The organism is Methanoregula sp. (assembly GCF_041663825.1).
Taxonomy (GTDB): Archaea; Halobacteriota; Methanomicrobia; order Methanomicrobiales; family Methanospirillaceae; genus Methanoregula.
Window position 1 is genome coordinate 1 of record NZ_JBAYLY010000027.1, and the last position, 45,775, is coordinate 45,775.

Genomic DNA, 45,775 nt, shown 5'->3' on the forward strand with positions numbered 1-45,775 from the left:
CGTGTTACTGAGCAGTATGCCGAGGTCTTACACCTCTCGACTCGCATGGCTTAATCGAACTCCGATAGCAGTGGCCTCTGGCAGGATCAACCAGAATTCAAATTGTACATCTGTACGCACACTTATATCTGAACCTTAATTTCGAGGAATTAGCGGTTACTAAACAAATTTCCGCATTGCCAGTATCAACGTCAGAACCAACTCCGGTCAAGCCGGGTATTGTTGGATCTCCATCAAAGATTGCTTGTGTTCGTCGTGTTTGTTCACTTGAACACGGGCTCATAATGTATGTTTCAAGGATATTTATACCTTGTTACATGCAGTGTTTTGTATTCGGAACCAACCCCGGAATTCACCGGTTTTGTTGGTTCTTTATCACACGCCCTTCGTCGTGTTTTTAGATTAAACACGGGCTTACAATGTAGGTTTCGAGGGTATTTATACCTTCTTGCCTTCATTGTTGCCCAAACTTCGGACCCGACACCGCCTTTGCAGGACGGTTTTCTTCGGGTCTTCATCAGAAATTGTGGATCACATTATTCCTCAGACTACCATTTAAAGGTTGCCCCTTTTGTCCCCCGGTTTCCGGTTGCGATATATTGTCAAGACAAATATTCGCGGAACAGATACTTTGTAAAATCTTCACGAACCGTATTCGGGATTCAGATTCCCTGATTTTGGATAAAAAGGTCCGGGTATGACAAATGGAGAGCCGCGTCCACATGAGGGATTTTCCGGCTTACCATTATAGATTAGGAGATTGCTCCCGAAATTCCAAAACAAGGGTCAATCGGGCAGGAACATGTCCCAGCACAACAACCTGTCGTACGTGGTCGCGCAGGAAACACATAGCACCCGGCCCTACCCGGCCGCACGTATCACATCCGTACTCAAAGGATGCCGGGACCGCTGGGGCGAAGGAGGATACAGGTCCCGGGCACCCGCAATCGCGCATGGTTTTCCGGGCCGGGACGCGGAAATGCCGGAGGTGCCGCACGCAGCTCATGATCCCTCTGCCCTGTACCAGTCGATATCATGGATTGTCCACAATCCGAAATCCCGGCCACAGCTGAAGCATCCGGTATAAAAACCTAAAAAATTTTAAAAAAAGGAGCCAGGGCCGCCGCGGTTATCTTATGCGGCCGGTTCAGGTGCCGGTGCCTGCGGGACGCTGTGATCATAGACCCGGCTGATGTACCGGGCCGTGAAGACCGAGATAATCGGTGTGAGGACCAGCTGGATCACCCACCCGGCATACGGGATCAGCGCAAGCAGGGCAATGATGAGACTGAAGAGAATAACGAGCACCAGCATGATAATGAGGGCGAGGATATACGCCCCCCAGCCGATCGACTGGATCGTGCCGGTGATCGCAGAGAAACGGAGCCCTTCCCTCATGCTGCCGGTGCGGGCAAAACGCACACTGCCAAGAACCGCGTAGAGGCAGGTGATCACGAGTACGATAAGACCGATTAGGAGGACGATGAGACCGGCGCCCACCATCGGGCCCATGGACGCACTGCCCAGAGCGCCAACTATCATGAGGGCAACCGCGATGACAAAGATGACAAGGGCCGGGACAAACCAGACAAACCCGACAATGGCGATCTTTATCCCGTCGAGGTACAGGGAACACCATGCATCAAATTTTGGAGGGGGCGTTATCCCACGGTAGACCCGGACGAGGTACCCCGATACGATAAACGAAAGGAGTATCCCTGCAAGGAAGAGCGCGATGACCTGGGACCACGGGATAAGTTCCCAGTGAATCGTTGTCCCGGTGAAGATCTTCTTTGGATCGAACACGAAATTGATGAAGGCGATGGGCAGGCTGCAAATGATGAAGATGAGCCATGTAACCCAGTTCCCTGCAAGGGCTGCCTTTGTGTACCCTATTGAGTCTGAAACGAGCGTGCCATAATCCATAGTATACGATACTGGAGCACGCCTTATAAAAATGTGGTAATGCACCGGGAATCTCTTTTCCCCCAAAGACCCCCCTTGATATTTTAACTGAAGAATAATCCGGGTTATATGCATATTTAAGAAGTGAAATATGCGTGAATATGGATACAGATTAAGAATTTATTGAGATAGTAATTTTGGGGGGTCTGTGGGGGAAATTAAGCAGGATTCCCCAATGGAAAATACATACTGATTTTCACCTGAGACCCCCATTTTAACCAACAAGGTTTTCTTTGTCCCGTACATTCTTTCTTTTAAGATCTGCAGAAATTTCCGCCCGTGCAGGAGAACATGCACGACGGTTATAACCGATGCAGGATGTTTGAGCGGATTTACATCGAACCCTGCAACTGAGCTTTCGCGTGGTGTCCTGTGAGATATTTCAAGCCCAAACCGGGAACAAAGAGTGCTGTCCGTATCCTGAATACGCCGTTTGCCGACATTACGGCATTTACCCGGGTCGTGCGGGGACTCATCCTTACGAACCCTCTCGGCTGCACGGCCTACCGGGGGGTAAAAAAGTACCATCCTCCCCTGGAGATCGTGCGGGAGATGTACACGGCAAAATTCCAGTACATCAATGACAAAGGGAAGCAGATCGGGACCGGGCAGGAGATGTATGACTCCGTTGACGGGTACGAGCTGGGCGTCGCTGCCATGATCTCCAACATGGCAAACATTGCAGCACACCGGGGGAAGGTCCGGCACATCCAGATGGCAGATCACTTTTTTGTCCTCCTGAAATGCCACGATCCAAACGGAGGGCTCTTTTTTGTGAGCGTCGCCCGCGACCGCATGACAGTCGCATCCTATACGGACGACGCGATCCGTAAGAAGGTTGAGACGTGGGCGGATACGGTGCCCGGGATGATTTGAAGGACACCCGATCTCCCGGTTATCTGCTCCTCTGTGGCGCGGGACCTTCCTTGTTCAAACGCAGATTGGTTGAATTGCCACTTTTATACACAGGGGGGTCGCGCTGACGACCCCTGCCGGACAAACGGTTTAGGTAAATTCTTGTGCACCCTGCCCGAATATCTCCGTAGAGCATGACTGTTACGCAGATAGACAAGTTCTTTCATGTAACGGAGCGGGGTTCCACGATCCGGCGGGAGATCGTGGCCGGCCTCGTAACTTTTGTCGCGATCGTCTACATTATCATCGTCAACCCGGGCATCCTGCGGGCATCAGGGATCCCGTACGAGGCCTGCGTGGCGGCAACGATCGTTACCGCCGCGTTCGGCTGCATTATTATGGGCGCGTATGCCAACCGCCCGTTTGCCGTCGCGACCTACATGGGCGAGAACGCCTTTGTCGCGTATACCGTGGTCGGTGTCCTCCATTACCCGTGGCAGACGGCCCTCGGGGCGGTCTTTGTAAGCGGCATCCTCCTTGTCCTCCTGACCCTGTCGGGCTGGCGGTCGATCATGAGCGATGCTGTCCCCACCTCATTAAAACTCAGTTTTTCTGTCGGGATCGGGCTCTTCCTGGCCTTTGTCGGATTGATCGACTCCGGCATTGTCGTCCTCGGGAGCGGAAGTGTCCCGGTAGAGATCGGCAACCTCCACACGCCGGCCGTCCTGCTCGCGATCGCCTGCTTTGTCCTGACGGGGATCCTCATGGTAAAAAAGGTCCCTGCCGCGATCCTCGCCGGCATCCTTGCAACAGCTGCGGCAGCCTTTGCCTTCGGGATCGCACCCCTTCCTACCGGCATCGTCTCCCTGCCGCCGGACATCTCCCCAACCTTCCTCCAGCTCGATCTTGCCGGGGTGTTCACGCTCGGGATGTTCCCGGTGGTCCTGACCCTTTTTACGATGATGTTTCTTGACACCATGGGGACGCTGATCGGTATGGGAGCCCGGGCCGGGTTCCTCGATGAGACCGGCAACGTGCCCGAGATCGAGAAGCCTTTCCTGGCCGACGCTCTCGCGACCACTGCGGGAGGGCTTCTCGGGACCACGACCAACGGGGTCTTTGTGGAATCGGCTGCCGGGATCGAGCAGGGCGGCCGGACCGGACTCGTTGCAATTGTCGTGGGCGGCCTCCTGCTGCTCGCCCTCTTTTTTGCCCCGCTCTTCTCGGCAATTCCGGCGCTTGCGACCGGCCCGGTGCTGATCCTAGTCGGCCTCATGATGCTCCAGCCGGTAACGAGGCTCGACTTCTCAGATTATGCAGAAGTGATCCCCGCATTTACCGTAATCGCGATGATGAGTTTCACCTACAATATCGGTGTCGGTATGTGCGCCGGCTTTGTACTCTGGCCGCTCTTTGCGATTGTGAGAGGGAAATTCCGGGAGATCCAACCGGCCTGCTGGGCGCTCTTTGTGCTCTGCCTGCTCTTCTTTGTCTTCTACCCGTACTGACGAGTGCCCCGGATACACAAGCTACGGTTGCGGCGAAATGCGCCTGTCTAAAAGAGCACAACCTTGCCGGCCTCTTTTCGTGGCGCATGGATAACGACATGAGGCCCTAGAACAGCCCGCCGACCTGCCATGTGACGGGGTGGGTATACGACTGACTAAATGGATAGTTGCATCGCCCAAGGTATACACACGTGAATGAAATTCTGGTATTACGTGCCGGAACGGACGGATTCACATCCGGATACGGATCTCCCCCTCACTTCCTCCCATGCTCTTTACAGTACTCCTCCAGCGCCAGCCGGGTCGCGTGCCAGCTGTCATCGATCTTGGTCGCGTCGAGAAGTCCCTTGCGGGCCGCAAGGCTCAGGTATTCCTGCGAGTACGGCGAGATCTTCGCAAGCTCGCGGAGGGGGATGAGCGTTTCCCTGCCCCCGGCAATGGCGAGATAATGGGAGAGCGATTCGTTCTCGGCCCGTGCAATGAAACGGGTAAACGCAGTAAGATCCCCGTTATCCGCTTCGCGGAGCGCCCGGTAATACTGCTGCCGGTTCTTCTGGTCGAGAACGATCGGGGGATAACCGTTCCTCATCAGGTAGAGGTTCCCGAGCAGCCGGGCAACCCGGCCATTGCCGTCAACAAAGGGATGTATCGCAACGAACCGGTGATGGAGATATGCCGTCATCTCAACGACCGGGCAATCCTTTTTTGCAACCTCCGCAATCAGGTCATCCATCTCGTGGAGGATATGCGACCAGTCAGCCGGGGAACGAACCGCCCCGGTGATACGCACGTTGCGGGTCCGGTAACGCCCGGCACTCTCAAGAATGCCCCGTGTCACCATTTCATGGATCTGCTGAACTGTGACATGGTTGATCGGTGCCTGTTCGCGGGCCAGCCGGACAATCAGATCGTACCCCTCCGCATTGTTGGTCGCTTCCAGGTGTTCACGGAGCGTTTTCCCCCCGATCGTGATGCCTTCGTCAAGAACAAGTTTTGTTTCGGACAGGGTGAGGGTGTTTCCCTCGATGGCATTGGAGTTGTAGGTATGCAGGAGCCGCATCTCTTCGTGCAGTTTTTCGACCAGATCCCGGTCAAGCGGGCGCAGTGCATCAAGGCGCTCACGTTTCTTCTCGATCCATTCCATGAGATGAGTGTCAGTTTGTGGCATATCGGTATCGGCTGGTTTTTGATTGATCCGATATTCGTGCCGGAGGTATTGAAGGTATTGATAGGGATAGGAATTAGAGGGGAAAACACCACGAGTTACGAGCGATCCCGGACACACAGCCGGGCAGATTACCTGATTGCTCAAAACTGGAAATTGAACCGCCACGGGGGCGCCCATTCGGGGGCGGCGGCATCCATCGCAATCCGGTACGCGGCTTCCTGATAAACGAATTTTAAAGTAATGAGCAGTTATTCAACCAGAGTGCCGGACCGGTCCTCTTCCTCGTCCGCCTTCACCACATGCACCCAGATATCCCCGAAGAACTCCTCCTGCCGGATGTTGCACTGCCCGTCCAGCGCCAAAAAGAGCAGCGGGATGTATACATCAGGAAGCTGCCAGCCGAGATCCTTACAGAGCTCGGCGAGCGTGATCTCGGTGTCCGGGTCGGCGTTCGCGAGGCACTCTTCGATGACCTGCCGGGCCGAGTCCTGGTACCCTTCCTCGTGCGCGATACTGACGACATCGTCAGCTTCGACTAGGTAATCGTCATCAGCCGGGGGAAGCCGGCGGCGCCTCCGCTCCTCTTTTTCAAGGTTCTTGAGCTCGATGATCAGCTCGAAGAGCGTGACCGGGCTCTTCCGCAGGCTTTTCCTGTCGAGTCGGCGCTGGATCTCACGCTCCAGCAGTTCGATGGGGCCGAGGCGACCCTCGTCCTCGAAATCAAGGTCGCCCGCGAGGTCGAAGTCCCCGCTCTCGTCGCCTTCGCCACCCTCATCATCGGTCGGGATGTCCAGCTGCTCGGATTTCATCCGGAGAAGGGTCGCTGCAAAAAAGAGCGTGCGCCCCGAGATCTGGAGGTTGAGCTGCCGGCACCGCTCCAGCTCGGAGAGGAACCGGTCGGTCACTTCGATGATGTCGATGTTCCACGGGTCAATCTCGCCCCGTTCTGCAAGCCCGACGAGGATCTCGACCGGGTCCTCAACGACCCCCGGCTCCGGTTCTTTGGGAGCGTCTGCTGCCGCAGGAGGTGCAACGGTCTGGGCGGTATCAGGATTTTCGGCGGGCACGGCAGCGCCGGTATTTTCCGTCCCGGGCTGCTCCCCGTCCGGGGCCTCTTTCGGGACGGGTTCGCCGGCCCTTCCGGCCTTTACCCCCTTACCCGACCGGCGCTTCCCGTTCTTGTCCGGTTCAGCCATGGACCTTGACTCCGGTAACAAGCGTGCTCTTGTCCGGCCGGCTCGTCACGCCCATGATCCTCTGCGCCGCCTCGATCATCGGCTTACGCAGCGAGACGATGACAAACTGGGACGAGGGGGCAAGATCGGTGATCATCGCCGCGATCCGTTCCACGTTCGCGCCGTCAAGTGACATATCCACTTCGTCAAACGCGTAGAAAGGCGCCGGGATGTGGTGCTGGATGGAGAAGATAAACGCGAGCGTGGTCAGCGACTTCTCTCCGCCCGAGAGGGAGGAGAGGAGGTGGACTTTCTTGTCCCGGGGCTTGACCGCGAACGTGAGCCCTCCGGTGAACGGGTCCTCCTCGTTTTCAAGGACGAGGTTCCCGCTCCCGCTCGTGAGCCGGGCGAAGATCTCCCGGAAGTTGGTGTCGATTGCCTTAAAGGCGGTCATGAACGCCTCGAACTTCATCTTCTCGTACTGCCCGATGCGCTCGATCAGGCTCGCCCGCTCCTTTGAGAGAGTGTCCTTTCTCTCCGTCCGCTCCCCGACCTGCCGCTCGATCTTCTCGTACTCCTCGATGGCGAGCATGTTCACGGCCCCGATCTTATGGATGGCAAGTTCGGCGTCCGCGATCTTCCCCTCGATCTCGGTGAGCGAAAGCTCGGTCTTGACCTCGCCGACAATGGCAATGAGTGCCGCAATCTCGGCGGCGAGCGCAGCTGCCCGCTCCTCAAGGGCAACAAGCTGGATCGTGAACCGTTCCTTGTCGTTATCGAACTTCATCAGTTTTGTTTCCGAGGCGTGGATGCTCTCCGAGACTTCGGCCCGTTTCTTCCGTAGGCCTTCGAGTTCCCCGGAGAACTCCTTCTGTTTCTCTTCGAGTGCGCCAATCACGGTCTTGTGGGCCGCGATCTGCTCGTTTGACCCGGCGATCTCTGCATCGATCTGCCGGTTGCGCTCGTCCAGCCGGGCGCGTTCCTCACCCAGCTCTCCGACCCGGGCCGTGAAGTGCTGGCGCTCGCGGGAGGCATCGTTCATGTCCGCCTCCTTGTTTCTGAGGCGCCGTTCCGCTTCCTCGATCTCTTTCTTCTTCTTCTCAATCTGGTCGGTGAGCGCCGGGATGTTGGTGTCGTCGAGCTTCTTTTTGATCGCGTCGATATTTGCCGTGATCGCGTTCACCGCTTCGGTGACCTTGTCGAGTTCCCCTTCGAGTGCGCCAAGCTCTGCGGCGCTGTTGCCAGTCTCCTCTTTTTGCCGGGCGACTGCCGCCTCGATGGTCTGCTTCTCGACCGTGATCGCCTCGAACCGGCGGGTATACTCCTCGGTGACCGCCCCGGCCCGGGCGACGTTCTGGTCGATCTCGTTCCGTAACGCCCGCTTGCCCTCGACCTCTTCGGTCATGCGCCTGACGCCCGCGTCAAGGGTCGAAGCCTCTCCCGCGAGTTCGGCGAGATGCGACCGGATCCTGACGATCTCATCGTCCACGGCAGCCCCGAATCCCCGGACCGGCTTCTTTGCCGAACCGCCGGTCATCGCCCCGCTCTTTTCGAGCAGTTCGCCTTCCAGGGTGACCATCCGGTACTTCCCGATCAGTTTGCGGGCCCTCTCAAGCGTATCGACCACAACCGTCGCACCGAGCGCCACGGCGAACGCCCGATCGTATATGGGGTCGTAATCGAGGAGGTTGACCGCATAGTCAACGACACCGGGCTCCTTCACCGGCGGAAGCGTGGGCGGCCGGAGCTTGTTCAACGGGAGGAAGGTCACCCGGCCGAGCCGCTCGTCTTTTAAGTACCGGATCGCATCGGCTGCGATCTGGTCGGTGTCGCAGATCACAAACTGAAGCTTGTTCCCCGCAGCGACATTGAGCGCCGTTGCATACTCCGGGGGGGCCCGGCCCTGGTCGGCGATCGTACCGTGCACGCCTTCCATCGCCTTGACCGCCTCGATCGCCTTTCCTCCGGACTCGCCCCGGGCCTGCTGGGCGGCTTCGAGCCGGATCGCATCCTGCTCGGCATCCCTCATCTCCCCGCGCAGCCGTTCGAGGGATGAACGCTGGGCAAAGAGGCCGCTCTCCAGCTCCGATAGGTTCCGGTCGAGTTCCTTTTTCTGGCCGGCAAGCGCAGCGACTTCTTTCTCGTTCCCGGCGAGCTGCTCCTTTTTCTGGGCATACTCCTCGTCGAGCTGCTTCTGGAGTGCCATGAGGCGTTCAAGCTCGCTTGTCCGCATCCGGCTCTTCTCGATAAGCATGTCCTGCTGGTGGAGGATCGTGGACCGCTCGCCTTTCTTTCCCTCCGACTCCTCCATCAGGGCGAAGAGTTGCTGCCGTGACTCCTCCGTATCCGAGGAGTACTGCCGGATCTCGGTCTCGACTTTTTCCAGCTGGGCTTTATCGGTCGCCACTTCCATCGCAATATTCGTGCGGTCGATCGTGAGCGTGCGGATCTGGTCGGAAAGTTCCTGGACCCGGGCCTCGGCCCTTTTCGTGTCCGCAAAAACCCGGTTCATCCCTTCGAGATTTGTTTCCTTGTCTTTTTTCAGCCGGTTGATCGTCTGCTCGGCGAGTTTGATCCCGCTTTTCGCCTCTTCGAGATCGGCGATCAGTTTCAGGTAATCCGGCCCACTCTTCTGGTTGATGAGCTCATCAACATCCGCGAGATCGGCCTTGAAGTAGGCAAGTTCATTCTCCTCAAGGCCACGGTCTGCCTCGACCCGGGAGATCTTGATCTTCTGCTCCTCCGCTGAGGAAAGGAGCGTGGCCCGTTCCTTCTCCTTGTCGTGGAGCTGGGCGGCAGACCGGCACCCCTGGTAGAAGGCGAGCTCTTTCTGCCACTTCTGGTATTCGAGCGCGTGTTCCCGCTCTTTTTTCAGTTCGTTTGCCCGTTTGGTGAGTTCGATTAAGAGAAGTTCCTCGCGCTCGATGCGCTCCCTTACCACGTCAAGCTCGGCAAGCGACTGCTGCTTTTTGGTATCGAATTCGGAGACCCCGGCGATCTCGTCGATGATCTTCCGGCGCTCGTTGTCGTTCATCTCCATGATCCGGGTCACATCGCCCTGCATCACGACGTTGTACCCATGAGGGATGATACCGAACTTTGAAAGGTGATCGACAATGTCGCTCTGCTTACAGAGCCGGTCATTCAGGTAATTGTAGCTGTAATAGCCGTTTCCCGTCCGTTTGATCCGACGGCGGATCCTGGTCCCGTCAGAAAACGCGATTGCGACCTCAGCGGTGTTCTTCCCGGAGTTGAGGTTGATGAGATCGGTGAGTTTCTCTGCCCGCAGGTTGCGTGAACTCGAAAGTGCGAGGACAAAAAGGATCGAATCGATAATGTTACTCTTCCCGGAGCCGTTCGGGCCGGATATTACAGTGAAACCCTCTAAAAAGGGAATTTTTGTCTTTTTTGAAAAAGACTTGAAATTGTCTATCTCCAGCTCTGTGATGTGCAAAGATCCGGCTCCTGATACAGCTTACTTCTTTGCAGGATCAGATGACTTGGACTTGTCTTCTTCAACAGCGTAGATGAGATCGCTCTGCTTGGGCTGCTTGACAGATATACCCTTCTTGTTCCGCCCGTAGCCTGCCGAGGCGACGATGTAATCCTTTTCCCCGCGCCGGGGTTCAAGCTTCATCGTCCCGTCGGTCTGCATGATCATATCCATCGCAGGCTCTGCCGGGGCCTCCGGTTCAGCATCCGCAGCCCGGGAGCCTTTGCGGATGACAACCGTGCTTCCACCCTGTTGAGGTGCCGCACTGCCGGCAACTGAGCCGGGCACCTGCGATCCCTGAACGATTGGCTGCATGCGTTTGAGTTCCTGACGGCTGCGTTCCTCGGTCTGCTTAGACATCTTCATCGCAATAGACTTGAGGTCGAGGAGCTCCTGGGTGAGCCCCTTGACGAGCGCTTCCATCTCGTTGACCTTCTTTTCGAGCGCTGCAACACGGTCCTCGCCTGCACCGCTTCCTGAACTTTCCATCATTTTGATCATTCTCTCCTTTTCATCAAGTTCGAACTCTAAGTACCTGATCTTTGCATCCGGTTGCACCATGCCATACCTGTATAAGACCTTGTGATATATACTGGTGCGGCGCACTCCTTATTAATAACAGTAGTGATCTGCAGATGAGGAAAAAAGGGTTTGTGCTTCTTTTTCACTAAAAATCGGGTGCAGGATCCGTGTAACCTATCCGGTCCGGGCCCTACATGCGTTCTGCGGCACGTCGTATTGCCACGATAAACAGCATTTCTGCCTGCCGAAACCAGTTTTTCATTATCCCTCTGCGCTCATCTTAAGAAAAGGTATTACCTAATCCAAGCCAACCTTTCCCGCATATGTCGTATCTTTCCCAAACTGATCCAGAAATAGCAGATATCATTGAGAAGGAACGGCTCCGCCAGACAAACGGTCTCGAACTTATCGCGTCCGAGAATATCGTCAGCCGTGCGGTGCTCGAGGCAATGGGGTCGATCATGACCAACAAGTATGCTGAGGGTTACCCGGGAAAGCGGTACTATGGCGGTTGCGAGTTCCATGATATGGCCGAGAACCTTGCACGCGACCGGTTGAAAAAACTCTTCGGTGCAGAACATGCAAACGTCCAGCCTCACTCGGGCACCCAGGCGAACATGGCGGTTTATTTTGCGTACATGAAGCTGGGAGAGAAGATCCTCTCCATGAAACTCAACCAGGGCGGTCACCTCTCGCACGGGTCTCCAGTCAGCTTTACCGGCAAGTTCTACCAGGTTGCCCAGTACGGCGTCGACCCCAAAACCGAAACGCTTGATTACGGTGCGGTAGGAGAGATGGCAAAGAAGGAGAAACCGCAGATCATCGTCTGCGGTGCATCCGCCTACCCCCGCACGATTGATTTCAAGGCATTTCAGGAGATTGCCGATGATGTCGGTGCTTACTGTATGGCCGATATCGCCCACATTGCAGGCCTCGTCGCATCGGGCATTCACCCGACATCGGTAGGTGTGACCAATTTCACGACCACCACCACCCACAAGACCCTCCGCGGACCCCGGGGCGGCGCGATCATGTGCAACAACGAGTATGCACAGGCGATAGATAAGGCGGTCTTCCCGGGTATGCAGGGAGGTCCCCTGATGCACACGATCACGGCAAAGGCGGTCTGTTTTGAGGAAGCCCTCAAACCCTCGTTTAAGGAATACAACAAGCAGATTGTGAAAAACGCGAAAGTACTCGCAGAGACCTTAATGAACAACGGCATCCGGCTCGTCTCGGGCGGCACGGACAACCACCTGATGCTCATCGACCTCACCAACCAGCACATCACCGGTCTTGAAGCGGAAGTGGCGCTCGGTAAAGCCGCCATCACGGTGAACAAGAACACGATCCCGAACGAGACCAAGAGCCCGTTTGTGACGAGCGGTCTCCGGGTCGGCACGCCGGCCGTTACCTCACGGGGCATGAAAGAGGCCGAGATGCGCCTGATCGGGAACTGGATCTCTTCGATCGTCAAGGATATCAAGAACGAGACGCTGATCCAGAAGGTCAACCGGGAAGTCACTGCGATGGCAGGGAAGTTCCCGATTTACCCGACAGTATAATAATCTCTTTTCTCATTTTCTATTTACAGGGGGATTTTGGCAATGGTCACCATTCTTGACGGGAAAGCGGTATCGGAAAAGCGGCTCGAACTCCTCAAGGAGGACATCAGTGAATCCGGCCTGTACCCCCGGCTTGCCACCGTGATCGTGGGAGGCGACCCGGCCTCGCAGATGTATGTCCGGATGAAGCACCGGGCCTGCGAGCGGGTGGGCATCGGATCGGTCGGGATTGAGTGCCCGGGCAACGCCACCACGCAGAAGGTGCTGGAGACCATAACCCGGCTCAACGGTGATGCAGATATCAACGGCATCCTCGTCCAGCTCCCGCTCCCGAAGCAGATCGATACCGACAGGATAGTCTCAGCAGTCCGGATCGAAAAGGATGTAGACGGGTTCCACCCGACCAGTCTTGGCCTGCTGATGAGCGGGAAGCCCGGGTTTACCCCCTGTACCCCCACGGGCATCATGACGATCCTCAGGGAATACAAGATACCGGTCGCCGGTGCCCTGGCAGTAGTTGCAGGACGGAGCATCGATGTCGGGCGGCCGATGGCAGCACTGCTCACAAACGCGGATGCGACGGTGACCGTCTGCCACAGCAGGACAAAGGATCTGCCTGCCGAATTAAAACGGGCAGATATCATTGTCTCGGCTATCGGGAAAGCGCACTTCATTACAGCAGATATGGTAAAACCCGGCGCGGTCGTGATCGATGTCGGTATCAACCAGCTGAACGGCAAACTGGTCGGCGACGTGGACTTTGACGCGGTAAAAGAGATTGCATCGGCCATCACCCCGGTCCCCGGCGGCGTCGGCCCCATGACCATTGCAACGCTCATGGAGAATACCTTTGCCGCAGCAACGAGGATGGAATGAAGTCCTGCCGGGTGAACAAATTGGAGATTGGGGGAGATGCCCCGGTCCGGCTGATGGGCGTCATCAACGTGAGCAACGAGTCTTTTTATTCCGGCTCCTATGTGCCCCTCGAAGAAGTGCGTGCGACGGCGGTCGCGATGATCGAGCAGGGCGCCGACATGATCGATATCGGTGCACGGAGCACGGCGCCAAACGTTCAGGCGATCAGCGGGAAAACCGAGGCGGAACGGATCGATGCCGCATTAACGGAACTGGACGGGAGCGGGATTACCCTCTCTGTCGATACCATCCACCCGGGTGTGCTCGACATCTGCCTGAAGCATGACATCCACGCGGCTAACGATATTGCAGGGTTCCTCTCCCAGGCCTATGCAGAGAAAGTAGCGGACGCCGGCATCCCCGCGTTTGTAATGGCAGCAAACAGCCAGCCCGGAGACCCGGTCGGGGTCGAAGCGACACTTGCCGCGCTCGAAGGCGTGATGCGGCGGTGCGAGGCAGCGGGGGTAAACGACTACGTGCTCGACCCCGGTGTCGGCACCTGGATCCCCCTGCGCTCGGTCGATGACGACTGGGAACTCTGCCGGCACTTCGACGAGTTCCTGCGCTTTGACCGCCCGGTGCTCGGCGCCGTTTCCCGGAAGACCTTTATCGGGATGCTCCTGAACCGGGTGCCGGAAGAACGGCTCCCGGGCACCCTTGCCGTGACGGTAAAACTGCTCGAAAAAGGCGCGTCGATCATCCGGGCCCATGATGTGGCTGCCACCCGCGACGTGATGAAGGTCTGTGAACGCATGGGGAAGAGCGCATGAATACCTCTTTTACCGTGATCGGGCTCTCCACCGGCATCATCAGGCCCCGCGATCCGTTTACGGACCGGATTATCGATGCGGCAAAGAAAACCTGCGGCGGTTTTCATAACGGGGATATCCTCGTCCTTGCCGAGACGGCGGTCGCGACCTCAGAGGGAAACGTGGTCCGGCTCGACTCGGTCACCCCGTCCCCGCATGCACGGGAACTGGCGGAAAAATACCACATGGACCCCCGGACCGTGGAAGTTGTCTTAAAAGAGAGTGATTCGGTGGTCGGCGGCATCCCGGGATTTTTGCTCTGCATGAAACAGGGCACGCTCCTCCCCAATGCCGGCGTGGATGCCTCAAACGCCCCGCCGGGCTGCGTCACCCCCCTGCCAGCCGATCCGAACGGGAGCGCACTTCGTATTAAAAACGAGATCGAAGGGCAGTGCGGGATAAAAATCGGGGTGCTGATCATCGACAGCCGTACCCATGCGATGCGCCTCGGGTGTTCCGGGGTTGCCATCGGCTGCTCCGGCATCACCTCGGTCATTGATGACCGGGGCAGGAGCGATCTTTTCGGCCGCAAGCTGGAAGTGACAAAACGGGCGATCGCGGATAACATCGCATCCGCCGCCGAACTCGTGATGGGCGAGGCGGATGAGTGCACGCCGGCCGTCATCGTACGGGGCCTCGGCATGCCCATCGGGGATCAGATCGGGGTCGATACCATCGATGCCGATGAATGCCTCTTTATGGGCGTGTTCCGGAAGAGCCAGATATAACAATATCAGGCAGTCGTAAACAGGCCGCCACACTTTTTTTTAAACAACTGAAAGAGCAACGGCCCCGCTATTCCTGTAAGGTAAATTCAGAATCCGGGGGATCTGAAAAACCGGCCGGCTACCAGCCCTGATCCGAGGTCACCGAAGAGGTGAAGTTGTACGCACAGTCAAGATCTGAAAACTCGGAGAAGGCGATCTGCTCGGCCTTCTTTTCCCGGGGGGCAAGGGACGGGATCTCAAATGTCGCAGACTGGATATGGCAGAACGCCACCACCGGGTTTAAGGTGACCTGCACCTCGACATTCTCAAACGTCCGGTTGGTAGGGTTCTCAATCCGGAAGTCGACGGTGTAGAAATCAACTGAACCGGTATTAACCGGGGTAAAATCGTCAAGATTGTCGCTCGTGACCGTGATGGCAGTGTTCGGGGCCCGGGAAACGCACCCTGCGGCAAGCAGGAGTGCTAATACCACAATGACAATCCACCAGCAGCCCCGCATCATGTCCGGCCCCTTGATCTCCATGAAATTATTGGTATACTGTTTCCTTTCCGGCACAAAAAAAGCAAACGATGGGCGCGGGGCAGTATGCATAATGACTATGAAACCCAACTGTTTTGCATACGGGGTCATGCCATGAAGATCGCGTTTGTCGTCTATGACGGTGTCACGCTGCTTGATTTTGCCGGGGCATACGATCCACTCACCCGGCTCAAAACCATGGGATTCGTGCCTGACCTTGAATACGATATCTGCGCCCGGGCGGGAACCGTCAGGTCGTTTGAAGGCGTCACGATCTCTGCCGACACCATCAACCCCGACCTTTCGGCCTACGATTATGTGGTCGTTCCCGGGGGTAATGGGATCGCCGGCCTCATGCAGGACCGGGCATTTTTATCCTGGCTTACCATTCCCCCGGAAAAGACCGTCATTGCCGCCGTCTGCGGGGGTGCACTCCTGATCGGGGCGGCAGGGATGCTGCACACCCGGCGGGCGACCACCCACCCGGCAATGCAGGAGATCCTCAAACGGTTCGCCCGAGAGGTTTCAAGTGCTCGGATCGTTGAAGATAACCGAGTCATCACCGCAGGAGGGGTAACCGCGGCCATCGACATGGGCCTGTACCTTTGCGAGAAGATCGCCGGGGAGGAGGCCAGGGCGAAGATCCAGAAACAGATGGATTACCCGTACTACCCGCCCCGGCCGGGGACTATACCTGAATCAGGGACGTTCCGATGACCATCCAGCGTATCCATACCCGACACCTCGACCTGATCCCGGCAACCGTGGAGATCTTAAAAAGCGATCTCCACGACCATACTGCACTCGCCCGGCTGCTGGATGCCACGGTGCCGGCTGCCTGGCCGCCCGGCGAGATGAACGATGAGGTGCTCACCGAATTTATCCGTATGGCATCGGAACAGTCAGATCCAGTCTTTGCCTGCTGGTACTGGGTGCGGGATGCCCCGGTGCCAGAGTACCGAATCCTTGTCGGGTGCGGGGGGATCGGGTCGACTGTAGACTCACCCGGCACGGTGCTGATCGGGTATTCCGTGCTTGATGAATTCCAGGGAAACGGCTATGCAACCGAAGCGGTCGGCGCTATGATCCCGGTGATCTTCCAGGATCGGCGCATATCCCGGATCATGGCGACAACCTACCCGGAACTGAAGGCTTCCATCAGAGTCCTTGAGAAAAACAGTTTTGCCTGTTCCGGCCCCACGGCACCCGGAGAGGGTCTGGAAGAAGGAACGCTCGGGTATGTACGGGAACGATCCCGCAGAGCAGACCGGTGACCGGCGGTTTCATAGAGTTCGTGGACAATCCGGTTAGGGAAGAACCATGGGCGCACCAGGACCGCAAAAAGACGAGACGAGACCTTTTCTCACCGATCCCCCCTTTTACCTCAAAGAGTTCGAGGAGTCCTACCGGTACATCATCGACGAATACGCGGTGCAGCCAAAGAATATTGCGATCTTCATGCCCTGCGCGATGAAAAAACCCTACAGCACGAGCCCGAGCCACCAGCTCATCAGGATGATCATCTCGCAGGTGCTCGACGAATCGCAGTACCACATTGTCATCTTTGGCACCTGCGGGATCGTTCCCTCCGAACTCGAAACGATGTACCCCTATGCCCACTACAAGTACATGCTCGGGAAGTGCAACGATGACAAGGTAAAGGAAGATTTCCTCACCATAGAGACCGGCCGGGTCGCAGGGTACCTGGAGAAGACCCGGCACGTGTACACCTACCGGATCGCGTACTGCATCGGCCTCTTCCGCGAAGCCCTGATCCGGGGCTCGGAGAAATCCGGGGTACCCATCGACCTGCTCCTGCCGACAAAAGATATGATCAACCGGGTGATCGAGGAAGAGGAGTGCCGGTTCCAGGAGGGGAGCCTCTCGATGGACGAGTACCTGGGTGAGTTCTGCGACGGGCTGATCCGGTTCCGGAACGCACACCCGGACCTGATAAAAGACGAATAGACCGGTTTCAGGATCGTTTCAACCGGGTGTTTTCCAGCCCAACCGGAGTTCCCGGTGCACAACCACATCCTGCTCCGGAACGGCTAAAGTCACACCATCCTAATATACGCTTGACAACCAATATCTAATACACAAACGGTTTTGGGCATACATATGATCGCTCCCGCTCTTGATCTGGAGTCAGGGCGATCCTTCACCTCCCTCTAAAAAAACCATTTTTGTAGTATCGAACCAGTAAAAACCAGAAACCGGTATCGTCCGTTCTGGTGTACCAGCATATCAAAGAATGAAACAATGGCTAAACAATCCTTAAAATCGGTTATCATGGGAACACGCTCCGGTTACGTTATCCGGTGGACCTGTCCCGAATGTTATTCGGAAAATGTGATCATCAACAGGACTCCGGCCGAGTTTTTCAAGGCCGCCCGGGATTCCTCATGCCGGCACTGCAAAAAGCGTTCGACCATTTCGACGCCCTGCCTTCATCATTAACCGGCATTTCCTTTTTATCCCGCTTGATTTTACATGCAGAGCCGGGGAAACCCGACGACTGCTTTCATTCCTTTTTTTTACGACCGCTTTACAGTGATTTAAAACGTGGAGGGACGGACCTGCTACTACCAGAAAACAGGAAGGCTCCCTTATGACGGCAGTGACTTGGCAAGCAGGTAAAAGGCGCAGAGCGCGGATGCAAGACCGGCCACGGAAAGGATCAGCGCGACGGTAGAGGAGATGGTTATCCCGTTATACGGCAGCACCTCTTTTAAACCAAACAAAAAGAACGCAAGGGCAAGGAACCAGCCATAGATCTTATTCTCGGTGAAGGCTACCCGGAGCCCGTAGATCACGACGAGCACATCAATCCCGATAAGAATCGGCGTATACCACGCAGAAAGGGTCATCACGTACTGAATTGACGCCGCACGTTAAAGGGGTGCGCTGCATACCGCAGATCCCTGCTAAAATCAGGACTGAAAAATATCAGGTACGAAAAGCCGGCCGCAAAAAAGGAAGGTGACTTCAGAAAAAAAGCGATACAGAAGAAATTACCAGGTTCTCACCCGGGCCGCCCTCCATGCACCGGGCGGCACACTGATCTCGAACCGGGCACCTTTTCCGGCCGTCCCGGTCTCGGCAATCCGGATACCGGTCATCAGCAGGATATCGCGGGAGAGGGAGAGACCGATCCCGGTGTGGCTGCCAAACCCGTACTCGAATATCCGCTGCTTATCACCGTCTTTTACCCCCACTCCGTCGTCTTCGAAGAGTACCAGGAGTGTCCCGTCGGGCTCTTCCCGGGTCGACACATCAAACCGGCTGATGTGCCCGCCATGCCGCACCGCGTTCTCGAACAGATTATACAGGACTTTGAACGCAAGCGGATCGGTGTAGATCTCAACAGGTGCAATCCGGGTGGAGACCTCGATCCCTTCATGGGGAAACGCCCCGATTCCGCTCTCGATCAGCCGGTCCAGCTGCTGCCAGGCCGGATGGTGGACACCGATCTCCTGGTATTCCCGCGAGAACTGGAGATGCCGCGTGATCTTTTCCACAATCCCGGTGCAGGAATTCAGGTAGGCTAGACTTTTGGGATCGCTCGTTTGTTCTTTGAGCAGATCCAGGTAACCGGAAAGAGCGGTCACTAGGTTATTAACATCGTGCCGGGTCATCTGGGAAAGGATCGAAATCTTTTCATTTGCCACCCGCAGGGCGGTTTCCGAGGTCTTGCGGTCGGTGATGTCATGGAGAAGCAGGACAAAACCTGCTGTTTCCCCGGAGGGGGCCCGTACCGGAGTCCCGGCGATGCTGACCACGCAGTATTCTCCCTTTGTCAGGACCGCCTCGAGATCTGAAATCGTGCCCTGTGCAGAGAATGCAGTCCGTATCGCTGCACACGCCGTTTCAGGAACAAAATTCCGGATCGGTTGTCCGGGCAGGTCACCTTCGGGAACGGTCAGGATCTTTGCTGCGGCAACATTTGCAACAAGGATCCGCCCGTCAGGAGCCATCAGGATGACGCCATCCGGCATCGTCCGCATGATATCCGGGACCGCGGTCTCCGGGCTCAGGGTAAAGAGACCGTACCGCCGGATCGTGTACACAAGGATAAGCGAAAAGAATACAATCCCGATAAAAACCTCATTGGGGACATAGATTCCAAAGAAGGGGTATAGTACTCCCGAGAGACACCCGAATGCAAGAACAAGGGCAAGCCCGATACTCACCAGACGGTTCTGGCGACGGATCTTCTCCTCTTTAGCGCGGTGCCAGGATGCGATCGTCTCACTGGTGGCCCAGAGCATTATTGCAATAATATAGATCGCCAACGCCAGATAGAGGGGGCTCTGCACGGCCGGCAGGTACACCCACCCGACGGCAGGAACGTAACTCACCGAGTAGATAGCATCGGTAAATATCCCAAGAAGGGAGAACACCAGCGCGGGGATGTACAGGAGGGCGAGCGGAAGCATCGGGTGTTTTCCCCGTACGAGCGGACGTCCGGTAAAGGTAATGATAAAGTGGACGGCTATGGCGGCGACGACCGGCCAGAACGCACTGGCCTTGAGCCAGAAACGCATGCCGTCGGGTCCGCCCGCAGTCCAGATGAGGTATTCTCCAAGTGCCCAGTAGGCCGCACCGATCATCATGGCAAAAAAGAGGCGGTTGACTGCGGATGATGAGTTTTTTGCAAGGACAAAAAAGCCAAGTGAACAGGATATGAACGCAGATACGAGGCAGGTAAACACCAGAACCGTAAAAAGAATCACCGCACACCTCCCTGTCTCATGTTACTGGCATGCAGTCCGGATCACATGATTAGGGGTACCGGGGCGCAGGGCATAAAAACCCGGAACGTCGGAAAATGCCATCGATCGCTTTGCCGAGTATATTTTATAATATGCAGGACACGAAAATTCTTTTGTTTTTATCCGGTGGCATATAGTCTCCCCCCGATATCCCATTATTCGTATAATCGGGTCTCGTTAAAATAAAACATCACAGGGATGAGAATATCAGAGCGGGAAAGATCGAGAGAACGCTCCTGTAAAATAAGGATAAAAACAAAACGGCGGCAAAAAACGAGTGCCGGATTACTTCACTACTTCACTACAAGCACTTTGCAGGGCGCAGAGCGGATGATCTCTTCTGCCACGCTCCCGAGAAGCAGGCGTTCCAGCCCCTTCTTCCCCTGAGTCCCGATCACGATCATGTCGATCTTTTTTGACATGGTAAACTTCACGATCTCGGCCGCAGGATGCCCCTCAAGGATTGCGGTCTCGACCTTCACGTCGCCGGCCAGGGATTTTATCCGGGAAAATGCCTGCTCTGCCTCGGCATGGAACATCTGGTAGGTATCACCAACCGGGATGTCCCCGGACATCGATGCGAACGTTCCTATGTCGATCACATACACCGCATACAGGTCTGATTTAAACGCGCGGGCGATTTTAATTCCCTCATCAAGGGCGGCCCGGTTCTTCTCCGAGCCGTCCGTTGCGATCAGGATCCTGCCAAGCACTACCTCTGCCATCGTACGATTCCTCCCGGTTTACCTTTTTTTAATATTCCTTACTTTCTGTCCCCGCCAGATACCTGTTGCGGATCGGTACTGTTCCCGCCACTCCGGCCGGCCCCGTCAATCTCCTCGACATACTTATCGCCCCGCATCGCACAGAGCAGGGCGGCGATAAAGGAGATGGCTGCCCCGATATAGAACGAGAGGGCAAGCGAGGGCATGAACGCCGCGGCGAGTGTCGTCGGGAACCAGATCCCGCCGGTGATGGTAGTTATTGCCGCAGGCGCAACCGTGGCAAGCAAAGCCGGGGAGAGCCCGGTAAGGATCATCTGGACCGGGTTGTAACCAAGGAACGCTGCGAAAAGTGCGCCGGTCGGCGGGATCGCGCTCATCGCGGGGATGAGCTGCGTCGCATTGGCAGCGGACAATGCCGCCGAGAGCTCAGGGGGAAACGCACTCGTAAGCCCCACGACGATGATCGTAAAGAACATCCCCATGGATAGGACAAACCCGGAGTTCATCAGGGTCGACATCATGCCGGAGGAGACACCGCGCTCTTCAGCCGGCACCGAGTTCATGATCGCCGCCGCATTGGGCGAGGAGAACATCCCGTTCCCAAGCCCCATAATCAGGAGCGCGAGCGCGAAGGGCAGGTAGTCGAAGTTGTAGGGGAGTAAGGCGAGGATCAAAAACGAGACCCCGACGAGCACCATCCCGAGCGTACTGATCCACCGGGCGCCGTACTTGTCGGAGATGATGCCCGAGAGCGGGCCCATGATCACAAAGCCGATGGTGAGCGGCAGCATGTAGACCCCGGCCCAGAACGGTGTCGACTCGAAACTGTAGCCGTGCAGGGGCAGCCAGACCCCCTGGAGCAGGATGATTAAGATGATCATCACCCCTCCCCGGGCAAGAGCGGAGAGGAAGCCGGCCCCGTTCCCGAAGGCAAAGTTGCGGATCTTGAAGAGATCCATGCGGAACATCGGGTCCTTCACCTTTGTCTCAATAACGGGGAATGCGACAAGGAGCAGAAAACCACTCACGAGCGCGGCGATGACCCACGGATCTTCCCAGCCCATGGGGGAGCTGCCGTACGGGAGCAGGGCGTAGGTGATGCCGACCAGAAAGAGCGTCAGGCCACCGATAAAGGAGAGGTTCCCCCAGATGTCGATCTTCTGGGCCCGTTTCGGGTAGGCCGGCTCTTTGAGCTTCATAAACGCCCAGATGGTCCCGATCACCCCGAACGGTACGCTGATCAAAAAGACATACCGCCAGTGGAATGCAGCAAGGATCCCGCCGATGATGAGACCGACAAACTGGCCCGAGAGCGCCGCGACCGAGTTGAGGCCGAGCGCCTTGCCCCGTTCATCGGGCGGGAATGCATCGGTGAGGATTGCGGCACTGTTGGAGAAGATAAACGCTGCGCCGACCGCCTGGATGAGCCGGAAGATGATAAGTTCGATAGCACCGGCATCGCCGGTATCGGGGGTCAGGAAAAGGAGAATGGAACCGGCCGTGAAGATGGCAAAGCCGATGTTGTAGAGCCGGACCCGGCCATAAATATCCGAGAGCCGCCCGAAACTGAGGAGAAGGGTGGCAGTCACTATCCCGTACCCCATCAGGATCCAGAGGAGGTACTGGAAGGACGTGAGCGGGTCGATGTTGATGCCGTTGAAGATGGCGGGAAGGGAGATGAGGATAATACTCCCGTTGACCGTTGCCATAAAGGTCGCAATGGTCGTGTTCGAGAGCGCGACCCACTTGTAACCGGGATCATGGGCCGGGGCTGCCGGTTCGCCGGCAGGTGCGGGGGATACGGGTACGGGTTGTGCTGGTGTGTCCAAGATTTTCACCGGATCATGGGATATTCAGGAGTATTTCTTCCGTTACTTCATTTATAGGAAACACTATGCATTTTAGCCTATAGTATCACCGGGCACAGTGTCATGACGGAGGGCAGACATTCATCAGCCATACGGTGTCACCAATCCGGGGGGGTCGTACCGGAAATGGCACGACCCCCCCTTTGCACCATACCGGATTTGAGTTGGAAAAACCTTAATTTTCACGTCATAAAATGCTGCAGGAAACGCATGAAAAATCAAAAAAGTGAGTGGGGGGGTCGTACCAGTTTTTCGTTCGTGTCCGGCTCATGCAATTTTCACGGGCCGGATGATCACTGGTTCAGTTAGATCCGGGTCGATTTTTCTTCGTAAAATGGGAGAAGTAGGCCGGATCGGAACCGGTCGAAAAAGCAGATCGGGATCTGGTAAACAGTCCCGGATTAGTATACTGAAAAACAGGGGGGTCGCACTAAAAAAGGTACGACCCCCCCACGTTTGGCCCTGAAATTATGAGGTAATTCAGGGGGGTGTCAGATGTTCCAGTGCCCCTTTTGCAGCAGCCTGCTCTGCTCTCGTGAGGCTTGAACCGGTGTCGGTACCAAGAAGAGGGCCATCCGGATCCCTGAGGGCGGCACCCTCACGTTCGTCAAGAAAAAAATCAGGCCGGGGGAGTGGGCGCACCGCTTTTACGCTCCACCCCGACCCGCCCGTTCTCCGCACTGAGATAAAAGTTCAGGTCTTCGATGTATTTCCTGCTCTTTCCGGTCCCGTGGGTGAGGAGTTCCACGAGGTCGTCTTTCTCATCGATATCCGTGTGGAGCACAAACGAGTCGATCACTTCGCAGGAGAGCCCGGCTTCCTCTGCGATCTTCATGTGCTTCAAGAAACTCATCCCGTAATAATCGACATGGTACTTTGCCGGTTCTTTGAGGAAGATCACGTTCGTTCCCCCGCCCCGGCCGGGTACAATCGCCATGTCGCTTTTGCTAGAGATCACCCGTTTTATGGCAGCGCCGGTCGCAAGCGGGAGATCGGCCATGATGATCAGGATCGACCCCACCGATTGCTCAAGCACCTCGTTTAAGGTGCCGCTTAAGTCCTTATCGGGGATGGTGATCTGGATGTCCTCGGAATCGAAGAGTTCGGTTGCGACGATCACCGGGCTGCAGTTCGCATCCTTTGCAGCAGCGATCACGTCCTCAAGCATTGCCCGGGCAAACGCCTCACGTTCTTTGAGGGAAAGTATCCCGGCAAGCCGGCTCTTGGGACTCGCGGGCTTAAAGGGAATCAGTGCATGGGGACACATGTGATACGCTCATTGGGAGGACAATTTTAAAAAAGGTACTGATTTCTCTTTTTTATGGCAGCACGAAAGAAACAGGGTTTAACATGGGTGACCGGCAAACAAAATAAGTAATGGACGATCTTCCGTACACGGTAGAGAAGATCCCGGAGCGGATCGCGGTCGGGATCGAACGGCGCACCTGTAATGCCGACGGGCGGAGCCTTCAGGATATCCCTGCCTGCTGGCAGGAGTATCTTTCGACAAAAGCGGTAGCACGTACCCCCAACCGGGCCAAGCCTACGGTAATGTACGCCATCTATTCTGATTATGAGACTGACTGGACCGGGGAATACTCGTACCTCCTCGGCTGCAGCGTAACAAAAGCGGATAAACTCCCAAAAGGCCTTGTGGCCCGGCACATCCCGGCCCAGACGTATGCACATTTCAGGGCACAGGGACCGATGCCGGACGCAGTGGTCGGCGTCTGGGCCGGGATCTGGGGATCCGACATGCCCCGTACGTACCTGTGTGACTTCGAAGTATACGACGCCAGGTTTACCGACAAGAAGAATCCCGAAGTGGATATCTACGTGGGCATACGGGACGTGTGAGTGGGTTCCCGTTTCCTGATCGGAGTTTATTTGCGAAAAATCAGGGAGCCGAAGATGTTTTACCGGCACCCTCTTTTCTGTACGCCTCAGCGGGGATCTGGATCTCGAACCGTGCGCCCTTCCCCGGTTCCCCGGTTTCAGTAATTGTCATGCCGGTGATCTTAAGGATCTCGCGAACCAGAAAGAGCCCCCAGCCAGTATGTTTGCCAAACCCGCGCTCGAATATCCGCTCTTTGTTTTCAGCAGGAATACCCGTGCCGTTATCCTCAACGATGAGCACCGCGCCGTTCTCATCGTCATGAACGGAGATGCTGACAGAAGAGACATTCTTGCCGTGGCGGATCGCGTTATCCAGCATCTGGGCCACGGCCTTTTCAAGCATCAGGTCGGCGTATACAGCGGCGTTCCCGCAGGTCTCCGCAATTTTAACCCCCTGTAAGGCAACTGCATCGTTCGCACGGCGGATTACGGACGCAAGCATCTGCCATGTTGGAGGTTCTGTCGCAAGGTTCTGGTAGTCTTTTGCAAACTGGAACTGCCGACGGATTTTATCCAGGGCAAACCGCTCTTTTTCTATATACGATTTCTGCTGAGGGTCTTCGATGACCATTTCCAGCAGTTCGGTATAGCCACTGACTGCCGTAAGCTGGTTGAGCACATCATGGCGGGTGACACTCCCCACAAGGTTGAGTTTCTTGTTGAGAAATGCAACGTCATCCTTTGACCGCCGGATTGCCGATACCTTCTCAATGAGCTGCAGGAGTACCGGGTACCATGAATCCCCGGGCCCTGCCATGACCAGGTACTCCGCGCGGTTTGCCACAGCATCGCGGAAAACGTCCGGATCATACGCTGCGGCAAGAATAATCACCGGGAGATTGATCTCCCGTTCCCGCAGTTTCTTTAAAAACAAAAGACCGTTCTGATCTACTTCATGCACAGCAATAACAACCGCCGGCGATTCAATCAGGTTCCGGCTAAAGGTCACCTCAGGTGATGCGGAGGCCATCACACGGTAGGCACCGGCACCGGTAAGGTATCGTCCGAGCGCGGTACAGCGGTCTGTCTTTGCATCGATAACAATGAGAGGGATCATACCGTATCACAAGGGGCTTTCGTTTCCCAGTATCATTCTATTCCTCCGGATCGTATAAAGGCCATTCAACGAAGTACCAACGCTTACTGCCCGCCACTTCAGCCGCCAGAATTTAACATGTACAAAAAAGAACGGTACTTTATGGAGCCACGGGTGATCACCTTCTCAAAAAACGTCTTTCTTCCGCTCACCAGCGTCTGCCGGAACCGGTGCGGGTACTGCTCATTCCGCACCCCGGTGCAGGATGGGTGCGTCATGCTGCCGGACGAGGTTGAGAGGATCCTTATGCGGGGAAAAGAGTTCGGGTGCACTGAGGCGCTCTTTACTTTTGGCGAGCACCCGGAAGAAGAGCCCGGGTTTTCCGTGTATCTCAAAAAAACCGGTTACGATACTATTCTCGATTACTGTGAGGCGATGTGCCACTTAAGCATTGAGTACGGGATCCTCCCGCACACGAATGCCGGCATCCTCGCCTGCGACGAAATGAAACGCCTCCGCAGGGTTAACGCGAGCATGGGCCTGATGCTCGAAACCACCGCACGGATCCCGGCGCACAACGGCTCGAAGGGAAAGGAACCGGAGGTGCGCCTTGCCATGATGGAGGACGCAGGAAAACTCAAAATCCCGTTTACCACCGGCCTGCTCCTTGGCATCGGCGAGACCGTGGCGGACCGCGAGGAGTCGCTTGTCGCGATCCGGGACATCCACCGGAAGTACGGGCACATCCAGGAGATTATCCTCCAGAACTTCTGCCCGAAGGACAGCACCCCTATGGCCGCGTTCCGGGTGCCGGGGACAAAAGAGGTGGCAGACACGATCCGTATGGCGCGCCGGATCCTGCCAGCGGAGATCGCAATCCAGATCGCCCCAAACCTCATCGACGCGTCCCGGCTCATCGGGTGCGGGGTCGACGACCTCGGCGGCGTATCCCCGGTCACCATCGACTACGTGAACCCGGAGCATCCCTGGCCGGCGATCGCGGAACTCAAAAATATCGCCGGTAACACGACGCTGCATGAACGTCTCTGCATCTACCCCAGGTTTATCCGCATGGGCTGGTATGACCCCGGCCTGCAACCCCTAATAAACTGGCTCGATCAACGTATTACCACAGGGAGCAGGGAACCGTGAAGCAGAAAAAACTCCTGTATACCGGCAAGGCCAAATCGGTCTTCCGTACCGATGTGAAAGGAGAACTGATCGTCGAGTTCCGCGATGATATCACCGCGTTTGACGGCGGCAAGAAAGACACACTCATGAACAAGGGCAGTTACAATGCCGGCGTTTCCGCATTTGTCTTTTCCTATCTCGAAAAGAACGGCGTAAAGACGCATTTCCTGGAGATGCTTGACGAGAAAAGGATGGCAGTCCGCGAACTCTCCATGATCCCGCTCGAAGTGATCGTGAGAAACCTCGCGGCCGGCTCGATCGTCAGGAACTACCCGTTCAAAGAGGGCACCCCGTTAAAACCACCGGTGATCGTGATCGACTACAAGGATGATTCCCGGCACGACCCGATGCTCAACGACGATCTCATCATTGCGCTCAGTATTGCAACACCGGCGGAACTTAAGAAAATTAAAACGATCGCGCTTAAGGTCAATACGCTCCTCTCGGGTCTGCTCGCAAAACAGGGTATTACACTCGTGGACTTCAAGATGGAGTTTGGCAGGCAGGGAAAACCGATCTATCTTGGCGACGAGATCAGCATGGATTCGATGCGCCTCTGGGACAAAAAGACTGGTGAATCTCTCGATAAGGATGTGTACCGGTTCAACAAGGGCGACGTGATGGCGACCTACAACCGGGTGGCCGCACGGATCACGACAACGCAAAAGGCCGGTGCCGCAAAAAAGAAGGCAGCAGCACCAAAAAAGAAAGTCGTAAAGCGGACCCGGTGAAAAATCCCTCCACAAAACATAACATATCCAAAAAAAATATTCGTACCACGTAACATTTGGCGGACTACCATGGCACAGGACACGCAGGCTGAAGCGGACATGCTCAAATGGGCTCAGGGGATCGCCCGTAAGAACGGATGGGTACTCAACCCCGATGAAGACCACCTGAGTATTGTGATCCGGGGGCTGGTCCGGAACAAGGACAAGTTCGGGAGACCCTACTGCCCCTGCCGCCTGCGGAGCGGCGACGAGGAAAAGGACCGCGCCATCGAGTGCCCGTGCATCTACCACAAGGATGAGATTGCAAAAGACGGGCACTGTCACTGCCTGCTCTATTATAAAAAACCCTAAAAGAAATCCCCTTTTTAACCACGCCCCGTATGACCACGACGGTACGCAACCCGCGAGAGCCACCCGGTCTGGCACCGATCGCCGGTACGGATCCGGAGGTTCTCATTCTCGGCAGTTTTCCCAGTTGCCAGTCGCTTCTTAAGGGCGAGTATTATGGCAACCCGCAGAACCAGTTCTGGAAAATTGTTGAGATAATTTTTGGGATCGACCGCATCCTGCCCTATACCGTCCGCACCTCCCGGCTTGTAGAGCACCGGATCGCCCTCTGGGACGTCCTTGCTACCTGTGCGCGTGACGGAAGCGCGGATATCTCGATCAGGAACCCGGTTCCAAACGATATACGGGGATTTCTCGCTTCTCACCCGACGATCCGGTGTATTGCACTCAACGGGAACACTGCCGGCCGTTACTATGCCCGGATGATGCCTCACGTTCCCGGTACAATCCTGCCATCGACAAGCCCTGCATATGCCCGCATGTCACTTGCAGAAAAAGCACGGCAATGGGCATGCATCTGCACATGGAACACCCCGTAAAAAAGGGAAAATAATCACTGCGGGTCTTACCGCTCAAGCCGCAGTTTCAGGAAGATGACGTGGTAGATCGCATAGAACCCGCAGAGCACCGCAGCGGTGTACCCGAGTATAGCGATCCACATAACTTCCTTTGGCATGCTAATTGGCGAGGCCTGCAGCACCAGGGACGACCCTACCACGAGCGCCGCGACCACAAGGCCGATCATCATCTTGTCGCTTGCCCGGTCAAGCGCCATCTGGAGTTTCTTTAAATCGGTATCGACCACTTCAAGCCGGATCGTCCCGGTCGAGAGGCGTTTTAACATGAGATTGACATTGCGCGGCAGGTCAAATGCAGCATCCACCGCTTCTAAAAGGGAGTTCGTGGCCCGTTTTGCGTATGCGGCCGAGAGGACATTTGAATCGGAAAGTTTCCGCAGGTAGGGAGTGATTTCAGAGCCGAAACTGAATTTCGGGTCGAGCCGGACGGCAACATCCAGGACCATCACGAGCGTTTTTAACAGGAGCATCAGGCTCATGGGCACCTTGAGGTTGTACCGACGCATCACTTCTGTGAGCTCGTTTATCATGAGGCCGAAATTGAACTGGAGGATCTCGTCCCCGCCGCCGAAATCGTGCATCATGATATAGAGGTCGTCTCTCAGCGCCTCACGGTTCTCCTCGGCAACAACGATCCCAAAGCCCTCAAGCGCCTTGAGAATCATATCGACATCGTCGGTTGTCAGGGCAAAGAGCAGGTTGATAAAGATCTGCTTTTTCTCCGGCCGCAACACCCCGACAATACCAAAGTCCAGGAACACCAGGTCCCCGGTATCGGATACAAGGAGGTTCCCCGGGTGGGGGTCGCCATGGAAGAACCCGTCCTCGAAGATCATCTTCAGGTACGCGTTGAAACCCCGGACTGCAATATCGTGAGGGTTGCTGCCCTGCGCCAGGATCGCATCAACATTGTCGACCCTGACACCCCGGACAAATTCCATGACAAGAAGATGGGTGGAGGTAAATTCCCAGTAGACTTTCGGGAAGTGGATCCCGGGCACGTCCCGGAAGTTGCGGGCCATCCGCTCCATATTCCTGCCGTCGCGGGTGAAATCAAGTTCCTTTCTTATCTGGGTCGCAAAATCCTGCACGAGACCGGACGGGTTGTACATCCGGCTCTCAGGGAAGACCGCCTCGATCCTCTCTGCCATGGACATAAGGATGGCCAGATCGTTCTCGATCTGTTCCGGGATCCCGGGGCGCTGGACCTTGACAGCCACGACGGTTCCGTCACGGAGGACGGCCCGGTGAACCTGCCCGATCGAGGCTGATGCAACCGGGGACTCATCGATCTCCGCGAACCACTCTTCCAGGTTCGGGCAGGTCTCGTGGAGCACCCCGAGAACTTCGGAGAACGGCAGCGGTTTTGCGTGATCCTGGAGTTTTTTTAGCTCCGCGATCAGTTCCGGGGGGAACATCTCCGTCCTCGTACTCATGATCTGCCCGAACTTCACAAACGTGGGCCCGAGTTCTTCGAGGGCAAGCCGCACCCTCTCGTACGTGGTGGACTGATCCGGTGCGTGTTCTGTTCCCGGAAGACGGAACCGTACCTTGCTCGGGAATGCCTTCTCCAATGCAATACCAAAACCGTACTTCCACAGAATATCGATGATCTGCGCATACCGCCGGATACGGGTGACCATGGATATAGTTTGGCACTGGGGATACTTAACTCTGGCTTTTTCTGATCACTATCGACCCACCTGTGCAGGAAATATGAGCCGCAAAACGACTGAAGACAGTTGATACTGCAAAAAATGAGTTACACTCACTTAAGTCCTGGAAAAGACCACAATCCGGTTCGTGTTGGTACCGGACTCGTTATTTCCTATCCCCCATATATTGGAGGTTTTTGAAAAGACCTGTTGGTTTATGATGATACCCTCACAGGTAAACCCGGCCGCCAGACCAAGAGGGACAACATGTTCTTCAAGCCGGACGGTCTTTTTCCGCACCTCACCCACCTCGAATGCAACGTAACCCCCAGGGGCGGTGATCCGGAACAGTTCCCGGAATACCGCCCCCATCACCGCTTCCCACCCCGCAACCGTTCGTGACATTGTGATGCTGTGGCTGATGGCGTCCCCGTCAAGACCGCAGAACCAGCAACGGAGCCAGTTGTCCTCCCGGTACTGGACGATATCCAGAAACGGTGGCGACGTAACAGTAAGTTGTACCGTATTGGATACAATCCCGGGTGTCGCCCGGGCGTCGCCGGTAAAAAAACGGGCACCTGCACCGGCGCGGTTCAGGATTGCCCTTTCAGCAGAGGACACGTCGGAAATCAGGCTCTTTGTTTTGCGCAGGATGAGCTTGTGGGTATCCCGGTATTCCGGCACCTGATGACGTTTGAGGTTGATCCGTTCCTGGCTTTTTTGGGATACTGCCTGGTTGGGAGGAAGAGTGTATACCGAGAAAAACCCGTTTGAGTGCCCGGTCAGCCGGTTGGTCGCCACCATCCCGATCCAGCGATCAACTGCGTCGGCAGTGCCATCCTCTTTTTTTCCCAGGAGGTAACGGCGCAGGGCGACGATCTCGCGTTCGGTATCGGGATGATAGAACATAGAGAGATCGAGATCTGCCCGGTCGCCATCGCAGGGGATGGCCGCGAGCCGTGCAGCAACCTCCTCTGCGGTTGGCGGGAAGAACCGTGGTTCGGCAAGGATCCGGGAGAGCGGGTTTGCGTCGTTTGCGATCACCTGACGGCCGCGAAGCCCGGCCTCGATCGCAGTCGTTCCCCGTCCGCTGAAGGGATCATACACGACATCACCTGTCCGTGTCAGGAGATCAATAAAAAACCGGGGCAGCTGCGGCTTGAAGCAGGCGCGATAGGAGATCTCTTGGAGGGATGAAGCCTGACGCTGGCGGGACGTCCAGAACTCGTTAATGTATCGGGGCAGAGAGGCCATGCCGTTTTCTACCGTATCCACAATAGTTGCCTGACCGGCCGGACCTGAAAACATCTTCAGGTACCTGTCGAGATTTTTGCCGTCCCGGTCGGGTGTCGTCAATGGTACCTCCATACTAAAACGTTGGGTGAGGCCGGGTAATATGCTCTGTTCTTTCATATTTTTACGACAATGACAAGAAAGATTAACCGGCGTGTGCCCCTTCCGCTTCGAACGCCGGGGGATACCGAACGGTGCCATGGATGCCGTCAAGCGCCCCGGGAACAAGGGGGCAGACCATGAACACCTCATTCCTGCAGGGAAACGGCGCATTGATCCCGAGTGTCGGTGCCGTGGTGAACCCGAACCGGGGGTAATAGGTAGGGTGCCCGACGACGATAACAATCCGGTGCCCCAGCTGCCGGCAGGCTTTGAGCCCTTCCTCGACAAGGATCGATCCAACACCCTGGCACTGGTGTTCCAGGCATACGGAAAGCGGTGCAAGGGCAACAGCAGGTACGTGGGCATCTTCAGAATCAATCGATATCGGGGCAAAGAAAATATGCCCGATAATCTTGTCATTATACACGGCAACGAGAGAGAGATCGGGGATATAGTCCCCGTCATTCCGGAGGGCGCGGACAAGCCGGGCTTCGCCATCCTGGCCGAATGCCTGGAGATTAACGTCAAATATGGCGGGGATATCTGCAGGGATTTCAGAGCGGATAAAAAAAGAATCCATCCAGATCTATAGGATGCCCAAGTACAAGAAGGAGTGGATCGGGAGCTCTGTCGGAAATCCATACCAAAAAAATCCGGTCCGTCAACGGGAAGACCTTCTACCAAGACGCTGTTTTGGTTTTTACACCCGACAGGCTCGGAGATAATTATAAAGCCCGGTTGTGGATTTTCTCCGGGATTTCTCTTTTAAAAAAAATTACGTGTGCGTGAAATACGCGAGGACGCCGGATTCATTGACCGTATCGATCCGGACAAACCCGATCCGCTCAAACTGGACAACCTTTCCCGGTTCTTTTGCCACGGCAGGTTCGCACACGCCCTTTTTCTCGCCATCCATTGTAAGGAGCGTGCAGGGCAGGGCCTGCTCTGCCGGCAGCCACTGGATGATGTGCGCTTTTGCTGCGCGGGCATCGGCAAGCGAATCCCCGCCGTAGGAGAACGATGGTGTCTCCCCGTCCCACGCGATCTTCACGTTAAAGAGATCCTTCAGGCGCACCATCGCTGCACCCGGCACGATCTCGCTTTTCGGCAGCAGGGCGGTCCCTTCAAACGGGAGTTCCCGGTTCCCTTTCGACGCATCGCCGGGATGGAGCATCGCATGCGCCATGCGGCGCGGGGCACCTTCCACGGAGGCAGTGACCGGGTCCGGGACAAAGAAGTACCGGTTTGCAACCGGGTCGATAAGCTTCTTGTTCTCCGCGTACAGGTTGTCCCACGAGAATGAGATGTCCACGTCGCCGATGCCTATCGCAATCATCGCATTCTTCACCGCGTCGGGGCTGATTCCCCGCCGGGCAAGCGCCCGGAGCGTGCCAAGGTGGATGTCGTCCCAGCAGGTGTACTTTCCCTCGTTTATCCCAAGATGCATCTGGGACGTGGAGAGCACGACACCTTCGATCCCCATCCGGCCGTAGTGACGGTATACCGGCACCTTCCAGCCGAAATGGTCGTAAATGTAGCGCTGGCGCCGGGTGTTTGCGATATGATCTTTTCCCCGGATCACATGCGTAACACCAAGCAGGTGGTCGTCAGCAACGACCGAGAAGTTCATGAGCGGGTAGACCCGGGCATCCCCCACTTTCGGATGACGCGGGGCGTCAAGGATCCGGAAGATCGGGTAGTCACGCATCGCCGGGTCAGGATGAAGAAGATCGGTCTTGACCCGGACCGAGACCTCGCCCTCTTTAAACCCGCCGTCAAGCATCTTCTCCCAGAGGGATAGTGCCGTCTCAACGGACTGGTCGCGGCAGGGGCAGGCCATCTTCTTGTCCTTGAGCGCCTTGAAATGCTCGTTCTCGCATGTGCAGACGTATGCCCCGCCGCGCTCGATGAGCTGTTTGCAGAGATCGTAATAGAGAGGGAACCGCTCGCTCTGGGTGACCGTCTCGGTGATCCCGAGACCCAGCCACTTGATGTCCTCTTTAACCATCTCGTAGGCTTCGGGGTCGACCCTTTTTGGGTCGGTGTCCTCGATACGGAGGATGTACCGCCCGCCGTACTGCTTCACGTAGGCGTCGTTGAGCGCTGCCGCCCGGGCGTGCCCGATATGGAGTGGTCCCGAGGGGTTTGGCGCAAACCGCATGACCACGCCGTGTTCTGCGCCTTCAAGTTCGGGGAGCACCTTCTTGTGCTCGTGCTTCTCGTGGAGCGCAGCAAACATCTCGGGGGAAAGGGACTGGAGTTTTGTCACCCGTTCCTCGGGCGAGAGCGCGGCCACATCGGCAATCGCTTCCTTTGCGGCAGCGGCCACTTCCTTTGCCTGTTTGCGCATCTCGGGGTGCGCACCCATCACCATCCCCATCACCGCCCCTGCCTGCGGCACGCCGCCATGCTTTACGGCATTCTGGAGTGCGCACAAAAACAGGGCGGACTTGATCTCGTCCCCTGCCATCCTAGAAGCTCCGTGTCACAAAAAATTCGCCGACATCCATGAGAAGCTGACGTTCCTTTGATGCCGGGAGCACCATGAGCAGCCGGTTGCTGTCCGCGACAAGCCCGGCTGCCTTCTTTTTTACCGCGTCAATGACGCCTGAATCGGTGAGCTCCTTAATCGCGGCTTTAATATCGGCAGGCGAGAGCTCGCGCCGGTATTTCAGGAGATCGACACCTTTTTTCCGGGCGGTAATCATGATAAGCGTCTGCTTGCCTTCCCGAAGGTCGGAACCCTGATCCTTACCGCTCTGCTCGGGGGGTGTCAGGAGATCGATGAGATCGTCCTGGATCTGGAACGCGATGCCGGTATTGAGACCGAACTGGTAAAGAGACTTCACCTGCTCTTCACTGCCGCCGGCAAGGGTGCCGCCAATGGCCGCTGCCGCCGCGTAGAGCACGCCGGTCTTCATCTCGACCATCTTCATGTACTCTTCTTCGGTCACATCGGTCCGGTGCTCAAAGGACATGTCCATGTGCTGGCCTTCGCAGATATCGGCACAGGCGCGGGCAAGGAGCGCGGTCGCCCGCACCTTTGCTGCATCGCCGGCCTTTGCCTGGCTGATGAACTCAAACGCCCGGGCGTACAGGACATCTCCTGCAAGGATCCCGGTCGGCATGTCCCACTTCGTATGGACCGTGGGCACCCCGCGCCGCAGCGAGTCACCGTCCATGATATCGTCATGGATGAGGGTGAACGTATGAGTCACTTCGAGCGCGAGCGCTGCGGGCATAATATCGGTGGAACTCCCGTGTCTTACCGCTTCTGCCGAGAGCATAACCACCGCGGGCCGGAGGCGTTTCCCGCCCGCATTGAGCAGGTGAGCAGACGCCTTGTCAAGTTCCCCGGGTGCATGATTGAAATTCTTGTCAATCATGCCGTCAATCTGGTGTGCAACCGATTTCAGGTACGGTGAAAGTTCCGACATCGTGATTCCTCTGTTTTAATTTAACTTGAGCCGCTGGCCATTCTGCATGATATGCACATCGTTACCCAGCGTGTACCCAAGCTCCCCGGTAAACTCCGCGTATGAAGCAGTCATCCTGACGTTCCCGTGGGCCGGGATGATATGCTGCGGGTTCAAGAGGCTGACAAACTCGTAGTGATCCTCGCGGAATGCGTGCCCGCTTACGTGGAGATCCTCAAAGAGCCGGGCGCCGGCCATCTTCAGGTGCGCCTCGACCATGTACCGCTGCCCGAAGTTCATCGGGTTCGGGATCACATTCGCTGAGAAGAGCACCTTGTCGCCCTTTGCAAGCTGGTACGGGGTGTCGCCAAGGGCAATCCGGGTCAGGATGGATCCCGGTTCTCCCTGGTGGCCGGTGATGATGGGGAGGAACTTCTCTTTTCCTGCCTTCATCATCCGGCGCAGGGTCCGGTCGACCGTCCGCCGGTTCCCAAAAACGCTCGTGTCCTGGGGGAACGAGACGAGTTTCATCTGCTCGGCCGTGACCGAGTACTTCTCCATCGAGCGGCCGAGAAGCACCGGCTTGCGGCCGATCTCGTGCGCACACTCTGCAATCGTCTTGACCCGTGCGATATGGGACGAAAAGGTCGAGACGACCATGGCATTCTTATCGTCCTCGTAACTGGTCATGACATCCCGGACAAGGTCCCGTGCGGTCCGCTCGCTCGGGCACCGGCCGGGCCGGTCGATATACGTGCTCTCCACGATAAGGGCGAGCACGCCTTCCTTTCCGATCTGGCGGAACCGGGCAAAGTCCGGGGGTTCGCCGATGACCGGGGTCCGGTCGAGCTTGAAATCGCAGGCGTAGACAATCGCACCGTGGGGGGTGTGGAGCACTGGCGTCACGGTATCGATGATCGAGTGCTGGGTCCGGACAAATTCGAGCACCAAGTGCTGCGAGATCGTGTACCGCTGCCCGGGTTTAAGCGGGAAGATCTTGTTGTTGACCCCGAACTTCTGTTCGCCCGAGATCTGCTGACGGATCAGCTCCGCCGCGTAGGGCGCGGCAATGATCGGCGCATTGTACCGGTGCGCGAGTTTCGGGATCGCCCCGATATGGTCGAGATGCCCGTGGGAGCAGACGATCGCTTTTACGGTCCCCTCGACCGAGTTCATCATCGTATCGTCAGGTATCGCCCCGATCTTGATCAGGTCGAGGGAATGCATATTCTCTAGTTCTGCATCCTCGTGGATCATCATCTGGTCCAGGCGGAGTCCCATGTCAAAAATGACAATTTCTTTTCCGCAGCGGACAGCGGTCATATTTCGCCCGACCTCGTTGTATCCGCCCACTGCAATAATTTCTATATCCATGTTTTTTCTCCTGATTTCTTCTTCATGCAGGCATTTCTGGTAAAAACCTGCTGTTGTTTTCCCTTTCGAGATCGTTTCCGGGATTATGCGGTTTTAGCCCCTTTGAGCATCTGCCGGGTCTTCCCTGTTATATAGAGACGGGCCGCGCGCAGATCGGCAATCCGTGACGTGCCGCACAGGAACATCGAACCCACCAGTTCCCGGTGGATCGTCCCGATGCGGTCGGCAAGCGCCTCGTCACTTTCAAGCGCCGGCTTTAAGAGCGGAAGCGCCATACCGCAGAGATCAGCACCGAGTGCAAGGCTCTTTGCCAAGTCAATACCCGTCCTTATACCGCCCGATGCAATGACCGGGCTTCCGGTACCGACAACTTCAGCAAGGCTCACGACCATAGGGATACCCCAGTCTGCAAAATCCTCGCCAAGCGATTTGAGAGGCCGGTCCTGTGCATTCCTGCTCTCACCGGCGCGGACGCTTTCGACCGCTGCCCACGAGGTTCCACCCCAACCGCCGATATCGATGGCCCGGGCACCTGCACCCCAGCACTGGCGGGCGACCTCACGGGAGATCCCGCACCCGGTCTCCTTTACGATCACCGGGGTCTTCGTCTCTGCACAGAGTTCCGTTATCGCCGCAAGACAGCCGGTTGCATTATGATCGCCTTCCGGCTGAATGGCCTCCTGCAGGAAATTGAGGTGGATCGCGATCGCATCCGCCCCGATCATCTCCACGGCCTCTCTGGCCCACTCCGTCCCGTGATCGCGGAGCTGAACGGCGCCGAGGTTCGCGACAAGAAACGCATGAGGCGCCTCATCGCGAACCACCGAAAATGTATCCGCAAGTTTGGGATTCTCTAGCGCTGCTCTTTGAGAGCCGACACCCATCCCGAGGCCGAATCGTTCGGCTATCCGGGCAAGGCGGGCATTTGTCTCTTTTGTTCCCGGGTGACCACCGGTCATTGCCGAGATAAAGAGGGGGGACGAGAGGGTGTGGCCCAGAAACCGGGTGGACAGGTCGATCGAGCGCATGTCACATTCCGGCAGCGCATTATGAACCAGCCTGACATCCCCAAACCCTGTGTCACCGGACTCGACTGCCTTTTCCGCGCAGATGCGCAGGTGGTCGAGCTTGCGCGATGACGTGAACCGTTTCTTATCGGCCATACCCCTTACTCTCCCCTTACTTTTGTCCCGCCATGGTCGTTTCCGGCAAGGAAATCCCCAAGGCGCGAGACCTGGAATATATCTGCCCCGATGCCTTCCCTGGCAAGCCCGAGCAGTTCGTCAATTTTCCCTTTCATTCCACCGGTTACATCGGTATGTGACGAGTTGCCGATCTGGAGGGTGTGCGCTGATTTCGGAGTAATCTCCGGAACAACGCGTCCCCCATCCAGCACTCCCGGTACATCGGTGGCGAGTCCCACGCGGGTACACTTCAGTGCAACCGCGAGATACCGCACGAGCTGGTCGCCCGATACGATGCAGGCTCCGCGTGAAAGGTCCATCACCACGTCGCCGTGGATCACAGGGACCATCCCGAGTGCGAGCATCTGTTCGAGGTGTCTGCTCTCGAACATGACAAGCCTGCCATTGTCAGCGACTCCTGTGTGAAGCGGGTGGACGCCAAGCGCCGGCACGCCTGCTTCCCGCAGAGCGCTGACAACCGCCTCGTTTAAGGCGCTGACGGCACGGTGGGTGACATAGATCCCATCGGTCTCGCCGGCCGTTGCACCCTTGTCCAGGTGATACCGGTGGGCCTCGGGATGCCCGCAGGAACCGGCGCCGTGCACAACGACAATCCGGGCCGCGTGTGCCCCGGCAATGGCCGCTGCAATCCCGGCAAGCGCTGCCCGGTTGACGGTACAGTCAGTACCCTTGTCCGTGATCACGCTGCCACCCAGCTTGAGGATGATAAGATCAGACATTTTTCTCCTTCCGTACTCCCTCGGTATCGATACCAGTCACGATCGCCCGTGCATCGCAGGCCTGGATCGCGTGGGCAACACGGTGCAGGATCGGCTTTGCGCAGAGTGCAACCATGCAGCCCCCGCCGCCGGCACCTGTGATCTTTGCACCAAACGCCCCGGCCGAACGGGCAGCGAGCACAAGCCGGGAGAGCTGCGGGTTCCCGACGCCCAGCGCATCAAGCAGCGCGTGGTTCATGTTCATGTACCTGCCCAGTTCCTTCGGGTTACTCAGGTGGTGGATGGCAGCTAAGCTCACTCCCTCTATCGCGTCCAGGATCGGGTCGACAATCTTCGGATTGCTCTTTTTGAGGTCCGCTACCTGCTCGACCATCTTTGACGTACTGTGCGATACCATCGAATCGCCGATCACCAGATGCAGGCTCTGGGGAGGGAGGCGCCGGCGCGATCCGCCGGTGATAAGCACGATCCCCCCGAATGCGGAAACCGTCGTATCCGTGGGGCTCGCCCGCCCTTTCTGCACCGTTTTTTCGATCTCAAATGCCATGTTTGCAATATCTTCCCGGCTTTTGCCGACGCTAAACTCATCGTTTATGGCCGACAGCGTTGCGACGGTTACCGCCGCAGATGACCCGAGGCCGGATGAACTGGGGATCTGCGAGTTGATGTACACACTTCCGATGACGCCCATTGCGTCAAAGCACCCGTCGATATAGGGGGATTTTGCCCGCTGGGGGCGCCGGGTCTTCCTGACCGTCACAAAGACACGGGGCTTGATTGCCATGGCAATGCCGGGCTTTCCGTACACCACGGCATGCTCGCCGAACAGAAATACCTTGCCCGGCGCACTCCACGTTGCCAACCTACATCACCGCAATGGCTGCGTACCCCACGACCTGGTTATGGTCGCCCGAAACATCGCCGCTGGTCCCGTAGCGGATCAAACGCCCTGCCCGTGCTCCCATGCACATGCAGGAGGATACCATGGTGCTGATCGGGCCGTACCCGCAGGCCGTGACCCTTTTTTCCCGGATCCGCCGGTAGAATTCCTTCACGTCAAGCGTTGTCAGCGCATCGATCGCGTAGAGATCGCCATCCTTTGCCTGTGCCTCGGGCACGTAATGCGAGAAATCGCTGGACGCGATGATCCGTACATCCCGTTTTGTCAGCCGTACTGCAGCGACAATCTTTTCCGTGACGGCCGCTGCATGGGCGGGATCCTGCTCCCCCATCATCACGGGCACGACCTTTGATCTCGGGAACCGGTACTTGATAAACGGCATCTGCACCTCGATCGAGTGCTCCTCCACGTGAGAGGCCTCATCGATCCCGATATCCAGCGCCCCGATAAACTCCGTGTCGGTATCGACAATCCCGAGAGGGGTCTCCCACGGGATCGCAGAGACGCTGGTGAGATACCCGTGATGGGATGGACCGATCACAACAAACGTACCGGAAAAATCAGGGGTGATGGTGGAAAACGCGTGGGCAGCGATCTGCCCGGAATAGACGTACCCGGCATGCGGGCAGACAATTCCCAGGGAATTCCCTTCCGGGGGGGCGGTTCTGGAAAAGAAACTTTCCAGCAGCTGCCCGAGATGGGAGGGATCCTTGGGATAGAACATGCCTGCAACTGCGCATGAACGCGTCTTCATCGGATCAACCCTCTGGTCGTACTGTTATATGTAACGATCGATCCAAAAAGGGGATCGACGGGGATCGCATCAGATCTCGGATTCGAAATCTTCCAGGGTAAGTGCCGTCGATATCCCGCGCAGGCGGAGCATTTCACGGCTCATGAGGAAGTATACCATCGAGAGCGCTTTCCGGCCCTTGTTGTTTGTCGGGATCACGAGATCGACGAACCGGGTCATGTTGTTCGTGTCGCAGAGCGCGACCACCGGGATACCGCACTGGACGGCCTCGTTAATGACCTGTGCGTCGCCGATCGGGTCAGTCACGACAATGACCTTCGGCTCGATATAGCCGTCAAGCACCGGGTTTGTCAGAAGGCCCGGGATGAACCGGCCGGTTGCGGACATCGCGCCGATAGTGTCGGCAAACTTCTTTGCCGGGTACTGGCCGTACTGCCGGGAGGTGACGACGAGGACATCGGGTGCCTCGTACTGGTTTAAGAATTTTGCAACGGTCTTGATCCGGGCGTCTGTCTCGCGGATATCAAGGATATAGAGCCCATCGCCGCGGACGCGGTAGATGAACTTCTTCATGTCCTCGCTTTTCTGCTGGGTGCCGATGTGGATACCGGCCGCCAGGTACTCCTCGACGGGGACGAGCGGTTCCTTTAATTCGATTTCCATCTCGTTTACTGGGGTCATAATTGTTCCTCTATGCGAATGAGTTCGTTTAATTTGGCAATGCGTTCGCCGCCCACCACTCCGCATTTTAAGAATACGCAGGAAAACGCAGTGGCGAGGTGTGTAATGGTGGTATCCGTGGTCTCGCCGGACCGGTGACTCATCACCGTGTCCAGACCATGGGCATGAGCAAGGCGAATGGCCTCGAAAGTGTCGGATAATGTCCCGACCTGGTTTGGCTTGATGAGGACGCAGTTTGCAGAACCGGTCTCGATGCCCTTCTCGATACGGTCGACCTGGGTAACAAAGAGGTCGTCCCCGCACACCAGGCACCGGTCGCCAACCTGGCGGTTGAGTTCTGCAAACGCATCGAAGTCGTCTTCATGGAGAGGATCTTCGACATAGACAAGGTTGTATTTGTCGACGATCTCGGCGATATACGCGATCTGGTCCTCGGTCGAGCGGACGCGGTCGCGGTACTTGTATCCCGTGCCGTTCCACATCTGGCTCGATGCAACATCGATACCCATATCGACCGAGACATTCATCTCGTCGGCCACACGTCCGGTTGCCTCGGCAATGAGCTCAAATGCGAGGGCATCGTCAATCTGCGGTGCCCATGCACCCTCATCACCCTTGCCGGCGGCAATTCCCTTTTTCTTCAGGAGATCCTTGACGGTCTTGTGGACGGCGGCGTTCGCGAAGACTGCCTCCTCGACATCCGCCGCGCCCCCGGGGACAATCAGGAATTCCTGGATCTCGGTCGCGTTTGCCGCGTGCGCACCGCCGCCGATAACGTTACCGAGCGGGAGCGGCATCTCATTGACAAACGCCCCGCCCAGGTACCTGAAGAGCGGGAGGCCGAGCGCCGACGCGGCGGCCTTTGCATTTGCAAGGGAGAGTGCAACTGCCACGTTTGCTCCGATCCCGGAGAAATCGGCCGTTCCGTCGATATCACGGAGCTGGGCGTCAAAACACTCCTGGTCGGCCGCGTCCATCCCGATAAGGGCAGGGATCAGGTTCTGGATGGCGTTGTCGATGGCCTCCCTCGGGGGCAGGACTTTTGCTTCTGCCGCACCGGTGCTTGCGCCGCTCGGCGCTGCCGACCGGCCAAAACCGCCAGCTGTGGAGATCTCGGCTTCGACGGTCGGGTTTCCCCGGCTGTCAAGGATCGTCCGCAGCTCGATTGCCTCAATGATCGTCATAAAGCCATTCCTCTCACTTTCTCTTTACGGTAATGGGGATATTGTTCGCGTTGAATTCCTCTATAGCGATCTCAAGGGGATCGATACGGGAAGTAGTGATAAGTAAGGGAGCACCCATTGATATCTGCAGAGCCCTTGCTCCAATAATCCTCGCCCGTTCATACCGGGTGTAAACCTGCGTCTGCATTCCTTGTCCTCGAAAATTGTTCCATTGTATACAATTGGAAAATGGGGTCGCTGAGATTTGAACTCAGGTCACTGCGTCCCGAACGCAATAGGATAGACCAGGCTACCCTACGACCCCGCGCTCTTATGTCAGTTACTGGTACGGGTTGAGCTCATCGATGATCTCTTTATGAGTCAGAAGCATACGCCGGCAGCAGTATCGGGTGATACCGAGATCGTCGAGGATCTTTTTAGGATCCTCGCCTTTCTCCCGCCGCGCCTTAAATTCTTCCCACGCTGTGGAAATTGGTTTTCCACAGGTGAAACATCGTACGGGTATCAAGATTTTTGACCTCTCATATATTGGTTGTTTAACGATAAGACTTTTGGAACTTCTTGCGTGCGCCACGGCCGTGTGGTTTCTTGGATTCTTTCTGCCGTGAATCGTTTACAAGGAGTGTTCTGTCGTATGCCAGGTAGATATCCTTTATCGCGGGATCGTTTGTCCACTCTAAGATACCCCGGGCGAGCGCTGTGCGCACTGCCTCGGCCTGTCCCATGACCCCGCCGCCGGAGACGTCGATGGTCACGTCAATTTCGCTCGTCGCGCTGGGGACAAGGAGGAGCGGCTCGGCGATCTTCATCCGGGTGGTCTCGGTGCCGTACTTCTCTAACGGCACGGAGTTGACCCGGATCACGCCTTTCCCGGCCTTTATTGTCGCCCGTGCGATTGCCGTCTTGCGTTTTCCGCTTGTGTTTATGATCTTTGCCATGGTGACCACCTTAGAACTTGGCTCCGAGGGCCGTGCAGACCGCTGCAAGCGTGATAAACTGCGGGTTGTGGAGCCGGTCCATGTGGACTTCCTCAGGAACTTCCATCTTTGCGCTGGCAAACTCGACCGGGACACCGACGTAGCATTTAATGCGCTTGAACGCATCGACGCCACGGGGGCGCTTGTAGGGGAGCATACCACGGATAGTCCGCTTCATGAGATGATCCGGCCGGCGCGGGACGAACGGTCCCCAGCGGTCACCGGAGGCGCCGCGGACACGCTTGTGGTAGTAGTTGGCAAGAACGCGTGCGCGACTGCCGGAGATGATGGTCTTCTCGACGTTCACGATCGCGATCTCTTCACCGGCAAGAGCACGCTGTGCTGTAATGCTTGCAAGCCTGCCAAGGATGAGCCCGTCTCCATTGATTACGGTAACCATAGTCTAGTTCACCTCAGGATCCGGACACCGCTTCCCTTGGGGTTGTCCTTTAAGAGTTGCTCGATCGTCATGCACTGCCCGTTTGCGTCCCTGATCTTACTCGTTGCTGATTCGGAAAAATTCAGCGCTGCAATCTTCACGGACTGCTCCAGCATGCCGCTGCCCAGTACCTTTCCCGGGACGAGAATTGTCTCGCCGTTGTGGGCGTAGCGGTTGATCTTGGACAGGTTGACCTCGGCGTAATTCCGGTTGGGGGTCTCCAGCCTGCCTGCAATTTCGCGCCAGATCTTTGCCTCATTCTCTCGTGACGTGTTCTTTAAGAGTAAGATGAGGTTGGTAAGACGGGGGTTCGTCTTCTCCACTAGTCGTGTCATTTCTTTTCCTCCCCTGAAAGTTCGCTTGTCTGTATCTCCAGCTCGTTTGCCTGCCCTTTTATGAAGGAAAGCGCCTGGACCATGATCTCTTTTGTTGGTAGCGACCCGTCGCCCTCAACCACGAAAATATACCGGTCGGGTGAGGCGGTAATTTTGATCGCGGGCTCGTCCCCGATACCGCTCGCAATGCAGGCCTTTTCACAGAGCTTGCACATGGAGCAGCTGGGAAGCTTGCCGTCGATAACCTCGACCTTCTTGCCTTTGACGGCAAGGATGCTGCGGGGGCATTCGTCCACGCAGTTCCCACACGCGTCGCAGACTGCATTGATCGTGATTTCCGGGTGGTTCTTGTACCCGCACACGAGGGTCGGCTGCCATTTTGCGTGTACTTTGCCCTTGTTGAGGACGGCACGCGCTTCGATAACCAGTTTCTGTCCCTTCGTGAGCTTCACGATGGGGATGTTATCGTACACGGGTGCAGCCTTGGGGTCCTGCGGGATGAGGTCGCTTGAAGTGACCAGCCGGGGGCCCTCAACACTGAGCGTGTAGGTTGACGTGCATGACGGGCAGCCTGCCCCTCCGCATGTACATTCTTCCTGAGTCGAATAACTGGAGAGATCGGTCCTGATGGGTATAAGCCCTAAGCGGTGCGCCAGCATTTCGTCGAAAAGTGCGCTCGTGTTGTCGTAGATGCGCACGTCCTCGATGGCAAGAGTCGGCACCTCGCCGATCATTGCCCGCCGAAACGAGTTTGCAAAGCCGGGCTTCGCTCCTGAGAGCGTGAATCGTGCTAGGTTGTCGTCCAGACTCGCGAATTCGATCTCCATCACACTCTCCTTCCCCGTCTGCCACCCTTTGGACGGCATGAGTCGTGCGGGACTGGTGTGACGTCTTCGATCCGTCCGATACGCATGCCAGCCCGGGCAAGCGCACGGATTGCTGCCTGTGCACCGGGGCCGGGGCTGCGCTGTTTCGCCTGGCCGGGTGCACGCACCTTCACATGGACACCGACGATGCCCTTTTCGCGGGCAATGGCGGCGACGTTCGAGGCCATCTGCATGGCCGCGTACGGGGAACTCTCGTTCCGGTCCTGCTTGACGACCATGCCACCGCTGCTCTTGGTGATGGTCTCTGCACCGGAGAGGTCAGTGACGGTGATAATCGTGTTGTTAAATGAGGCAAAGATGTGTGCGATGCCCCACTTTTCCTTGTCGTTTGCCGCCATCTTAGTTCACTCCTGAACCTGCAGCACCGGCAGGCTTGGTGATCCGGGTGCGCTCTGCGTGAGAGGCATCCACGAACGGCGACTTGCCGTAGTAGGCGATATCGTTCTCTTCACCACGGTGTACAAGGTATCCCGGGATGGTGACACGCCGGCCGGCGATTGCGATATGGCCGTGCGTGACGAGCTGGCGTGCCTGCTTCGGTGAGCGGGCAAGTCCTTTCCGGTAGACAAGGGTCTGGAGCCGGCGTTCGAGATGGGCCGGGACCTTGAGCGCGAGAACGTCATCGACGTCCGCATCAGGACCGAGAAGGCCGACACGCTGCATGTGGCTGATGAGCTCTGTCTTTTTTGCGTCAAAAACCGCCTGATCGGCGGCGTTAGACATGAGAGCGAGCAGTTCACGGGCAGCCTTGCGGTACTTCCTTAAGTGGCTCTGTGCCTTCCAGACCTCGCGCTTGTTGCGCAGGCCGTATTCGATGACAAGCCGGGTCTCTTCCTCGATCCGGGTCTTCTCCCACGGCCTTTTCGGCGTCTGGTAAGACTTGTGGTTCTTCCCTGGGTATCCCATGGCTTACTGGCCTCCTTCCTTGGTCTTCTTGACACCGACCGTCATACCGGTCCTGCCGGTTGACTTGGTGCGCTGCCCGCGGACTTTCTGGCCGGTTTCGTGCCGGATGCCCTTGTAGCAGCGGATCTTCCGCATCGTGTTGACGTCTTCGTCGCGAGCGAGCGCAACGTCACCGCCAACGAGATGCTTGGTCTCACCGGTGTAGAGGTCCTTGGGCCGGTTTGCCATCCACATCGGGATGTTCCCGGAGTATTTCTCAACTGCGGCTCGGATCCGATTGACTGACACTTCGTCCATGAGGCCGAGCTTTGCGTACTCGTCAACTTCGGCCATGCGGGAGATTACCATAGCGGTATGCCTGCCGACACCAGTGATGCCGGTCAGTGCTACCCGCACCGACTTCGTGCCATCCAGATCGGTTGTGCCAATCCGTACAAAGTATTTTATTTCTTGTTCCTGTGCCATCCAATCCCCTCGATTTTGAGATTGTCTCTTTGAAGCGCTGAGGGAGGGATTTGAACCCTCGAGTCCCAAGGGGACACAGGTTTAGCAAACCTGCGCCATACCAGGCTTGGC

48 protein-coding genes, 1 tRNA gene and 1 rRNA gene are annotated in these 45,775 nt (G+C 56.8%); 15 read left to right on the forward strand and 35 right to left on the reverse strand.

Going from position 1 to position 45,775, the window contains the following annotated elements:
- A 16S ribosomal RNA gene (locus tag WCX19_RS11200) occupies window positions 1-97 on the reverse strand; the annotation flags it as partial.
- Between the two features lie 705 nt (window positions 98-802).
- Between WCX19_RS11200 and WCX19_RS11205 the strand changes: the two genes are divergently transcribed.
- Window positions 803-1,087, forward strand: a complete 285-nt coding sequence (locus tag WCX19_RS11205; protein ID WP_373008128.1) for a hypothetical protein — start codon at window positions 803-805, stop codon at window positions 1,085-1,087.
- Between the two features lie 47 nt (window positions 1,088-1,134).
- On the opposite strand, the gene WCX19_RS11210 is transcribed toward WCX19_RS11205, so the two are convergent.
- Window positions 1,135-1,926 (reverse strand): DUF4013 domain-containing protein, encoded by a 792-nt coding sequence (locus WCX19_RS11210; protein ID WP_373008130.1) that lies wholly within the window; start codon window positions 1,924-1,926, stop codon window positions 1,135-1,137.
- A 411-nt stretch (window positions 1,927-2,337) separates the two neighbouring features.
- On the opposite strand from WCX19_RS11210, the gene WCX19_RS11215 reads away from it, so the two are divergent.
- Window positions 2,338-2,841 (forward strand): hypothetical protein, encoded by a 504-nt coding sequence (locus WCX19_RS11215; protein ID WP_373008132.1) that lies wholly within the window; start codon window positions 2,338-2,340, stop codon window positions 2,839-2,841.
- Between the two features lie 173 nt (window positions 2,842-3,014).
- Window positions 3,015-4,328, forward strand: a complete 1,314-nt coding sequence (locus tag WCX19_RS11220) for an NCS2 family permease (protein WP_373008134.1) — start codon at window positions 3,015-3,017, stop codon at window positions 4,326-4,328.
- 256 nt (window positions 4,329-4,584) lie between these two features.
- On the opposite strand, the gene WCX19_RS11225 is transcribed toward WCX19_RS11220, so the two are convergent.
- From WCX19_RS11225 to WCX19_RS11240, 4 genes are all read right to left on the reverse strand, one after another.
- Window positions 4,585-5,496 carry a Fic family protein gene (locus WCX19_RS11225; protein ID WP_373008136.1) on the reverse strand — a complete coding sequence of 304 codons (912 nt, stop codon included), beginning with the start codon at window positions 5,494-5,496 and terminating at the stop codon, window positions 4,585-4,587.
- A gap of 248 nt (window positions 5,497-5,744) precedes the next feature.
- Window positions 5,745-6,692 carry a segregation/condensation protein A gene (locus tag WCX19_RS11230; RefSeq protein ID WP_373008138.1) on the reverse strand — a complete coding sequence of 316 codons (948 nt, stop codon included), beginning with the start codon at window positions 6,690-6,692 and terminating at the stop codon, window positions 5,745-5,747.
- Window positions 6,685-10,125 carry a chromosome segregation protein SMC gene (smc, locus tag WCX19_RS11235; protein ID WP_373008140.1) on the reverse strand — a complete coding sequence of 1,147 codons (3,441 nt, stop codon included), beginning with the start codon at window positions 10,123-10,125 and terminating at the stop codon, window positions 6,685-6,687. Before smc ends, WCX19_RS11230 begins: the two co-directional genes overlap by 8 nt.
- 21 nt (window positions 10,126-10,146) lie before the next feature.
- Window positions 10,147-10,725, reverse strand: a complete 579-nt coding sequence (locus tag WCX19_RS11240; RefSeq protein WP_373008142.1) for a hypothetical protein — start codon at window positions 10,723-10,725, stop codon at window positions 10,147-10,149.
- A 284-nt stretch (window positions 10,726-11,009) separates the two neighbouring features.
- Between WCX19_RS11240 and glyA the strand changes: the two genes are divergently transcribed.
- From glyA to cofE, 4 genes are read left to right on the forward strand one after another with little or no spacing between them, the layout of a single operon-like run.
- Window positions 11,010-12,251, forward strand: a complete 1,242-nt coding sequence (gene glyA, locus WCX19_RS11245) for a serine hydroxymethyltransferase (RefSeq protein WP_373008144.1) — start codon at window positions 11,010-11,012, stop codon at window positions 12,249-12,251.
- 42 nt (window positions 12,252-12,293) lie between these two features.
- Window positions 12,294-13,127, forward strand: a complete 834-nt coding sequence (gene folD, locus WCX19_RS11250; protein WP_373008218.1) for a bifunctional methylenetetrahydrofolate dehydrogenase/methenyltetrahydrofolate cyclohydrolase FolD — start codon at window positions 12,294-12,296, stop codon at window positions 13,125-13,127.
- Window positions 13,124-13,936, forward strand: coding sequence for a dihydropteroate synthase (folP, locus tag WCX19_RS11255; protein WP_373008146.1), 813 nt, complete (start codon window positions 13,124-13,126; stop codon window positions 13,934-13,936). The genes folD and folP overlap by 4 nt, the downstream gene beginning before the upstream one ends.
- Window positions 13,933-14,703, forward strand: coding sequence for a coenzyme F420-0:L-glutamate ligase (gene cofE / locus WCX19_RS11260; RefSeq protein ID WP_373008148.1), 771 nt, complete (start codon window positions 13,933-13,935; stop codon window positions 14,701-14,703). The genes folP and cofE overlap by 4 nt, the downstream gene beginning before the upstream one ends.
- Window positions 14,704-14,821: 118 nt before the next feature.
- Here cofE and WCX19_RS11265 read toward each other — a convergent pair whose 3' ends face one another.
- Window positions 14,822-15,226 carry a hypothetical protein gene (locus WCX19_RS11265; protein WP_373008150.1) on the reverse strand — a complete coding sequence of 135 codons (405 nt, stop codon included), beginning with the start codon at window positions 15,224-15,226 and terminating at the stop codon, window positions 14,822-14,824.
- A gap of 111 nt (window positions 15,227-15,337) precedes the next feature.
- Here WCX19_RS11265 and WCX19_RS11270 point away from each other — a divergent pair, with 111 nt between their 5' ends.
- From WCX19_RS11270 to WCX19_RS11280, 3 genes are read left to right on the forward strand one after another with little or no spacing between them, the layout of a single operon-like run.
- Window positions 15,338-15,940 (forward strand): DJ-1/PfpI family protein, encoded by a 603-nt coding sequence (locus tag WCX19_RS11270; protein ID WP_373008152.1) that lies wholly within the window; start codon window positions 15,338-15,340, stop codon window positions 15,938-15,940.
- Entirely contained in the window at window positions 15,937-16,497 is a 561-nt protein-coding gene (locus tag WCX19_RS11275; protein WP_373008154.1) for a GNAT family N-acetyltransferase, read from the forward strand. The genes WCX19_RS11270 and WCX19_RS11275 overlap by 4 nt, the downstream gene beginning before the upstream one ends.
- A gap of 46 nt (window positions 16,498-16,543) precedes the next feature.
- A complete protein-coding gene (locus WCX19_RS11280) occupies window positions 16,544-17,191 on the forward strand; it encodes a DUF5591 domain-containing protein (RefSeq protein WP_373008156.1) in 648 nt (215 codons plus the stop codon).
- Window positions 17,192-17,832: 641 nt separating this feature from the next.
- Here WCX19_RS11280 and WCX19_RS11285 read toward each other — a convergent pair.
- From WCX19_RS11285 to cofC, 5 genes are all read right to left on the reverse strand, one after another.
- A complete protein-coding gene (locus WCX19_RS11285) occupies window positions 17,833-18,093 on the reverse strand; it encodes a hypothetical protein (protein ID WP_373008158.1) in 261 nt (86 codons plus the stop codon).
- Window positions 18,094-18,237: 144 nt separating this feature from the next.
- Window positions 18,238-19,959: a histidine kinase N-terminal 7TM domain-containing protein gene (locus WCX19_RS11290; protein WP_373008160.1), complete on the reverse strand. Its 1,722-nt coding sequence runs from the start codon at window positions 19,957-19,959 to the stop codon at window positions 18,238-18,240.
- Window positions 19,960-20,291: 332 nt separating this feature from the next.
- On the reverse strand, window positions 20,292-20,723 hold the full coding sequence (locus WCX19_RS11295) for a universal stress protein (RefSeq protein ID WP_373008162.1): 432 nt from the start codon (window positions 20,721-20,723) through the stop codon (window positions 20,292-20,294).
- Window positions 20,724-20,761: 38 nt separating this feature from the next.
- Complete coding sequence (locus tag WCX19_RS11300) at window positions 20,762-22,552, reverse strand: MFS transporter (protein ID WP_373008164.1); 1,791 nt, start codon at window positions 22,550-22,552, stop codon at window positions 20,762-20,764.
- A gap of 658 nt (window positions 22,553-23,210) precedes the next feature.
- Entirely contained in the window at window positions 23,211-23,858 is a 648-nt protein-coding gene (cofC, locus tag WCX19_RS11305) for a 2-phospho-L-lactate guanylyltransferase (protein ID WP_373008166.1), read from the reverse strand.
- Window positions 23,859-23,968: 110 nt separating this feature from the next.
- On the opposite strand from cofC, the gene WCX19_RS11310 reads away from it, so the two are divergent.
- Window positions 23,969-24,448, forward strand: coding sequence for a GyrI-like domain-containing protein (locus WCX19_RS11310; RefSeq protein ID WP_373008168.1), 480 nt, complete (start codon window positions 23,969-23,971; stop codon window positions 24,446-24,448).
- Window positions 24,449-24,488: 40 nt separating this feature from the next.
- Here the strand turns inward: WCX19_RS11310 and WCX19_RS11315 are convergent, their stop codons facing one another.
- Window positions 24,489-25,544, reverse strand: a complete 1,056-nt coding sequence (locus WCX19_RS11315) for an ATP-binding protein (protein ID WP_373008170.1) — start codon at window positions 25,542-25,544, stop codon at window positions 24,489-24,491.
- Window positions 25,545-25,685: 141 nt separating this feature from the next.
- Here WCX19_RS11315 and cofG point away from each other — a divergent pair, with 141 nt between their 5' ends.
- The 4 genes from cofG (at window position 25,686) to WCX19_RS11335 (ending at window position 28,332) form a co-directional block, all read left to right on the forward strand.
- Entirely contained in the window at window positions 25,686-26,675 is a 990-nt protein-coding gene (cofG, locus tag WCX19_RS11320) for a 7,8-didemethyl-8-hydroxy-5-deazariboflavin synthase CofG (protein WP_373008172.1), read from the forward strand.
- Window positions 26,672-27,445 (forward strand): phosphoribosylaminoimidazolesuccinocarboxamide synthase, encoded by a 774-nt coding sequence (gene purC / locus WCX19_RS11325; protein WP_373008174.1) that lies wholly within the window; start codon window positions 26,672-26,674, stop codon window positions 27,443-27,445. The genes cofG and purC overlap by 4 nt, the downstream gene beginning before the upstream one ends.
- Before the next feature lie 69 nt (window positions 27,446-27,514).
- Window positions 27,515-27,796 carry a ferredoxin-thioredoxin reductase catalytic domain-containing protein gene (locus WCX19_RS11330; RefSeq protein WP_373008176.1) on the forward strand — a complete coding sequence of 94 codons (282 nt, stop codon included), beginning with the start codon at window positions 27,515-27,517 and terminating at the stop codon, window positions 27,794-27,796.
- Between the two features lie 29 nt (window positions 27,797-27,825).
- Window positions 27,826-28,332, forward strand: coding sequence for a DNA-deoxyinosine glycosylase (locus tag WCX19_RS11335; protein WP_373008178.1), 507 nt, complete (start codon window positions 27,826-27,828; stop codon window positions 28,330-28,332).
- Window positions 28,333-28,358: 26 nt separating this feature from the next.
- On the opposite strand, the gene WCX19_RS11340 is transcribed toward WCX19_RS11335, so the two are convergent.
- The 22 genes from WCX19_RS11340 to WCX19_RS11445 all read right to left on the reverse strand — a co-directional run bounded on the left by WCX19_RS11340 (window position 28,359) and on the right by WCX19_RS11445 (window position 45,664).
- Window positions 28,359-30,014 carry an ABC1 kinase family protein gene (locus WCX19_RS11340; protein ID WP_373008180.1) on the reverse strand — a complete coding sequence of 552 codons (1,656 nt, stop codon included), beginning with the start codon at window positions 30,012-30,014 and terminating at the stop codon, window positions 28,359-28,361.
- Between the two features lie 129 nt (window positions 30,015-30,143).
- Window positions 30,144-31,394: a DNA methyltransferase gene (locus WCX19_RS11345; protein ID WP_373008182.1), complete on the reverse strand. Its 1,251-nt coding sequence runs from the start codon at window positions 31,392-31,394 to the stop codon at window positions 30,144-30,146.
- Between the two features lie 70 nt (window positions 31,395-31,464).
- A complete protein-coding gene (locus tag WCX19_RS11350; protein ID WP_373008184.1) occupies window positions 31,465-32,001 on the reverse strand; it encodes a GNAT family N-acetyltransferase in 537 nt (178 codons plus the stop codon).
- Window positions 32,002-32,196: 195 nt separating this feature from the next.
- On the reverse strand, window positions 32,197-33,891 hold the full coding sequence (locus tag WCX19_RS11355) for a glutamate--tRNA ligase (protein ID WP_373008186.1): 1,695 nt from the start codon (window positions 33,889-33,891) through the stop codon (window positions 32,197-32,199).
- Window position 33,892: 1 nt separating this feature from the next.
- Window positions 33,893-34,858: a polyprenyl synthetase family protein gene (locus WCX19_RS11360; protein WP_373008188.1), complete on the reverse strand. Its 966-nt coding sequence runs from the start codon at window positions 34,856-34,858 to the stop codon at window positions 33,893-33,895.
- A 15-nt stretch (window positions 34,859-34,873) separates the two neighbouring features.
- Window positions 34,874-36,211, reverse strand: a complete 1,338-nt coding sequence (locus tag WCX19_RS11365; RefSeq protein ID WP_373008190.1) for an RNase J family beta-CASP ribonuclease — start codon at window positions 36,209-36,211, stop codon at window positions 34,874-34,876.
- A gap of 83 nt (window positions 36,212-36,294) precedes the next feature.
- Window positions 36,295-37,374: a type 2 isopentenyl-diphosphate Delta-isomerase gene (gene fni, locus WCX19_RS11370; protein ID WP_373008192.1), complete on the reverse strand. Its 1,080-nt coding sequence runs from the start codon at window positions 37,372-37,374 to the stop codon at window positions 36,295-36,297.
- Window positions 37,375-37,379: 5 nt separating this feature from the next.
- Complete coding sequence (locus tag WCX19_RS11375; protein WP_373008194.1) at window positions 37,380-38,135, reverse strand: isopentenyl phosphate kinase; 756 nt, start codon at window positions 38,133-38,135, stop codon at window positions 37,380-37,382.
- Window positions 38,128-38,997, reverse strand: a complete 870-nt coding sequence (mvk, locus tag WCX19_RS11380) for a mevalonate kinase (protein WP_373008196.1) — start codon at window positions 38,995-38,997, stop codon at window positions 38,128-38,130. Before mvk ends, WCX19_RS11375 begins: the two co-directional genes overlap by 8 nt.
- A 1-nt stretch (window position 38,998) precedes the next feature.
- Window positions 38,999-39,790 (reverse strand): AmmeMemoRadiSam system protein B, encoded by a 792-nt coding sequence (gene amrB, locus WCX19_RS11385; protein ID WP_373008198.1) that lies wholly within the window; start codon window positions 39,788-39,790, stop codon window positions 38,999-39,001.
- A 69-nt stretch (window positions 39,791-39,859) separates the two neighbouring features.
- Window positions 39,860-40,471 carry a 30S ribosomal protein S2 gene (rpsB, locus tag WCX19_RS11390; protein ID WP_373008200.1) on the reverse strand — a complete coding sequence of 204 codons (612 nt, stop codon included), beginning with the start codon at window positions 40,469-40,471 and terminating at the stop codon, window positions 39,860-39,862.
- A complete protein-coding gene (eno, locus tag WCX19_RS11395; RefSeq protein WP_373008202.1) occupies window positions 40,468-41,655 on the reverse strand; it encodes a phosphopyruvate hydratase in 1,188 nt (395 codons plus the stop codon). The genes rpsB and eno overlap by 4 nt, the downstream gene beginning before the upstream one ends.
- A gap of 13 nt (window positions 41,656-41,668) precedes the next feature.
- Window positions 41,669-41,842 (reverse strand): DNA-directed RNA polymerase subunit K, encoded by a 174-nt coding sequence (locus tag WCX19_RS11400; protein WP_373008203.1) that lies wholly within the window; start codon window positions 41,840-41,842, stop codon window positions 41,669-41,671.
- Between the two features lie 42 nt (window positions 41,843-41,884).
- Window positions 41,885-41,959 (reverse strand) — tRNA-Pro (locus WCX19_RS11405).
- A gap of 15 nt (window positions 41,960-41,974) precedes the next feature.
- Complete coding sequence (locus tag WCX19_RS11410) at window positions 41,975-42,163, reverse strand: DNA-directed RNA polymerase subunit N (RefSeq protein ID WP_292427079.1); 189 nt, start codon at window positions 42,161-42,163, stop codon at window positions 41,975-41,977.
- 28 nt (window positions 42,164-42,191) lie between these two features.
- Window positions 42,192-42,593 (reverse strand): 30S ribosomal protein S9, encoded by a 402-nt coding sequence (locus tag WCX19_RS11415; RefSeq protein ID WP_373008205.1) that lies wholly within the window; start codon window positions 42,591-42,593, stop codon window positions 42,192-42,194.
- A gap of 10 nt (window positions 42,594-42,603) precedes the next feature.
- The gene (locus tag WCX19_RS11420) at window positions 42,604-43,032 is read right to left on the reverse strand and encodes a 50S ribosomal protein L13 (RefSeq protein WP_373008207.1); all 429 of its coding nucleotides are present in this window, start codon (window positions 43,030-43,032) and stop codon (window positions 42,604-42,606) included.
- A gap of 8 nt (window positions 43,033-43,040) precedes the next feature.
- Window positions 43,041-43,406 carry a 50S ribosomal protein L18e gene (locus WCX19_RS11425; RefSeq protein WP_373008209.1) on the reverse strand — a complete coding sequence of 122 codons (366 nt, stop codon included), beginning with the start codon at window positions 43,404-43,406 and terminating at the stop codon, window positions 43,041-43,043.
- Window positions 43,403-44,233, reverse strand: a complete 831-nt coding sequence (locus WCX19_RS11430; protein ID WP_373008210.1) for a DNA-directed RNA polymerase subunit D — start codon at window positions 44,231-44,233, stop codon at window positions 43,403-43,405. The genes WCX19_RS11425 and WCX19_RS11430 overlap by 4 nt, the downstream gene beginning before the upstream one ends.
- On the reverse strand, window positions 44,233-44,631 hold the full coding sequence (locus tag WCX19_RS11435; RefSeq protein ID WP_373008212.1) for a 30S ribosomal protein S11: 399 nt from the start codon (window positions 44,629-44,631) through the stop codon (window positions 44,233-44,235). Before WCX19_RS11435 ends, WCX19_RS11430 begins: the two co-directional genes overlap by 1 nt.
- Before the next feature lies 1 nt (window position 44,632).
- Window positions 44,633-45,199, reverse strand: coding sequence for a 30S ribosomal protein S4 (locus tag WCX19_RS11440; RefSeq protein ID WP_373008214.1), 567 nt, complete (start codon window positions 45,197-45,199; stop codon window positions 44,633-44,635).
- Window positions 45,200-45,202: 3 nt separating this feature from the next.
- Window positions 45,203-45,664, reverse strand: a complete 462-nt coding sequence (locus WCX19_RS11445) for a 30S ribosomal protein S13 (protein WP_373008216.1) — start codon at window positions 45,662-45,664, stop codon at window positions 45,203-45,205.
- Window positions 45,665-45,775 lie beyond the last annotated feature (111 nt).

What these genes read in the sequence shown, in the direction of transcription:
- rpsB (WP_373008200.1), bottom strand. Translation starts at nt 40,471, where the DNA reads ATGACCCCAGTAAACGAGATGGAAATCGAATTAAAGGAACCGCTCGTC.
- WCX19_RS11210 (WP_373008130.1), bottom strand. Translation starts at nt 1,926, where the DNA reads ATGGATTATGGCACGCTCGTTTCAGACTCAATAGGGTACACAAAGGCA.
- WCX19_RS11360 (WP_373008188.1), bottom strand. Translation starts at nt 34,858, where the DNA reads ATGTCGGAACTTTCACCGTACCTGAAATCGGTTGCACACCAGATTGAC.
- WCX19_RS11420 (WP_373008207.1), bottom strand. Translation starts at nt 43,032, where the DNA reads ATGGTTACCGTAATCAATGGAGACGGGCTCATCCTTGGCAGGCTTGCA.
- WCX19_RS11280 (WP_373008156.1), top strand. Translation starts at nt 16,544, where the DNA reads ATGGGCGCACCAGGACCGCAAAAAGACGAGACGAGACCTTTTCTCACC.
- folD (WP_373008218.1), top strand. Translation starts at nt 12,294, where the DNA reads ATGGTCACCATTCTTGACGGGAAAGCGGTATCGGAAAAGCGGCTCGAA.
- WCX19_RS11375 (WP_373008194.1), bottom strand. Translation starts at nt 38,135, where the DNA reads ATGTCTGATCTTATCATCCTCAAGCTGGGTGGCAGCGTGATCACGGAC.
- WCX19_RS11220 (WP_373008134.1), top strand. Translation starts at nt 3,015, where the DNA reads ATGACTGTTACGCAGATAGACAAGTTCTTTCATGTAACGGAGCGGGGT.
- WCX19_RS11340 (WP_373008180.1), bottom strand. Translation starts at nt 30,014, where the DNA reads ATGGTCACCCGTATCCGGCGGTATGCGCAGATCATCGATATTCTGTGG.
- WCX19_RS11355 (WP_373008186.1), bottom strand. Translation starts at nt 33,891, where the DNA reads ATGGCAGGGGACGAGATCAAGTCCGCCCTGTTTTTGTGCGCACTCCAG.
- WCX19_RS11330 (WP_373008176.1), top strand. Translation starts at nt 27,515, where the DNA reads ATGGCACAGGACACGCAGGCTGAAGCGGACATGCTCAAATGGGCTCAG.
- WCX19_RS11415 (WP_373008205.1), bottom strand. Translation starts at nt 42,593, where the DNA reads ATGGCAAAGATCATAAACACAAGCGGAAAACGCAAGACGGCAATCGCA.
- eno (WP_373008202.1), bottom strand. Translation starts at nt 41,655, where the DNA reads ATGACGATCATTGAGGCAATCGAGCTGCGGACGATCCTTGACAGCCGG.
- WCX19_RS11265 (WP_373008150.1), bottom strand. Translation starts at nt 15,226, where the DNA reads ATGGAGATCAAGGGGCCGGACATGATGCGGGGCTGCTGGTGGATTGTC.
- folP (WP_373008146.1), top strand. Translation starts at nt 13,124, where the DNA reads ATGAAGTCCTGCCGGGTGAACAAATTGGAGATTGGGGGAGATGCCCCG.
- glyA (WP_373008144.1), top strand. Translation starts at nt 11,010, where the DNA reads ATGTCGTATCTTTCCCAAACTGATCCAGAAATAGCAGATATCATTGAG.
- WCX19_RS11400 (WP_373008203.1), bottom strand. Translation starts at nt 41,842, where the DNA reads ATGCAGACGCAGGTTTACACCCGGTATGAACGGGCGAGGATTATTGGA.
- amrB (WP_373008198.1), bottom strand. Translation starts at nt 39,790, where the DNA reads ATGAAGACGCGTTCATGCGCAGTTGCAGGCATGTTCTATCCCAAGGAT.
- WCX19_RS11310 (WP_373008168.1), top strand. Translation starts at nt 23,969, where the DNA reads ATGGACGATCTTCCGTACACGGTAGAGAAGATCCCGGAGCGGATCGCG.
- WCX19_RS11430 (WP_373008210.1), bottom strand. Translation starts at nt 44,233, where the DNA reads ATGGAGATCGAATTCGCGAGTCTGGACGACAACCTAGCACGATTCACG.
- WCX19_RS11225 (WP_373008136.1), bottom strand. Translation starts at nt 5,496, where the DNA reads ATGCCACAAACTGACACTCATCTCATGGAATGGATCGAGAAGAAACGT.
- cofE (WP_373008148.1), top strand. Translation starts at nt 13,933, where the DNA reads ATGAATACCTCTTTTACCGTGATCGGGCTCTCCACCGGCATCATCAGG.
- WCX19_RS11205 (WP_373008128.1), top strand. Translation starts at nt 803, where the DNA reads ATGTCCCAGCACAACAACCTGTCGTACGTGGTCGCGCAGGAAACACAT.
- WCX19_RS11275 (WP_373008154.1), top strand. Translation starts at nt 15,937, where the DNA reads ATGACCATCCAGCGTATCCATACCCGACACCTCGACCTGATCCCGGCA.
- WCX19_RS11295 (WP_373008162.1), bottom strand. Translation starts at nt 20,723, where the DNA reads ATGGCAGAGGTAGTGCTTGGCAGGATCCTGATCGCAACGGACGGCTCG.
- fni (WP_373008192.1), bottom strand. Translation starts at nt 37,374, where the DNA reads ATGGCCGATAAGAAACGGTTCACGTCATCGCGCAAGCTCGACCACCTG.
- WCX19_RS11445 (WP_373008216.1), bottom strand. Translation starts at nt 45,664, where the DNA reads ATGGCACAGGAACAAGAAATAAAATACTTTGTACGGATTGGCACAACC.
- cofG (WP_373008172.1), top strand. Translation starts at nt 25,686, where the DNA reads ATGGAGCCACGGGTGATCACCTTCTCAAAAAACGTCTTTCTTCCGCTC.
- WCX19_RS11285 (WP_373008158.1), bottom strand. Translation starts at nt 18,093, where the DNA reads ATGACCCTTTCTGCGTGGTATACGCCGATTCTTATCGGGATTGATGTG.
- WCX19_RS11315 (WP_373008170.1), bottom strand. Translation starts at nt 25,544, where the DNA reads ATGATCCCTCTCATTGTTATCGATGCAAAGACAGACCGCTGTACCGCG.
- WCX19_RS11435 (WP_373008212.1), bottom strand. Translation starts at nt 44,631, where the DNA reads ATGGCGGCAAACGACAAGGAAAAGTGGGGCATCGCACACATCTTTGCC.
- cofC (WP_373008166.1), bottom strand. Translation starts at nt 23,858, where the DNA reads ATGTGTCCCCATGCACTGATTCCCTTTAAGCCCGCGAGTCCCAAGAGC.
- WCX19_RS11425 (WP_373008209.1), bottom strand. Translation starts at nt 43,406, where the DNA reads ATGACACGACTAGTGGAGAAGACGAACCCCCGTCTTACCAACCTCATC.
- WCX19_RS11240 (WP_373008142.1), bottom strand. Translation starts at nt 10,725, where the DNA reads ATGGTGCAACCGGATGCAAAGATCAGGTACTTAGAGTTCGAACTTGAT.
- WCX19_RS11440 (WP_373008214.1), bottom strand. Translation starts at nt 45,199, where the DNA reads ATGGGATACCCAGGGAAGAACCACAAGTCTTACCAGACGCCGAAAAGG.
- WCX19_RS11230 (WP_373008138.1), bottom strand. Translation starts at nt 6,692, where the DNA reads ATGGCTGAACCGGACAAGAACGGGAAGCGCCGGTCGGGTAAGGGGGTA.
- WCX19_RS11365 (WP_373008190.1), bottom strand. Translation starts at nt 36,211, where the DNA reads ATGGATATAGAAATTATTGCAGTGGGCGGATACAACGAGGTCGGGCGA.
- WCX19_RS11350 (WP_373008184.1), bottom strand. Translation starts at nt 32,001, where the DNA reads ATGGATTCTTTTTTTATCCGCTCTGAAATCCCTGCAGATATCCCCGCC.
- WCX19_RS11345 (WP_373008182.1), bottom strand. Translation starts at nt 31,394, where the DNA reads ATGGAGGTACCATTGACGACACCCGACCGGGACGGCAAAAATCTCGAC.
- WCX19_RS11270 (WP_373008152.1), top strand. Translation starts at nt 15,338, where the DNA reads ATGAAGATCGCGTTTGTCGTCTATGACGGTGTCACGCTGCTTGATTTT.
- WCX19_RS11335 (WP_373008178.1), top strand. Translation starts at nt 27,826, where the DNA reads ATGACCACGACGGTACGCAACCCGCGAGAGCCACCCGGTCTGGCACCG.